General features: G+C 68.0%; 42 protein-coding genes and 2 pseudogenes. 12 read left to right on the top strand and 32 right to left on the bottom strand.

Going from position 1 to position 45,960, the window contains the following annotated elements; all coding sequences use genetic code 11:
- Positions 1-231: pseudogene (locus FV220_RS06840) on the bottom strand (hypothetical protein); the annotation flags it as partial.
- Complete coding sequence (locus tag FV220_RS06835; protein ID WP_018043540.1) at positions 228-779, bottom strand: sigma-70 family RNA polymerase sigma factor; 552 nt, start codon at positions 777-779, stop codon at positions 228-230. The pseudogene FV220_RS06840 and the gene FV220_RS06835, both read right to left, overlap by 4 nt.
- Before the next feature lie 270 nt (positions 780-1,049).
- Between FV220_RS06835 and FV220_RS06830 the strand changes: the two genes are divergently transcribed.
- Positions 1,050-2,024 (top strand): S1C family serine protease, encoded by a 975-nt coding sequence (locus FV220_RS06830; protein WP_147830334.1) that lies wholly within the window; start codon positions 1,050-1,052, stop codon positions 2,022-2,024.
- Between the two features lie 31 nt (positions 2,025-2,055).
- Positions 2,056-3,486 carry a methylenetetrahydrofolate--tRNA-(uracil(54)-C(5))-methyltransferase (FADH(2)-oxidizing) TrmFO gene (gene trmFO / locus FV220_RS06825; RefSeq protein ID WP_147830332.1) on the top strand — a complete coding sequence of 477 codons (1,431 nt, stop codon included), beginning with the start codon at positions 2,056-2,058 and terminating at the stop codon, positions 3,484-3,486.
- 130 nt (positions 3,487-3,616) lie between these two features.
- Here the strand turns inward: trmFO and FV220_RS26360 are convergent, their stop codons facing one another.
- The 4 genes from FV220_RS26360 to FV220_RS06810 form a co-directional block, all read right to left on the bottom strand.
- On the bottom strand, positions 3,617-3,748 hold the full coding sequence (locus FV220_RS26360; RefSeq protein ID WP_274534509.1) for a hypothetical protein: 132 nt from the start codon (positions 3,746-3,748) through the stop codon (positions 3,617-3,619).
- 6 nt (positions 3,749-3,754) lie between these two features.
- Positions 3,755-3,991: a hypothetical protein gene (locus tag FV220_RS06820; RefSeq protein WP_238253895.1), complete on the bottom strand. Its 237-nt coding sequence runs from the start codon at positions 3,989-3,991 to the stop codon at positions 3,755-3,757.
- 36 nt (positions 3,992-4,027) lie between these two features.
- The gene (locus FV220_RS06815) at positions 4,028-4,552 is read right to left on the bottom strand and encodes a GNAT family N-acetyltransferase (RefSeq protein WP_147830341.1); all 525 of its coding nucleotides are present in this window, start codon (positions 4,550-4,552) and stop codon (positions 4,028-4,030) included.
- A 140-nt stretch (positions 4,553-4,692) separates the two neighbouring features.
- On the bottom strand, positions 4,693-6,378 hold the full coding sequence (locus FV220_RS06810; protein ID WP_018043534.1) for an L-lactate permease: 1,686 nt from the start codon (positions 6,376-6,378) through the stop codon (positions 4,693-4,695).
- A gap of 303 nt (positions 6,379-6,681) precedes the next feature.
- Between FV220_RS06810 and FV220_RS06805 the strand changes: the two genes are divergently transcribed.
- Positions 6,682-7,605 (top strand): manganese catalase family protein, encoded by a 924-nt coding sequence (locus FV220_RS06805; RefSeq protein ID WP_026175884.1) that lies wholly within the window; start codon positions 6,682-6,684, stop codon positions 7,603-7,605.
- A 228-nt stretch (positions 7,606-7,833) separates the two neighbouring features.
- Here FV220_RS06805 and FV220_RS06800 read toward each other — a convergent pair whose 3' ends face one another.
- The 5 genes from FV220_RS06800 to yajC form a co-directional block, all read right to left on the bottom strand.
- Positions 7,834-8,712 (bottom strand): phytoene/squalene synthase family protein, encoded by an 879-nt coding sequence (locus FV220_RS06800; protein WP_147830330.1) that lies wholly within the window; start codon positions 8,710-8,712, stop codon positions 7,834-7,836.
- The gene (locus FV220_RS06795; protein WP_018043531.1) at positions 8,709-9,095 is read right to left on the bottom strand and encodes an MTH938/NDUFAF3 family protein; all 387 of its coding nucleotides are present in this window, start codon (positions 9,093-9,095) and stop codon (positions 8,709-8,711) included. The genes FV220_RS06800 and FV220_RS06795 overlap by 4 nt, the downstream gene beginning before the upstream one ends.
- A 2-nt stretch (positions 9,096-9,097) precedes the next feature.
- On the bottom strand, positions 9,098-10,045 hold the full coding sequence (secF, locus tag FV220_RS06790) for a protein translocase subunit SecF (RefSeq protein ID WP_018043530.1): 948 nt from the start codon (positions 10,043-10,045) through the stop codon (positions 9,098-9,100).
- A 287-nt stretch (positions 10,046-10,332) separates the two neighbouring features.
- Entirely contained in the window at positions 10,333-11,940 is a 1,608-nt protein-coding gene (gene secD, locus FV220_RS06785) for a protein translocase subunit SecD (RefSeq protein ID WP_056149426.1), read from the bottom strand.
- A gap of 94 nt (positions 11,941-12,034) precedes the next feature.
- The gene (gene yajC, locus FV220_RS06780) at positions 12,035-12,370 is read right to left on the bottom strand and encodes a preprotein translocase subunit YajC (RefSeq protein ID WP_056164250.1); all 336 of its coding nucleotides are present in this window, start codon (positions 12,368-12,370) and stop codon (positions 12,035-12,037) included.
- A 233-nt stretch (positions 12,371-12,603) separates the two neighbouring features.
- Here yajC and FV220_RS06775 point away from each other — a divergent pair, with 233 nt between their 5' ends.
- Positions 12,604-13,494: an ATP-binding protein gene (locus FV220_RS06775; protein ID WP_187273345.1), complete on the top strand. Its 891-nt coding sequence runs from the start codon at positions 12,604-12,606 to the stop codon at positions 13,492-13,494.
- 174 nt (positions 13,495-13,668) lie between these two features.
- Here FV220_RS06775 and FV220_RS06770 read toward each other — a convergent pair whose 3' ends face one another.
- Complete coding sequence (locus FV220_RS06770; protein WP_244474606.1) at positions 13,669-14,406, bottom strand: cysteine hydrolase family protein; 738 nt, start codon at positions 14,404-14,406, stop codon at positions 13,669-13,671.
- Between FV220_RS06770 and FV220_RS06765 the strand changes: the two genes are divergently transcribed.
- The gene (locus FV220_RS06765; RefSeq protein WP_187273344.1) at positions 14,405-15,292 is read left to right on the top strand and encodes a LysR family transcriptional regulator; all 888 of its coding nucleotides are present in this window, start codon (positions 14,405-14,407) and stop codon (positions 15,290-15,292) included. The genes FV220_RS06770 and FV220_RS06765 overlap by 2 nt on opposite strands.
- A 106-nt stretch (positions 15,293-15,398) precedes the next feature.
- Here the strand turns inward: FV220_RS06765 and FV220_RS06760 are convergent, their stop codons facing one another.
- The 12 genes from FV220_RS06760 to FV220_RS06705 form a co-directional block, all read right to left on the bottom strand.
- The gene (locus FV220_RS06760; protein WP_056149419.1) at positions 15,399-16,826 is read right to left on the bottom strand and encodes a M23 family metallopeptidase; all 1,428 of its coding nucleotides are present in this window, start codon (positions 16,824-16,826) and stop codon (positions 15,399-15,401) included.
- Between the two features lie 212 nt (positions 16,827-17,038).
- On the bottom strand, positions 17,039-17,692 hold the full coding sequence (locus FV220_RS06755; RefSeq protein WP_147830327.1) for a protein-L-isoaspartate O-methyltransferase: 654 nt from the start codon (positions 17,690-17,692) through the stop codon (positions 17,039-17,041).
- A 111-nt stretch (positions 17,693-17,803) separates the two neighbouring features.
- Entirely contained in the window at positions 17,804-18,568 is a 765-nt protein-coding gene (gene surE, locus FV220_RS06750; RefSeq protein WP_147830325.1) for a 5'/3'-nucleotidase SurE, read from the bottom strand.
- A complete protein-coding gene (gene serS / locus FV220_RS06745) occupies positions 18,568-19,854 on the bottom strand; it encodes a serine--tRNA ligase (protein ID WP_056149417.1) in 1,287 nt (428 codons plus the stop codon). The genes surE and serS overlap by 1 nt, the downstream gene beginning before the upstream one ends.
- 234 nt (positions 19,855-20,088) lie before the next feature.
- Entirely contained in the window at positions 20,089-20,889 is an 801-nt protein-coding gene (tatC, locus tag FV220_RS06740) for a twin-arginine translocase subunit TatC (RefSeq protein WP_147830322.1), read from the bottom strand.
- The gene (gene tatB / locus FV220_RS06735; RefSeq protein WP_056149410.1) at positions 20,886-21,401 is read right to left on the bottom strand and encodes a Sec-independent protein translocase protein TatB; all 516 of its coding nucleotides are present in this window, start codon (positions 21,399-21,401) and stop codon (positions 20,886-20,888) included. The genes tatC and tatB overlap by 4 nt, the downstream gene beginning before the upstream one ends.
- Positions 21,402-21,550: 149 nt before the next feature.
- Complete coding sequence (locus FV220_RS06730; protein ID WP_018043520.1) at positions 21,551-21,814, bottom strand: twin-arginine translocase TatA/TatE family subunit; 264 nt, start codon at positions 21,812-21,814, stop codon at positions 21,551-21,553.
- A 175-nt stretch (positions 21,815-21,989) separates the two neighbouring features.
- Positions 21,990-22,994: a beta-N-acetylhexosaminidase gene (gene nagZ, locus FV220_RS06725; protein WP_147830321.1), complete on the bottom strand. Its 1,005-nt coding sequence runs from the start codon at positions 22,992-22,994 to the stop codon at positions 21,990-21,992.
- Between the two features lie 205 nt (positions 22,995-23,199).
- Positions 23,200-24,624 (bottom strand): SPOR domain-containing protein, encoded by a 1,425-nt coding sequence (locus FV220_RS06720; protein ID WP_147830319.1) that lies wholly within the window; start codon positions 24,622-24,624, stop codon positions 23,200-23,202.
- A 30-nt stretch (positions 24,625-24,654) separates the two neighbouring features.
- The gene (gene argS / locus FV220_RS06715; RefSeq protein WP_147830317.1) at positions 24,655-26,400 is read right to left on the bottom strand and encodes an arginine--tRNA ligase; all 1,746 of its coding nucleotides are present in this window, start codon (positions 26,398-26,400) and stop codon (positions 24,655-24,657) included.
- A 135-nt stretch (positions 26,401-26,535) separates the two neighbouring features.
- Positions 26,536-27,123 carry a GDSL-type esterase/lipase family protein gene (locus tag FV220_RS06710; RefSeq protein ID WP_056149402.1) on the bottom strand — a complete coding sequence of 196 codons (588 nt, stop codon included), beginning with the start codon at positions 27,121-27,123 and terminating at the stop codon, positions 26,536-26,538.
- A gap of 22 nt (positions 27,124-27,145) precedes the next feature.
- Positions 27,146-28,414 (bottom strand): deoxyguanosinetriphosphate triphosphohydrolase, encoded by a 1,269-nt coding sequence (locus tag FV220_RS06705; protein ID WP_147830315.1) that lies wholly within the window; start codon positions 28,412-28,414, stop codon positions 27,146-27,148.
- A 99-nt stretch (positions 28,415-28,513) separates the two neighbouring features.
- Between FV220_RS06705 and FV220_RS06700 the strand changes: the two genes are divergently transcribed.
- Complete coding sequence (locus FV220_RS06700; RefSeq protein WP_018043514.1) at positions 28,514-28,840, top strand: iron-sulfur cluster assembly accessory protein; 327 nt, start codon at positions 28,514-28,516, stop codon at positions 28,838-28,840.
- Positions 28,841-28,971: 131 nt separating this feature from the next.
- Positions 28,972-30,801 carry a hypothetical protein gene (locus FV220_RS06695; RefSeq protein ID WP_246689394.1) on the top strand — a complete coding sequence of 610 codons (1,830 nt, stop codon included), beginning with the start codon at positions 28,972-28,974 and terminating at the stop codon, positions 30,799-30,801.
- A gap of 66 nt (positions 30,802-30,867) precedes the next feature.
- On the opposite strand, the gene rnd is transcribed toward FV220_RS06695, so the two are convergent.
- Both rnd and FV220_RS06685 read right to left on the bottom strand, forming a co-directional pair.
- Positions 30,868-32,019, bottom strand: coding sequence for a ribonuclease D (rnd, locus tag FV220_RS06690; protein ID WP_056149395.1), 1,152 nt, complete (start codon positions 32,017-32,019; stop codon positions 30,868-30,870).
- 94 nt (positions 32,020-32,113) lie between these two features.
- Positions 32,114-32,533, bottom strand: a complete 420-nt coding sequence (locus tag FV220_RS06685) for a hypothetical protein (RefSeq protein WP_187273347.1) — start codon at positions 32,531-32,533, stop codon at positions 32,114-32,116.
- A gap of 189 nt (positions 32,534-32,722) precedes the next feature.
- Here FV220_RS06685 and aspS point away from each other — a divergent pair, with 189 nt between their 5' ends.
- From aspS to FV220_RS06670, 3 genes are all read left to right on the top strand, one after another.
- A complete protein-coding gene (aspS, locus tag FV220_RS06680; protein ID WP_147830311.1) occupies positions 32,723-34,537 on the top strand; it encodes an aspartate--tRNA ligase in 1,815 nt (604 codons plus the stop codon).
- 184 nt (positions 34,538-34,721) lie between these two features.
- A complete protein-coding gene (locus FV220_RS06675; RefSeq protein WP_056149391.1) occupies positions 34,722-35,591 on the top strand; it encodes a glycosyltransferase family 2 protein in 870 nt (289 codons plus the stop codon).
- Entirely contained in the window at positions 35,588-35,920 is a 333-nt protein-coding gene (locus FV220_RS06670; RefSeq protein ID WP_056149388.1) for a hypothetical protein, read from the top strand. The genes FV220_RS06675 and FV220_RS06670 overlap by 4 nt, the downstream gene beginning before the upstream one ends.
- Before the next feature lie 16 nt (positions 35,921-35,936).
- Here the strand turns inward: FV220_RS06670 and FV220_RS06665 are convergent, their stop codons facing one another.
- The gene (locus tag FV220_RS06665) at positions 35,937-36,200 is read right to left on the bottom strand and encodes a DUF3297 family protein (protein WP_018043507.1); all 264 of its coding nucleotides are present in this window, start codon (positions 36,198-36,200) and stop codon (positions 35,937-35,939) included.
- A 76-nt stretch (positions 36,201-36,276) separates the two neighbouring features.
- On the bottom strand, positions 36,277-36,900 hold the full coding sequence (locus tag FV220_RS06660) for a CatB-related O-acetyltransferase (protein ID WP_147830309.1): 624 nt from the start codon (positions 36,898-36,900) through the stop codon (positions 36,277-36,279).
- An 84-nt stretch (positions 36,901-36,984) separates the two neighbouring features.
- Here FV220_RS06660 and FV220_RS06655 point away from each other — a divergent pair, with 84 nt between their 5' ends.
- Entirely contained in the window at positions 36,985-39,318 is a 2,334-nt protein-coding gene (locus FV220_RS06655) for an NADP-dependent malic enzyme (RefSeq protein ID WP_147830307.1), read from the top strand.
- Between the two features lie 154 nt (positions 39,319-39,472).
- Here FV220_RS06655 and FV220_RS06650 read toward each other — a convergent pair.
- Positions 39,473-39,838: pseudogene (locus tag FV220_RS06650) on the bottom strand (PhnA-like protein); the annotation flags it as partial.
- A gap of 362 nt (positions 39,839-40,200) precedes the next feature.
- Between FV220_RS06650 and FV220_RS06645 the strand changes: the two are divergent.
- Positions 40,201-41,643, top strand: coding sequence for an acetamidase/formamidase family protein (locus FV220_RS06645; RefSeq protein WP_018043503.1), 1,443 nt, complete (start codon positions 40,201-40,203; stop codon positions 41,641-41,643).
- A 16-nt stretch (positions 41,644-41,659) separates the two neighbouring features.
- On the opposite strand, the gene FV220_RS06640 is transcribed toward FV220_RS06645, so the two are convergent.
- The 3 genes from FV220_RS06640 to FV220_RS06630 all read right to left on the bottom strand — a co-directional run bounded on the left by FV220_RS06640 (position 41,660) and on the right by FV220_RS06630 (position 45,808).
- The gene (locus FV220_RS06640) at positions 41,660-41,983 is read right to left on the bottom strand and encodes a hypothetical protein (RefSeq protein ID WP_056149386.1); all 324 of its coding nucleotides are present in this window, start codon (positions 41,981-41,983) and stop codon (positions 41,660-41,662) included.
- Between the two features lie 43 nt (positions 41,984-42,026).
- Positions 42,027-43,517 carry an exopolyphosphatase gene (gene ppx / locus FV220_RS06635; RefSeq protein WP_246689393.1) on the bottom strand — a complete coding sequence of 497 codons (1,491 nt, stop codon included), beginning with the start codon at positions 43,515-43,517 and terminating at the stop codon, positions 42,027-42,029.
- Positions 43,518-43,603: 86 nt separating this feature from the next.
- Complete coding sequence (locus tag FV220_RS06630; RefSeq protein WP_238253948.1) at positions 43,604-45,808, bottom strand: RNA degradosome polyphosphate kinase; 2,205 nt, start codon at positions 45,806-45,808, stop codon at positions 43,604-43,606.
- Positions 45,809-45,960 lie beyond the last annotated feature (152 nt).

The raw sequence follows: 45,960 nt of genomic DNA, 5'->3' as shown, positions 1-45,960 counted from the left end.
GGAGCGGTGGGGCAGCGCGCGCAGGATCGCCGGCCACACGCCCTCGCCCGGCTCGATCTCCGGGATGGCGGCGGCGAGGGGCGCCAGCCGGCGCTCCCACTCCCGCACGGCGGCGCGTGCGGCGGGATCGACGGCGAGTTCGAGATCCATGGCGGCGCGCTCGGTGGCGTCGAGCGTGCCGATGACGTATTCGGCGGCGCGCAGGTCACGCTCGGCGGGGTCCTCGGTCATGCCGGCCCCTCCAGGCAGCCGCGCAGGGCCGCGAGCCCGCGATGCAGCCAGGTCTTGATGGTGTTGACGGGACGCGCGAACCGCTCGGCCAGCTCTTCCCGCGAATGGCCCTCGCAATAGGCGAGCACGATGCAGTCGCGCTGCGTCGCCTCCAGGCGGGACAGGCAGGTGCGAAGGGCATCGCGCCCGAGAATCGCACCTTCGCTGTCATGCGGATCGGCCAACCGTTCCACCCAATCCTCTCCGTCCTCGCTCACCGGCCCCTGCACCTCGCCCTTGCGCCGAACCCCGTCGATCGCCCGGTTGCGGGCGATGGTGCAGAGCCACGGCAACGGGCGGCCCGCTTCCGGAGAGAACGAACCGGCATTCTGCCAGATGCGCAGGTAGACGTCCTGGAGCACGTCTTCCGCCATACCGCGATCCCGTTGGATACGGAGCACGATGCCGAAAAGTTTCGGAGCGGTGAGATCGTAGAGAGCCCGAAGGGCCTGCTCGTTGCCGGATGCCACGGCCGCGATCAGTCGCGCCAGTGCCGCGTCGTCACGCAAGGGTCGGGGCATCCTCTCGGCACGACATGATACGACCGTTCGATCTGGCGGGAACGTTGCAAGCGAGTCTTAATGGAGCGGACGCGCGCCGGCTACTGCATGGCGCGCGATCGATGGGGATCGGCACGTCTTCTCTCAATGCTGATCTGCGTGCGGCCGGGCGTGGGTGTTCGACGGCGAGCCGGCGACCTATCTCCCGCAGACGGTCGCCGATCCTTCGAGGATGTGGGGCCGTGGAACTCCCAGGCGCAGGACAAGGATACGGGATTCATGACGTCGCACGGAGACTGGAAAATTCCCGCCGCCGTGCAGCCCAAGGCGGGCGATTACGCGTACGACCTCGACAGGGCCCTGTCGGCGATCGTGTCGCTCTCGACACGCATCCCGCCGGAGGCGTTCACCGCCGAGACCCTGGGCACGGAGCGGGCCGGCAACGGCGTGGTGATCCGCGAAGACGGCCTCGTCCTCACCATCGGTTACCTCGTCACCGAGGCGGACAGCGTCTGGATGACGACGCATGACGGACGCTCTGTTCCCGGCCATGTGGTCGGCTTCGACGCCGTCACCGGGTTCGGCCTCGTCCAGGCCCTGGGCGACCTGGCGCTGCCGCCGCTTCCCATCGGGCGCTCGGCCAGCCTCAAGATCGGCGACAAGGCGGTGGTGGCCGGAGCCGGCGGACGCACCCGCTGCGTCGCCGCCGAGCTGATCGCGCGGCAGGAATTCGCGGGCTATTGGGAATACGTCCTCGACGAGGCCCTGTTCACCGCGCCCTCGCACCCGCATTGGGGCGGCACGGCCCTGATCGGCCCGGCCGGCGACCTCCTCGGCATCGGCTCGCTGCAGTTGCAGCAGGGCGGCGCGGAAGGCCCGAAGGCGATCAACCTCGTCGTTCCCATCGACCTCCTGCCGCCGATCCTCGAGGATTTGACCACTCGCGGGCGGGCGGACCGTCCGACCCGGCCCTGGCTCGGTCTCTATGCCAGCGACAGCGACGGGGCGGTGGTGGTGATGGGGCTCGCCGATGACGGCCCCGCCGAGAGCGCGGATCTGCGCGTGGGCGACGTGCTCGCGGCGGTGGCGGGCGAGCCGGTGGAGGATCTCGCCGGGTTCTTCCGTCAGGTCTGGGCGCTGGGCGAGGCGGGGGTGCGGGTGCCGCTTACGATCAAGCGGGACGGGCGTCCGATCAAGCTCGTCGTGACGTCGAGCGACCGCGAGCGTTTCCTGGTCTCGCCGCAGCTGCATTGATCGGGACGGGACGCGGGTCTATCCCGTGCCCATGACGGACCACGTAGACACCTCCCCCATCCACATCGTCGGCGGCGGCCTCGCCGGGTCCGAGGCCGCCTGGCAGATCGCCGAGAGCGGCCATGCTGTGGTGCTGCACGAGATGCGCCCGGTGCGTGCCACCGAGGCGCATCACGGTCAGGACCTGGCCGAGCTCGTCTGCTCGAACTCGTTCCGCTCGGACGATGCCAACGGCAACGCCGTCGGCCTGCTGCACCAGGAGATGCGGACGCTCGGCTCGCTGATCCTGCGCGCGGCCGACGCCAACCAGGTGCCGGCCGGCGGCGCGCTCGCCGTGGACCGGAACGGGTTCGCCGCCGCCGTCACCGCCGCTCTGGAGGCGCATCCCCTCGTCACCATCGCCCGCGAGGAGGTCGAGGGCCTGCCGCCGGAGGAATGGGGCCGGACCATCATCGCCACCGGCCCCCTCACATCGCCCGCCCTGGCGGAGGCGATCCGCGGCCTGACCGGGGCCGAGGCGCTGGCCTTCTTCGATGCCATCGCGCCCATCGTCCACCGCGACTCCATCGACATGGACAAGGCCTGGTTCCAGTCGCGCTACGACAAGGTCGGGCCGGGCGGGACGGGGGCCGATTACATCAACTGCCCGATGAACCGCGAACAGTACGACGCCTTCATCCAGGCGCTGATCGAGGGCGACAAGATCGGGTTCAAGGAATGGGAGGCGACCACCCCCTATTTCGACGGCTGCCTGCCGATCGAGGTCATGGCCGAGCGCGGGCCCGAGACCCTGCGTCACGGCCCGATGAAGCCCGTCGGCCTCACCAACCCGCACGATCCCACGGTGAAGGCCTGCGCCATCGTCCAGCTGCGCCAGGACAATGCGCTGGGCACCCTCTACAACATGGTCGGCTTCCAGACGAAGCTGACCTATTCCGAACAGGTCCGGGTGTTCCGCACGATTCCCGGCCTGGAAAACGCCGAATTCGCGCGTCTCGGCGGCCTCCACCGCAACACCTATCTCGATTCCCCCCGTCTCCTCGACGGGACCCTGCGCCTCAAGGCCCGGCCGAGCCTGCGCTTCGCCGGACAGATCACGGGCTGCGAGGGCTATGTCGAGAGCGCCGCCATCGGCCTCATGGCCGGTCGCTTCGCCGTTGCCGAGGCACGTGGTGAGACCCTGGCGCCACTCCCCGCCACCACGGCGCTCGGCGCCCTCATCGGCCACATCACCGGCGGCCACATCGCAGCCGAGGAGGCCGGGAGCCCCCGCTCGTTCCAGCCGATGAACGTGAATTTCGGCCTGTTTCCGCCCCTCGCCCATGCCCCGAAGGGCGAGGGCGGCAAGCGCCTGAAGGGGCCGGAAAAGGCGGTGGCGAAGAAGCGCGCCTATACCGACCGGGCGCGGGCGGATCTGGCTTCGTGGATGGGAGGCGAGGCGGTACCGATCGCGGCGGAATAGACGGCGCGTGCGCATGCCCTCTCCCCGCGTAGGGGGCGGGGGACATGCGAACCAAGACTTCGGTTTTTCCAGCGAACGCTTTCGGGGCAGTGCCACCAGAAGCCGCAACCGACCTCAGGTCCGTCCACGATCAATCGCGTGGTGCGGGCTCGGTGCGGCGTGGGTGGCGCCGGTCGAAATCCATCGCCGCGAGCTTGAGCGCGGACAATCCACCAACAATGAGAATGGCGGCGAGGCCGGCGATCTGCAGGGAGAGCGTCATCGAGCTTCAATCCTCACTGCGCATGAATCGAAGAGCAGCGTGCCCCGCTAAATGTAGTGCGAGGGCAGCGAAAATCAAAATCCAATGTCCTCCGCTGAGCACGCCATATTGGCCTTGCGCGAGCGGCACGACGAAGGCGGCGCCGAATGTTGCAATCGACAAGGCGTTGAAGAGCGTCGCGAGAAGCTTGACGTGCTCATTGAACCGCTTGGCAAGAAATTTTCTATTGCCGCCTTCGGTCACGCCTCCCTCCGCGGCTGCGATTCCGACATCGTCCAATCACACCGGATCCAGCGAAAAGATGCGTCGGCCCGGCCGGTGGCCCTCGTCACCGGTATCGCGAAACCCGGTCTTGAGAAGGAGACCGCGCGAGGCTTCGTTCTCGGGCCGGCACTCGGCGACGATGAAGCGGTGGGGGAAGCGCTTGCGCAGGATCGCGATGGCCCCCGTCACCGCCTCGCTGCCGTAGCCCTGGCCCCGGGCGCCGCCGCCGACCCAGTAGCCGAGTTCCACCGCGTGCTCGCCACGCAGGTGGAAACCGACCACCGCCACGAGAACGCCGTCGGCCTTGGCCCCGAGGAAGCAATCCTTGGTCGGCTTCCCCCTGCCGATCAGGCGGCGGGCATGATCGAGGGTGAAGGGATCGGGCAGGAAATCCACCGCCCCCGTGATCGCCTGATCGTCGGTGAGGGCCTGGACCGCCTCCGCATCCGCCTGGACCAGCGGCGCGAGACGCAGGCGTGCGGTCGCCTGCGTGGGCAGGTTCGACAGGGAGTAGCGCGAGGCGAGCGTGCGGAAGAACATGGCTTCCGTGGTGGAGCCGCGCGGCCACGAGGGCAAGATCCCTCTTCGCCGAAGGGCTCCTTCCTCGCGCGGCGCGACAAAAATGAAACCCGCCCCGGCATCGCCGGGACGGGTCATCGATCCGGCCTATCGGTTCGCCCTCACGGATGGATGACCATCGCGTTGAACGGATAGACGTAGGCCTGCAGCATCACGAGCACGCCGACGAGGCAGGCCAGCACGATGGAGTGCCAGAACACGAAGCGCAGGATCTTGCTCTCCTGGCCGAAATAGCCGGTGGCGGTGGAGGCGACGACGATCGACTGGGCGTCGATCATCTTGCCCATGACGCCGCCCGACGAGTTCGCCGAGGCCATGAGGATGCCCGACAGGCCGAGCTGCTCCGAGGTGATTTTCTGCAAGCCGCCGAACAGGACGTTCGACGCGGTGTCGGAGCCCGTGAGCGCGACGCCGAGCCAGCCCAGGAGGGTGCCGAAGAACGGGTAGAGGATGCCCGTGCCCGCAAAGGCGAGACCCAACGTGGCATCGACGCCCGCGTAACGGGTGAGCACGCCGAGCGCCAGCATCGCCGAGATGGTGATGAGCGAGTAGCGCAGCACCCAGATGGTCTCGATGTAGGCGGTCACGAGGCGCCAGGGCGAGAACCGCATCAGGAGGCCGGAGATGATGGCCGCGAACAGGACGCCGGTGCCGGTGTAGGACATGTAGGCGAACTTGAAGACGGCAGGCTCCGGATGGGCGGTGGCCACCACGGGGGGCACCTTCATGATGACGTTGTGCAGGCCCGGCACCGGATAGTTCCAGATGAAGATCGGGTCGACGATGTCCTTGAAGAACTTGGTGCCCCAGATCGCCACGATCACCGAAAGGATGATCCACGGCACCCAGGCCAGCAGGATCTCGGAAGAGGTGGCGGTGCGGGTGGCGGCGGCGGCCTTGGGGCCGTCGACGGTGGTGACGTAGCCGATGGACGGATCGTTGCCGCGCAGGGCCGGCGAGGTCCAGATCACTGCCGGGCGCCAGAAGCGCAGGAACAGCACCAGGGCGCCCATGGAGACGAGCGCGGCGCCGATGTCGACGATCCACGGGTTGACGTAGTTCGAGATGCCGAACTGGGCGAGCGCGAACGAGCCGCCGCAGACGAGGATGGCGGGCCAGATCTGCAGCATCCCGCGGAAACCCGCGAACACGCAGATCAGCCAGAACGGCACCAGCACCGAGAAGAACGGCAGCTGCCGGCCGATCATGGCGCCGAGAACGTAGGGGTCATAGCCGGTCACCGAGGCGAGGCCGGCGATGGGCGCTCCGAGCGCGCCATAGGCCACCGGGGCGGTGTTGGCGATGAGCGACAAGCCCGAGGCGGCCAGCGGCGAGAAGCCGAGGCCGATCAGGATGGCGCCGGTGACCGCCACGGGGGTGCCGAAGCCGCCCGCGCCTTCGAAGAACGCGCCGAAGGCGAAGGCGACCAGCAGCAGCTGGAGCCGCCTGTCGGTGGTGATGCCGGCTACCGACTGCTGCAGAGTGGCGAACCAACCCTTCTCCACCGTGAGCCGGTAGAGGAAGATGACGTTGAGGATGATCCAGCCGATGGGGAAAAGCCCGAGGGCGATGCCGTAGCCGGAGGCGCGGGTGGCCAGATCCGCCGGCATGCCGAACAGGAAGACGGCGACGCAGAACGCCAGGACCAGAGAGAGGACGGCGGCGATGTGAGCCTTGACCTTGCCGCTGGCGATCATGCCGAGCAGGGCGATGACCGGCAGGGATGCCGCAAGCGTCGAGAGCCATGGGCTCCCAAAGGGATCGTAGACCTGGTTCCACGTATTCACGGGCGTCGCGCTCCTCGGTGAGCCCGATCTCTCGCCGGGCCCTTGACATCGTAGCTAGCAGAGCAGTGGAGCGGGCTCAACGCGAAGAATCTTGTATTCAGATCATGTTGCGCGCGTGCTTCGCTTTCTGTCCGCCGAGACTGCAGACGCCCGGAAACGGCAAGGCATCTCCTTCGAAACACAAGCGGAGCCGTTCCGAAACGGAAGCGAGGCGGCTGTGCGACCTGTCGCAGCCTCGGAACATGAGAGTCGGGAGACCGTTCCCCTTGGTATCCTCCATGCCAGCGATACGGAGATCAACCTATGTTCATGCGCGTCGATAAGCTGCAAGCCGAACTGCCCGCACCCAAAAGGAAAGATCCGAACGCTGCCGCTGCCCTGCAGGAACTGCTGGGTGGTAAATATGGGGAGATGTCGACTCTTGGGAATTACATGTTCCAGAGCTTCAATTTCCGCAGCAAGTCTAAGCTACGCCCGTTCTATAGCCTCGTTGCCGCGATCACAGCCGAGGAGCTGGGCCATGTGGAGCTGGTGAGCAATGGCGTCGCCATGCTCAACAACGGCCCCGACAATGATGGCGACGAGAAAGATGGCGGCGACATTTCGGGTGCGCCCTTCGAGGACATGAAGGACATTCGCCTTGCGGCCGCGTTCCTGTCGAATGGCGGTGGCGTCACCCCGGTGAACAGCAACGGCGCGTCCTGGAACAACGATTTCATCACCACCACCGGCAACGTGGTCGTCGACCTGCTCCACAACTTCCATCTCGAATGCGGCGCCCGCCTGCACAAGCTGCGCGTCTACGAGACCCTGACCGACCCGACCGGGCGCGAGGTCTGTGGCTACCTTCTCGTGCGCGGTTCGGTCCACGCCCATGCCTACGCCCTGGCACTGAAGAAGATCACAGGCGTCGAGATCGAGAAGTTCCTGCCGACGCCGAACATCAACCTCGACAAGATCCCCGAATGCCAGAAGTACCTGCAGGAGGGCTCGCACCGCCGGCTCTACACCTTCAGCCCCGGTGACTACACGGAGATGGCCGGCATCTGGGGCAATGGCGAGATGGCTCTGCCGGGTGATCCGCCGGGCGAATTGTCGGTGGTCGAGGGCATGCCCGACGGCGGCAAGATCCACCAGCTCACCGGCGTCCCTTCGGCCTTCACCCCGGACTACGCCCCGCAGGAGATGTTCGAGATCGCGGAGAAGCTGACGAAGAAGGCACGCTGAAGCCTTGGCCTCCCGACGGATTACTGTCGGGGGGCTTTTCTTTCGTTTCGTGCGACGGGCAGGAATGCAGTCCGGGGCGCACGCCCTCCCACCTACCACCTCATCCTGAGGCGCCGGAGTGAAGCGCAGGCCTCGAAGGAGGCCTCCAGTTCGCGCCGCGGGTACTGGAGGTCTCCTTCGAGGCCGTTGCGCGGCGTCTCAGGATGAGGTGACAGGTTGGGTGAAATCTCATCCCCTTCTTGACCCCCTCCAGAGCCGCCACAGCCGCCGCCAGCGCGGCAGGGCGATGATTGTGTTGAGCGGGTCGTAGCCCGGCCGCTCCATCATCGCGAGGCTCGGTTCCACCAGGGCCGTCGGCAGGAAGGCGGGCAGAGCGGCAGGCGCGATATTGGCTCGCGCGTCCTCGAAGGCCTTCAGGTGGCGCCGGGCCAGGGCCCGCAGATCGGCCGTCGCCCCGAGGAGACCGGGGCCGCCGCGTCCCGTGACGATGTCTTCGCGGGTGACGCCATGATCCTTGAGGATATCGGCCGGCAGGTAGACCTGCCCGTTGCGGGCGTGCCACGGCAGCGCCCGTAGCAATCCGACGACACCGAAGGCGACACCGGCATGGCCGGCGGCTGCGGCGCCCCCCGGCTCCGCGCCGTCGCAGAGGACGAGGCCGCCGAGGCGGATGAGCGAGGAGGCGGTCTCCCCGCAATAACCTTCGAGATCGTTCACCCGCGGCATCGGATCGTCGTAGAGGTCGAAGACGCGGGCATCGATCAGATCGACGAAGGGCTGGCGCCCGAGCTTGCGCTTGACGATGGCGTCGTCCAGCGCGGCGGCCACCGGGTTGGCCTTCACGTCGCCCCTCGCCTCCCCCTGCAGCGCGTCGCGCCACCATTGCAGACGGATCTCGCCCGCTATCGGGTTGGTGACGGCGTCGCGCACGCGGGCGATGGTGAGGCTGAAGGCGGCAAGCGCGAAGAGATGCGGCCGGAAGGCCGCCGGCGCGAAGAGGGTGGCGAAGTATCGGTCCGGGTCGCCCTCGCGGACCAGGGACTCGCAATGCGAGAAGGCGAAGGCAAGGGGTTCGGCCGTTCCGGGGCTGGTCTCGGTCTTCGTCACGCGACCGCGATCATCGCGGCGGCGACCTTGCGGTTCTCCGCCATCAGGATGTTGTAGGTCCGCGCGGCGGCCCCCGTCTGCATCACGTCCAGGCCGATTCCGTTGTCCTTGAGCCAGCGCCGCAGATTGTCCGGAAACGGCGCGATGTCGAGGCCGGTGCCGATGAGGAGGAGCTCGACCGCCCCCGCCTCGGCCACGACCGGGCGCAGGGCGTTGCGGTCGATGGCCTTGGCCTCCACGACATCCCAGGCCCTGATGCCCCCCGGCGTCACCAGGATCGAGCCGCGATGCGACATGTCGGCGAAGCGAAAGCCGCCATTGCCATAGGCGTCGATGAGGTGGCGCCCGGGAACGAACCCGTCATGCAGGCTGCCCTCCGCCATCTCTATTCCGCCGCCTGGGGCACGCGGCCGCCGGTGGGACGGCTCTGCGACTTCACGCCCGACAGCATCAGGCCGAGATAGATCAGGACCGGGGTCGACACGAAGATCGCCGAATAGGTGCAGATCACCACGCCTGCGAGCATCACCACGGCGAAGCCCTGGATCGCCTCTCCGCCGAACAGCACCAGGGCGAGCAGCGACAGGAAGGCGGAGGTCGCCGTCATCACCGTGCGCGACATGGTGGAGTTGATCGACAGGTTGAGCAGCTCCACCGTGGGAATGGTCTTGTAACGCCGCATCAGCTCGCGGGTCCGGTCGAACACCACCACTGTCTCGTTCAGCGAGTAGCCGACGATGGTGAGGATCGCCGCGATCGAGGTCATGTTGAACTCGATCCGGCTGATGACGAAGATGCCGATGGTGAGCACGATGTCGTGCAGGGTGCCGACGATGGCGCCGAGCGCCAGTTCCCGCTCGAAGCGGAACCAGAGGTAGAGGAGCACCGCGAGCACCGACAGCACCACGCCGAGCGTGCCCGACTGAACGAGCTCGCCCGACACGCGCGGCCCCACCGTCTCGGTGCGGCGGAACTCGTATTCCGCGTCGAAAGCGCCGTGCGCCTTCTGCATCACCGCCGTCTGGCCCTGCTCGCCCGGCTGGAGCGGGAAGCGGACGAGGATCTGCCCGTCGCCGCCGAGTTCCTGCACCTCGGTCTCGCCGAAGCCGAAGCTGTTGGCGGTGTGTCGCACGGCGGCCACGTCGGCCGTCTTCGATTTCGCCTGCAACTCCACCAGGGTGCCGCCCTTGAAGTCGATGCCGAAATTCAGGCCGACCGTCAGGAACAGGATCACCGTCCCCACCGACAGCAAGGCCGAGAGCGGGAAGGTGAAGCGCCGGAAGCGCATGAAGTCGACGTGCGACTCATCGGGCCAGAGGCGGAGCAGACGCATGTTCGGTCTCGGTCTTTCGGCAATGAGGTCGATCGGGTCGTCGAAAAGAGCGCGTCCGGTTCCACCGCACGTCCGTCATTCCGGGGCGCCCGCAGGGCGAGCCCGGAATCCAGGCACTCAGGTGGAGGTTCTCCTGGCAATCCCGGGTGTCTGAATCCCGGGCTCCGCTTAGCGGCCCCGGGGTGACGGGATTGTTTTGCAGATGAACGGATCACTCGAAAACCGGATCGGGCTCCTCTCGCAAACTGTGAATGCTCGGACTGATTTCAGAACGGCAGAGCTTTGTTTCAGAACGGCAAGGCCTTGGGTCGGGCGTAGTTGTACCACAGGGCGATCATCATGCGGGTGAGCGTCACCGCCGTGATGACGGTGGTGAGGATGCCGAGGATGAACACCACGGCGAAGCCCTTCACCGGGCCGGAGCCGAGGAAGAACAGGATCAGGGCGGCGATGGCCATGGTCGAGTTCGAATCGATGATGGTGGCGAAGGCCTTGTCGAAGCCGGCCTGCAGGGCCGAGACGATGGAGCGTCCCGCCCGCACCTCTTCCCGCACGCGCTCGTAGATCAGCACGTTGGAATCCACCGCCGTGCCGATGGTGAGCACGATGCCGGCGATGCCCGGCAGGGTCATGGTCGCCTCCAGCACCGACATCAGGCCGAGGATGAGGCCCACATGGACGAGGAGGGCGATGTTGGCGAAGAAGCCGAACACCCCGTAGGTGGCGAACATGAAGACGATGACGAGGATGCCGGCGACCATGGTCGCCTTCTTGCCGGCCTCGATGGAATCGTTGCCGAGGCCGGGGCCGACGACGCGGCGCTCGACCACGGTGAGCTTGGCGGGCAGCGCACCGGCGCGCAGCAGGATCGAGAGGTCGTTGGCCTGCTTGACGGTGAAGTTGCCGGTGATCTGGCCCGAACCGCCGGTGATCGGGGTGTTGATGCGCGGCGCCGAGACGACCTCGTTGTCGAGCACGATGGCCATGCGGCGGCCCACGTTCTCCGAGGTAGCCTGGCCGAAGCGCTGGGCGCCCTTCAGGTTGAACTTGAAGCTCACCATGGGCTCGTGGCTCTGCTGGTCGAAGGCCGGCTGCGCGTCGGTGAGATCGCCGCCATCGGCCATGACCCGGCGCTCCACCGGCACCTTGCCGCCGCCTTCGTCCTTGTTGGTGAGCATGTCGACATCGCCGGAGGGCGAATCGGCCAGCATGCGGAATTCGAGCTTGGCGGTCTTGCCGAGCTGATCCTCGAGCTGCTGCGGGTCCTGCAGGCCGGGGACCTGGACGAGGACGCGGTCGGCACCCTGCTGCTGGATCGAGGGCTCCTTGGTGCCGCCGAAATCGATGCGGCGGCGGATGACTTCGATGGCCTGCGTCACGGCCCGGCGGGTGCGGTCGGTGAGGCCGGCATCGGTGAGCAGCAACTGGATCGTGCCGTCGGGCCGGTCTGTGACGTCGAGGGTCTGGCCGCCGGCCTGTGCCACCATGGCGTTGGAGATCGGCTGGGACAGTTCGCGCAGCTTCGGCAGGGCCTTGGCGCGGTTGGCCGGATCGGAGATGCGGATCTGGACGCCACGCGGAATCAGCTGGATGCCGCCCTCGGGGGTGATGCCGGCTTCGCGCAGGGTGCGGCGCACGTCGTCGCGCAGACCCGTGGTCTGCGAGCGGATCAGGTCGTTCCGGTCGATTTCGAGGAGGATCTGCGAGCCGCCCTGGAGATCGAGCCCCAGCACGATGGCCCGCTGGGGCACGATCCAGCTCGGGAACCAGCCCGGCAGGGACGCCATGAAGCCCTTGCGCTGCTCGGCCGAGAAGAAGCTCGGCACGGCGAGGCTCAGGCCGATGAGGATGACGGCCAGCGTCGCGACGATCTTGGTTCTCGAAAAGCGCAGCATCCGCCCGTTCCGTTTCTTCTTACGATGCCGGTGTTTGCACCGGCATCTTCAAGCGGTGCACAAGGCCGCCGTCGTGCGTGACGGCCCCGGGATCTCAGGCCGCCTTGACCGGACCGCCCTTGACGCGGACTTCCGAAATCATGGTGCGGACGATCTTCACCCTGACGTTCGGGGCGATCTCGACCTCGATCTCGGAGGCCTCGTCGGCGACCTTGGTGACGCGGCCGACCAGCCCGCCAGTGGTGACGATGGTGTCGTCCCGGCGCACGTTCTTCACGAGGGCCTGATGCTCCTTCACGCGGCGCTGCTGCGGGCGGAGGATCAGGAAGTACATGATGACGAAGATGAGGACGAACGGCACCACCTGCAAGGCGATGTCCGCTCCGCCAGCGGCCGCGGTGGCCCCTTGCGCGAAGGCGGGGGTAATCAAGCGGGTGACTCCTTGGGCTGAGCCGGTCCTGGGGAGTCGCGCGCAGGCGGGTATGGGCGCGTCAGGACAGGTCGAAAAGCGCGCGGACTATAGCCATGCACTTGGTGAAAGCAACGGCGCGTCCACAGGATGCGCGGATCGGATGGCCCGCACCCGATGCCGCACCCGTGATTTTCCGCCTCATTGTCCGTATGGACGCGCTCGACAGCACATCCAAGGAGTTTCGAGACGCCATGACCTCGACCCCACCTGCCGACCGGGCGATGCTCGACGCGATCCTGCCCGTCCTCGAGCGGATCGCCGCCGCCCTGGAGCGTTCCGCCCCGGCCGCGAAGCCGGCCCTGGACCTGAATTCGGCGGATGCCTTCCTCTGGGGATCGGACCGCCGTCTGATCCCGGTGCCGAAGGTCAACCGGGTGGAGATCGATCTGCTGACCGGCATCGACCGGGCCCGCGACATCCTCGTGGACAACACGACGCGCTTCGCCAAAGGCCTGCCCGCCAACAACGCCCTGCTCTGGGGCGCGCGCGGCATGGGCAAGTCGTCCCTGGTGAAGGCGGCCCATGCCCGGATCAACGCGGAGCGGGCGGAGGGTGAGCTACCGATGAAGCTGGTGGAGATCCACCGCGAGGACATCGAGGCCCTGCCCGACCTGATGGCGACCCTGCGCGGCGATGCGCACCGCTGGATCGTGTTCTGCGACGACCTGTCCTTCGATGGCGACGACACATCGTACAAGTCGCTCAAGACGGCTCTCGACGGCGGCATCGAGGGCCGACCCGACAACGTGCTGTTCTACGCCACCTCCAACCGGCGGCATCTCCTCGCCCGCGACATGGTGGAGAACGAGCGCTCCACCGCGATCAATCCCGGCGAGGCTGTGGAGGAGAAAGTTTCGCTCTCCGACCGCTTCGGCCTCTGGCTCGGCTTCCACAAATGCAGCCAGGACGAGTACCTCGCCATGATCCGCGCCTATGTGGAGCGCCACGGGCTGAAGGCCGACCCGGATACGGTACGGGCCGAGGCCCTGGAATGGGCCACCACCCGCGGTTCGCGCTCCGGCCGCACCGCCTTTCAGTTCATCCAGGACCTCGCGGGGCGGCTGGGACAGCGGCTCGATTGAACGTGGCCGACCGCCGTCGCGTCGGTATGCCGGGAGGTCGATTTTCCGGATACATCGAGCGCGAGCGGAGAGAGATCTGGGGCTTGCGCGCGGATGAGCCTCGGATGGCAGGGGCATGCCCAATACGGTCTCGAGGCGGTCCGTGATCGGGAGGCGGATAGTGTGCGAGCGCGGCTACCGGCCGGTCACCCAGGAGGTGGGGACGATCCAGGCAAAGCGGTCAGCGATAGCCGCAAGGGCGTTGCGCTTAACCTCTTCCGCGGCGATGGAACCGCTCCCTGCCGGCAGAGAGCGGGTTGCTGTCGCATCGGCCACGACGAAGCTCTCATAATTCCGATCCAGTGCCGAGCGCGCGGTTGCCTCCACACACATGTGAGTCATGAAGCCGGCGAGGATTAACAGGCCGCGCCGCTCGCGATGAAGAATGTCGTCGAGATCGGTTCCTGCAAAGCTGTTGGGAAGGCGCTTCGTCACGACCATCTCGTCCTGTATCGGGGTCAATTCGGGTATGAACTCGGCTCCAGCCGACCCCTCGGCGAAGGCGGCCGAATTGGCTTTGGCCACATGCCGGACATGGATCACCGGAACGCCGTTCGCATGCGCCCAATCCCGTAGTTCCACGATCCGAGTAACGGCTGGATCGAACCCCGGCAGAGGTAGCACGCCGGATCGATACTCCTTCTGCGCATCGATGATGACGAGCGCGGCACGAGTCTTGTCCAAGGCCGGGGGGCGGGCTCCCGCTATTTCCAAGAGGGTGCGTGGGGCGACGGCAGGCGTAGACAGAGCCAGCAATACGGCGCCAAGCAACATGTTCGACATGGAATCATCCTCCGCCGAACGGGGTACCACCTGGGCTGCTGCACAAAAATGAGCAGTTTCACCCAAGTCTTGTACGGAAATGAGCAGCATGTCCGAACGGGATATCGATTGGGATGACTTGCGTATTCTCCACGCCGTGGCGATGGAGGGCTCGCTCTCGGCATCGGCCCGCAGGCTCGGTGTCAGTCATGCCACGGTCAGTCGCCGTCTGGCCCGGTTGGAGGAAGTGCTCGGCCTGCGCTTGGTGGACCGCATGGCGACGGGAGCCATCCTCACTACGGCGGGCCGGGAGCTCGGCGTCTTGTCGGCACGCATGGCCGACGATGCCGTTTCATTGATCAGGCATGCGAAAGGAGCACGGCAACTCCTGTCGGGCGAAGTTGTGGTGGCGGTGACACCGGGCCTCGCCAATGAGGTCGTCGTGCCGGCGCTGGCGTCCCTTGGCACGGAACATCCCGGGATCGTCCTGACCATCGCGAGCGGCGTCCCGCTGGTCTCCCTCGACCGGCTCGAAGCCGATCTCGCGATCCGGCTGACGCGACCTGAGGAGGGTTCGCATACTCGGCGGCGCCTTGGAATCATGCGCTTCGCTCTGGTCGCCGCGAAGACTTACGACCCCGGCAATGCCCGTCGCCGGTTCATCGGCTACTCGCACCGCTTCGATACGCTGCCACAACAGCGTTGGCTGATCGAGCAGGCCGGCAGCGACGGGTTCGCGGCTCGGATCGACGACATCACCGGACAGCGGGCAGCCGCACTGTCTGGAATGGGGATTGCGCTGCTTCCCGAGTTCATGATCGGACCCTTCGAGGGTCAGCTCCAGCGCCTCCCCTTCGATGGCCCTCTTCCGACACGCGAAATCTGGCTCGCGCAGCATCAGGACATCCGCAAGGCGCCGGCCGTCAGGATGGTGGCGGATCGGCTTGCCGAGGCATTCGAACGCGATGACCGGTTCTGCGAGGCACGCCATCGCTGATCTGCGCTAACGGCCCCGCCGTCTTCGAGCGTTCGCAAAGCAGCAGAGCACAAATGAAAACGGCGGCTCCTGGGAGCCGCCGTTCGTTGTGTGAATGGTAATCCGCTCAGTTGCTGGCGAGGTGCGGCATCGGGTCGACCGGGGTCGCACCCTTGCGGATCTCGAAGTGCAGCTGGGGCGAAGTCACGTTGCCCGAGGCGCCGGACTTGGCGATGGTCTGGCCGCGCTTGACCTTCTCGCCGGGGCGGACGTCGAGTTCGCCGTTATGGGCGTAGGCCGAGACGTAGCCGTTGGTGTGGCGAACCAGCACCAGCTTGCCGTAGCCCTTCACGTCCGAGCCGGCATAGGCGACCGTGCCGTCCTCGGCGGCCTTCACCGCCGTACCCTCGGGCACCGAGATGTTGATGCCCTCGTTGCCGCTGGTGCCGTAGCCGGAGATCACCCGGCCCTTGGCGGGCCAACGGAACGACTGGTCGGGCTCGGCGGCGGGAGCCGCGACGGAGCCTGTGCTGGCGGGCTCGGCCTTCTCGGGCACGGGCGTCAGTGAGGCGACCTTGACCGGCGCGGTCTTGGCCTTGGCGGCTGCCAAGTCGGCGGCCTTGGCCTCGGCGACCTTCTTGGCCGCATCCTTGGCGGCTTCGGCCTTGGCGAGCTTGGCCTCGGCGTCCGCGGCCTTGCGGGCGGCCTCGGCCTTCGCCTTGGCGGGATCGACCTTCGGAGCCTCGGCCTTGGCGACCTCGACGGGCTTCTTCGCCTCGGCGGCCTTCTTCACCTCAGCGACCTTCTTGGCCTCCGCGAGTTTCCTGGCTTCGGCCGCATGCTTGGCATCGGCCGCGAGCTTGGCCTCCGCCAGCTTCTTGGTTTCCACGGCGCGCTTGGACTCCGACGCCTTGTTCGCCTCGGCGATCTTTTTGGCCTCGGCGGCAGTCTTGGCCGCAGCCAGCGTCCGGGCTTCGGATTCCCTGCGGGCGGCTTCCTGGCGGACGCTGTCCTGGCGCGCGGCCTCGGCGCGGGCAGCCTCGGCACGAGCCTTCGCTTCCGCGGCCTTCGCCTCGGCGGCCCTGGCCTCCGCGGCCTTGGCCCCGGCATTGAACGGGATGCGCGGCGGGGGCGCCGCAGGAACGGTGCGCGGCGTCGCGACCATGCCGCGGCCGGCATCCGGATTCATGCCCGCAGGATTCATTCCCGAGGGGTTCATGCCGGAGACCATCCCGGAGGACGGCGCGGTGGAGGCGACGCGGCCCGTGGCCATGGGAGGCGTCGCGGCCAGCGGACGCGGCGACATCGGCGCACCGAGGGCCTGCGACTGGATCCTGGGGGTCCGTACCGCCGGAGCCGGAGCCATCTCGCCGTCATCGGGCAGGCTGCCCGTGGCGCTCGGCTCACTCGAAACATTCGAGGCGAAGGGGTTCCCGAAGGGGTCGCCCAACCGCGACGCATCGGTTGAGCATCCGGCGGCACTGCCGCCGATCACACCGATGAGCGCGAAACGCGACAGCGTCCTCAACCCTAGACCAGTCCCGCGAACCCGCATCGACGCACCTGTTTGCCTGACGCAACTTGATGACGTCATTCAAACGGGATTCAGGTTAAACAACCGTTCCCGTTCACCACGTTTTCGGCGTCGAAGGAACTTTCCTGGCAGGCACGTCCCGGCTCGATCCAAATCGACCGCGGCTGTGCCCGGCGATAAGATCGTGATGGATCAAGGGTTTGGGTCCCTGGATCCGGGCCTGCTCCTGTTACCTAGAGAACGAAGGCTCTGCCGGGTGTGAGGGGCGCCAGCCTTAATTGGACGCCGAGATTTTTAACGACGGCGCCCTCCCCGCCCCGATCGGCGAGGACGAGGCGCGCGCCGCCCGACTGCGCGAGAGCGCCCACCAGCCTGCCGCCGGGCGCCAGGAGGGAGTCGAGATGGGCGGGCATGGCCGGCAGGGTGCCGTTGACCAGGATGCGGTCGAACGCCCCCTCCCCTGCGACGTCGGGATCGAGGCCGTCGCCGACCTCCACACGGGCGATCACCCGGTCCTCCGGGTCGAGGGCCGAGACGGCATCCTCCGCCAGGGTGGCGTAACGCTCGACGCTCAGGATGGAGGCGGCGCCGAGGCGGATGAGCAGGGCGGTGACGTAGCCCGAGCCGGTGCCGATCTCGAGGATGCGGGCGCCGGGCTTCACCTTCAGGGCGGTGAGCATCGCGGCGACCACGGTGGGCGCCGACATGGTCTGTCCGCAGGCGAGCGGCAGGGCCACGTCCCGCCGGGCGAGATCCCGGTGCTCGCGGGGCGCGAAACGGGCGCGGGGCACCCGCTCCATCGCCCGCAGGGTATCGGTGTCGCGCACGCCGAGGCCGCGCAGGGCCATGACGAAGGCGGCATCCTCGACCGAGCCTTCCATCGTCATGGACGTCGTCTCACGGCTGTGTGCGGATGGTCCGATTCCCGGAACGTCCGCGATCCGGCATCGGGGCGCCGACACGCGGTCGCGCTTGCGCCGCGCGAAGGCCGGGGCGTCTCACTCGGCGAAGGCCTGGGCGAAGCGCGTCAGCGTCGGCTCGTCGGTGAGATCGAGGCGCAGCGGCGTCACCGAGATGCGATTCTCCGCGATGGCCCTCAGGTCGGTGCCGTGGCCGGGCTCGAACCGCGCCTTGGCGAAGGCGAGCCAGAAATACGGGTTGCCGCGTCCGTCATGGCGCGCATCGATGGCGAGCAGCGCCTGATTGCGCATCCCCTGCGCGGCGACGGAGGTGCCGACGACCTCCTCGGGCTCGCAATCGGGGAAGTTGACGTTGACGACGATGCCGGGCTCGATCCCGATCTCCAGGATCTTCTTCACCACGCCCGGCCCGTGATGGGCGGCGCAGGCCCACTTGATCGCCCCGCGCCCGCCGGCGCCGTAGGCCTGGCTCAGGGCGATGGAGCGCACGTTGAGGATGGTGCCTTCCATGGCCGCCGCGATGGTGCCGGAATAGGTCACGTCCTCGGCGACGTTCTGGCCGCGATTGACCCCGGACAGGACGAGGTCCGGCCCATGGTCTTTGAGGATGTGGCGCACCCCCATGATCACGCAGTCGGAGGGCGTGCCCTTCACGGCGAAGCGCTTCTCGGAGACCTGGCGCAGGCGCAGGGGATCGTTGAGCGACAGGGAGTGCGAGACGCCGGACTGATCGCTCTCGGGCGCCACGACCCAGACGTCGTCGGACAGGGTCCGGGCGATGCCCTCCAGGGTTTCGAGGCCCGGCGCGTGGATGCCGTCGTCGTTGGTGACCAGGATGCGCATCAGCTCTTGAGCCCTTCGATCTTCTCGATGCCGCCCATGTAGGGCTTGAGAACCGACGGGATGGTGACGCTGCCGTCCGGGTTCTGGTAATTTTCCATCACGGCGATGAGGGCGCGGCCGACCGCGACGCCCGATCCGTTGAGGGTATGCACGAATTGTGCGCCCTTGCCCTCCTTCGGGCGGTAGCGCGCGTTCATCCGCCGCGCCTGGAAGTCGCCGCAGACCGAGCAGGACGAGATCTCGCGAAACGTCTCCTGCCCTGGCATCCAGACCTCGATGTCGTAGGTCTTCTGGCTGGCAAAGCCCATGTCGCCGGTGCAGAGCGTCATCACCCGGTAGGTCAGGTCGAGCTTCTTCAGGATCGCCTCGGCCGAGCCGAGCATCCGCTCGTGCTCGTTGGCGGATTGATCGGGCGTGGTGATCGAGACGAGCTCGACCTTGTTGAACTGGTGCTGGCGCAGCATGCCGCGCGTGTCGCGCCCGGCCGACCCGGCCTCGGCGCGGAAGCACGGGGTCAGCGCGGTGAAGCGTAAGGGTAGCTCGTCCTCGGAGAGGATCGATTCACGCACGAGGTTGGTGAGGGGGACTTCGGCCGTGGGGATGAGCCAGTGCTCCTCTCCGGCCCGGAACTGGTCGTCCCGGAACTTCGGCAACTGCGCAGTGCCGAACATCGCCTCGTCGCGCACCAGGATCGGCGGCGCCACTTCGGTGTAGCCGTGCTCGCCGGTGTGAAGATCGAGCATGAACTGCCCGAGCGCCCGCTCCAGCCGCGCGAGCTGGCCCTTGAGCACCACGAACCGCGCGCCGGACATGCGCGAGGCCGCCTCGAAATCCATCAGGCCGAAGGCCTCGCCGAGCTCGAAATGCTGGCGGCCGGTGGCGAGCTTGGTCCGGCTGCCGGAGAAGGCGCGGTGCTCGACATTGCCGTGCTCGTCGGCGCCTTCCGGCACCTCCGGGTTCGGGCGGTTGGGGATCGCCGCGAGGCGGTCGTCGAGGACTTTGCCGGCCTCCGTCTGGGCCGCCTCCAGGGCGGGCCCCTCCTCCTTCAGCCGCGCCACCTCTTCCATCAACTCGGCGGCACGCGCCTCGTCCTTCGCCTTCTTCGCGCCGCCGATCTCCTTGGCCAGCGCGTTGCGCCGCTCCTGGTTGGCCTGCGCCGCCGAGGTGGCGGTTTTGCGCGCGTCGTCGAGGGCGATCAGCTCGGCCGAGAGCGCGTCGAGGCCGCGACGGCGCAGGGCTTCGTCGAACGCTTGCGGATTCTCGCGGATGGCGCGGATGTCGTGCATGGGCGGCTCGGTTCGCTGTGAGTCGCCGACGCTTTGCAGCATCGGGGCGACCCCGACAAGGCCGGGCATGAGTCGACGGAGCATCCCCGATATCCCCTCATCCTGAGGCGGCACAGCGCAGCGCAGCCCTCGAAGGAGGCCTCCAGACACCAAGTTGCGGACTGGAGGCCTCCTTCGAGGCCGCTTACGCAGCACCTCAGGATGAGGGGGGGGGGGATGGCGTTTATGTGGCGCCTACGGCTCCAGCCCTTCCGCGACCCGCTTGGCTTTGCGGCGGCGCTCGACGCGGGCCACCGAGAAAATCGAGGCCTCGTAGAGAAGGAGCATCGGCAGGGCCAGCGACAGCTGCGAGATCACGTCGGGCGGCGTCAGGATCGCGGCCGCCACGAAGACGAGGACGATGGCGTAGCGGCGCTTCTCGCGCAGGAAGACGGTGTCGATCACGCCGATCTGGCCGAGCAGGGTGAGGATCACCGGCAGCTGGAACGCCAACCCGAAGGCGAAGATCAGGGTCATGATGAGCGAGAGATACTCGTCCACCTTCGGCAGAAGCTTGATCGTCGCTTCGCCCGGCTGGCCGACTTGCTGCAGGCTCACCGAGAACTGGATGAGCAGCGGCATCGCCAGGTAGAACACCACCAGTGCGCCGAGAACGAAGAAGATCGGCGTCGCCACGAGATAGGGCAGGAAGGCCTGACGCTCGTTGCGGTAGAGGCCGGGCGCCACGAAGGCGTAGATCTGCGTCGCGATGACCGGAAAGGCGAGGAAACCCGCGCCGAACACGCTGAGTTTGATGTTGGTGAACACCTGTTCGAGGAAATGCGTCGCGATGAGCTGTGCCTGCTCCGGGCCGACGATGGAGACGTAGGGGTGGAGCAGGATGTTGTAGATGTGCCGCGAGACGAAGAAGCACGCGAAGAACATCACGACGAAGGCCGCCAGGGACTTGATCAGCCGCGAGCGCAATTCGATCAGGTGGTCGAGGAGCGGCGCGCGCGATGCCTCCACCTCGGATTCGTCGACCGGATCGATCATGAGGCAGCGCCGGGCTCGGTAGGCTTGGTGGAGGGTTCGGTCGGGGCCATGGCAGTCCGGGGCGGGAGATCGGGCAGCGCGTAGTCCGGCGGGGGCGGTGGCTCGACGTGCGCCGGCTCAGCCGATGCGGGAGCCTGGATCGACGGCTCGGACGGCGCGGGCGGGTCGTTCTCGGCGAGCTTGGCGGCCACGTTGGCCAGGGGCTGCGTGCTCGATTGCGAGCGTCCGTCCACGGCGCCGCGGATCTCGTCGCGGATGGTCTGGACCGGATTGAAGCTCGGCCCCATCGTACTCGCGGAACGCTTGATACCGTCGACTTCGCGGCGGACCTCGTCGAACTCGGCCTCGCGGATCGCCTCGTTGAACTGGGCATGGAACTCGCCGGCCATGCGACGCATCTTGCCCGTCACCTGGCCCACGGTGCGCAGGGCTTTGGGAAGATCCTTGGGCCCGATGACGATGAGGGCGACGCCGCCGATCAGCATCACCTCGCCCCAACTCATGTCGAACATGGTGTCGCTCGTCCCGCGGCCGATGGCCTATGCCTCGTCACGACCGACGGCCTAGCATGGTTCACGCAAGACCAATCTCCGTCGGGCGATTTCGCTCACACGAACTTCGGGCGATCCCGTCCAGGACCGCCGATGTCGCCTTGACGGTCTCAGACGACCTTGCGGTCGGCCGAAACGTGGCTGGCGGTGGCCGGCTCGCCCTGGTGAGGCAGGGTGCGAACGGGCTCGCCGTTGCTCGGCGGCGGCACGGCCGGCGCCTGCCCGGCAGGCGTCTCATCCTCGGCCATGCCCTTCTTGAAGGCCTTGATGCCCTTGGCGACGTCGCCCATCAGGTCGGAGATCTTGCCGCGCCCGAACAGCAGCATCACGATGCCCGCGACGATGATCCAGTGCCAGATACTCATGCTGCCCATGGCAAACTCCTGCGCCCATGCGGTCGCCTGCCCAGCGACGCCCTCTCACGACGGATTGTCGGGAAACTAGGGATGGGAGGAAGCGAACACAAGAACCACGGGGTCTCTGGCCACGGCATTCGCGGCATCTGAGGCAATTGTGCAGTGCGTCATAAACGCGTCGGGAGCATCGCGCTCATGCCTGGGCGGAAAGGCCTGCCTCGAAGCGCGAGCGCGCCTCGGCGACGTCGAACTCCTCCTGCGGTGCGAGCCGGGCCAGGGCGGCCTCGGCGCGGCGCAGGGCTTCGCCGGACAGGATCGGCGTGCCTTCGAGAACGGCCTGCATCTCTTGCCGATCGCCGTTGCAATGGAGAGCGACGTCGATTCCGGCGGCGAACGCCTTCTCGGCCTTCTCGCGAAAGGTGCCGTCCAGTGCCTTCATCGAGAGGTCGTCGGTCATGAGCAGGCCGTCGAAACCGATCAGGCCGCGGATCACCTGTCCGATCACCACGCTGGACTGCGTGGCGGGATGGTGCGGGTCGAGGGCGGCGTAGACCACGTGGGCGCTCATCGCCATCGGCAGGTCCGCCAGGGCGCGGAAGGGAACGAAATCGTGGGCGGCCAGGCTCACGCCCTCTGCCTCCACCACGGGCAGGTCCATGTGGCTGTCGCAGGCGGCGCGGCCGTGACCGGGGATGTGCTTGATGACGGGGAGGACGCCCCCCTCCATCAGCCCCTCGGCCACCGCACGCCCCAGGGCGATGACGGCGTGCGGATCGGTGCCGTAGGCGCGGTCGCCGATGATGTCGTGGGCGCCGGCCACGGGCACGTCGAGAACGGGCGCGCAATCGACGTTGATCCCCACCGAGGCGAGATCGTATGCCATCAGCCGCGCGCCGAGGCGCGCCATGGCGATGCCCGACCCGTCGAGCCGGCCGAAACGGGCGCCCGCGGGATAGGACGGCCAGTGCGGCGGCCCCATCCGCTGCACCCGTCCGCCCTCCTGGTCGATCAGGATCGGCGTGTCGGCCCGGCCCGTCGTGGCCCGCAGCGCATCGGTCAACGCCCTCACTTCGTCCGGCGAGCCGATGTTGCGCTTGAACAGGATGAAGCCCCAGGGCTGCGCATCGCGGAAGAACGCGGCCTCCTCGTCCGAGAGGGTCCGGCCGGCACAGCCGAGGATCAGGGCGCGAGTGGTCATGGGGGATGCTGCTCGGCTTGAATGGACAGACGATCCGAGGGACGTCCGCCCCTGCTCGTTCCGGTCGCGGCGGTCCTCGCCCGGGCGGGGCTCGCACGAAGCGCCACCGGGATGCGAGGTGTCGACGATCGCCTTCGAGGTCTTCGCTTCGGCTCCCTCGGCCTGGAATCCTCAGGCCCGGATCCCGAAACTCAATGCCCTTGGCTCAGTTCTTGGCCACGAAGCACTGGCCGCCAGCGCCCTGCAACTCTGTGCAGAGGGTGGTGGCTTCGGCCTTGGCCAGGGGGCCGACGCGGACGCGGTAGATCGTCTTGCCGCTGACCTCGGCCTGACGGATCAGGGCGGGCTTGCCGGAGAGCTGGCTGAACTTGCCCTGCATCTGCTTGAAGGCGGCCTGAGCCTCGGCCTCGCTGGTGCGCACCCCGAGCTGGACCGAATACCCGCTGACCGGCGCGGTCGAAGCCGCCGGAACGGGGGCGGGCGTCGGCAGGGCGGACGTCGCATCGGGAGCGACGGCGCTAACGCGCTGCGGGGCCTTCACGCGGGGAGCGGGGGCGGCCTGCTCGGGTACCGCAGCTTCGTCGGTCGCTCCGGGCGTCGCCGTCGGCAGCTTTCCGACACGCGGATGCATCGACCCGCTGGTGGAGCCGCCGTTATCGCCCGGAAGCGTCATCGTGGGGATCACGGATTGGGCGGCGGAAGCCTCGCGCTGGGGCGGCGGCGGAGGCGTATCCGGCTTGACGGAGACGGTCCGCACCCGGCGTGGCTCGCCGAGGGTTTCGGTGAGGGGGGCCGTATTGCCGCCCTGCCCGGTCGAGGGCGTGGCTCCGCCCTCCCCGGCGCGCTGGGCGGAACGGGCGGCCTGCGCGACGTCGACCGGCTGCTCTTCGCGGTTGACGATGCGGATCTGGCCGTCCTTGGCGTTGCGATCGTAGATCTGCTTGTTCTGGTCGGGAATCTCGACGCCGTCCGCCTTCTGCGGGGCGATCTTCAGCGGAGCCTTGTCAGCCAGGATCGTCGGCACGGTGCCGTCGCCCTGGCTCGAATGCAGGCCGCGCCAGGTGAGCGCGCCGGTGACGCAGACCACCAGCACGCCGAGGCCGGCACCCACGGAGACGAGGCGGCTGCGCTGGCGGGGCCGTTCGGCCGCGCGGTTGAGGCGGTCGTCCTGTTCCGGCGCATAGGCCTCCGATCCGCGGGGATCGTGGACCCCGTCGGCATAGGCGCTGTGATCGACGGAGGCGAGATACTGGTCGAAGGCATCGGCCGGATGAGCCGAGAGCGAGGCCTCCGATTCGGACTGGTACTGGGGATGCTGTGCGTAGGCCGCAGGCGCAGGTGCATAGGCCGCAGGCGCCCCGGAATGGGCCGACGGGGCGGCTGCCGGTGCCTCGTCGTGGAAGATCGGCTCCCTCCGCCCGCCCTGGCCCTGCGGCTGGGGCGCGGTACGGGAATCGCGGGCTTCGAGGAGGGCGCGGAAGGGGTCGTCCTGGCCAACGATGCGGGCGAGTTCCGCCAGCGGATCGGGCTTGGCCGCAGGCTGGGCCTGCGGCTGGGGCGGCGTCGTGGGCTGCAAGTCACGCGCGAAGGCGTCGAAATCGACAGGCGCTCGCGAAGCGTTCGTCGTCATGGCAGCATTCCTCTTCACGCCGAGATCACCTCACCGCATTTCATCCGGCGCGGTGACACCCAAGACCGCGAGGCCGGAGGCGACGACGCCTCTCAAAGCCTCCACGAGGGCCAGTCTTGCCCGTGTCGAGTTTCGGTCGTTTGGATTAATAAACCGTAATTGCGGCAGGTCTTTGCCTTTGTTCCAGAAACCATGCAGGGAACTTGCCAGCTCGTAGAGGTAGAATGCCACACGGTGTGGCTCGTGTGCCGCCGCCGCCGCTTCGATCACCCGCGGGTATTGGGCGATGAGCCGCATGATCTCGATTTCCGCGGAATCGGCCAGCAGCGTCAGATCCGCATCCGCGAGGCCGGCGACGGAAAAGTCCTCGCCGGGCATCGCTTCGCGCGCCTGCCGGAACACCGAGGCGCAGCGGGCATGGGCGTACTGGACGTAGAAGACCGGGTTGTCCTTGGATTGCTCCACCACCTTGGCGAGGTCGAAGTCCAGGGTCGCGTCGTTCTTGCGGTAGAGCATCATGAAGCGGATCGCGTCGCGGCCGACTTCGTCGACCACCTCGGCGAGGGTGATGAATTCGCCCGCGCGCTTGGACATCTTCACTGGCTCGCCGGCCCGAAGGAGCCGCACCAACTGGCATAGCTTGACGTCGAGGGTGGCGTTCCCGTCGCTCACCGCCTTCACCGCCGCCTGCATGCGCTTGACGTAGCCGCCGTGATCCGCGCCGAGGACGTCGATCAGGTCTGTGGCGCCGCGCCTGATCTTGTCGCGATGATAGGCGATGTCCGAGGCGAAGTAGGTGAACGAGCCGTCCGATTTCAGCAGCGGCCGGTCGACGTCGTCGCCGAACTCCACGGTGCGGAACAGGGTCTGCTCGCGGTCCTCCCAATCCTCGGGCAGCTGGCCCTTCGGCGGCGGCAGCCGGCCTTCGTAGACGAGGCCCTTTTCACGAAGCTCCGCCAGAAGAGCGGGCACCGCCTCCTTCAGGGTGGCTTCCGAGAAGAACACGTCATGGTGGATGCCGAGCCGGGCGAGATCGCCCCGGATCAGGTCCATCATCGCGGCGATGGCATCCGCCCGCACCTGCGGCAGCCAGTCGGATTCCGGCGTGTCGAGGAGTGCGCGTCCGTGCGTCTCGGCGAGGGCCTTGCCCACCGGCACGAGGTAGTCACCGGGATAGAGGCCTTCGGGCACAGGGCCGACCTCTTCGCCCAGCGCCTCGCGGTAACGCAGGAACGCGGAGCGGGCGAGCACGTCCACCTGCGCACCGGCATCGTTGATGTAGTACTCGCGCGTCACGTCGCGGCCGGCCGCCACGAGCAGGTTGGCTAGCGCGTCGCCGAACACCGCCCCGCGGCCATGGCCCACATGCATCGGCCCGGTGGGGTTGGCCGAGACGTATTCGATGTTGACCTTGCCGCCGGGCAGGTGGGCTCGACCGTACTCGGTGCCCTCGCCGAGCGCGGCACGCACGACCTCGTGATAGGTCTCGGGCGTCAGGCGCAGGTTGATGAAGCCCGGTCCGGCCACGCTCGCCTCGATCACGCGGGGATCTTGCCGGAGCTCCGCCGCAAGCGCTTCGCCCAGCGCCTTCGGATTGGTCCGGGCCTCCTTGGCGAGGACCAGGGCGGCATTGGTGGCGAGGTCGCCATGAGTGGCATCGCGCGGCGGCTCGACCACCACGCGGGAGAGATCGAGCCCCTCGGGCAGCGTCCCGGACCGGATCAGGCTCTCGAGCGCCTTGCGCACGCGCGTCTCGAAGGTGGCGAAGATGTTCATGGGATATCTATTCCGCTCGCGCCAAGCCGCATCGTCACGACGGCCTGCGCCTCAATGCGGCGGCATACCAATGCGGGGGGCAGGTGTCACGGGAGGCCGCCCATCGCCCTTTGCTGCCCCCATCAGCCCGGCGCTTCAGAACCAGGCGCGCCAAGCCTCCCACTCGGCCACGGCGCCGGCCAGGGCCGCGTAGCCGCCGGCATTGGGGTGGGTTCCGTCCCCCGCCGCGGCCTCGCTGGTCCATGCATCGGATCCCGTGGCCACGCCGAAGACCGGCAGGAACGGAACACCCAGTCGGGCGCAGAGGGGAGCGATGTCGCGCGACAGAGCCAGGATTCGTGCATCCGTCGAGGGATCGTCGCAGACGGGAAGCGGGCCGATCATCAGGGTTTTTCGCCAACCGGCGGCGTCTGCGAGAATTGCCCGTGTTGCATCGAGGGAGCTGTCATGGGCGACGCGGGTTCGGCCATCCATGAGGGTGCAATCGTTTGCGCCGAACGCGAAAACGAGCCGGCCGTCCAGCCCCTTGGGCAGGCGGGCTTCGGCCTCGCCGCGCCAGCGGCCCTGAATGTCGAGGCTGGTGTCGCGGCGAATGCCCAGATTGTAATGCGTGACGTCCCAGCCCGCGCGACGGGCCTCGGCACAGAGACGGCCCGTCCATCCGAGACAGGTGTCGTCACCGACCCCGTTCACGAAACTGTCGCCGATGAAGCAGATGCGCATGGATCGCCGCGACATCCCGGCCCTACCCCTCCGCCAGCGGCAGGCCCCGGCTCTCGGGGCTCCAGTGCAGGTCCGGCGTCGTGGGAAACAGGCGCTTGTGGGCGAGCACCGCGTAGGTGTCGGTCATGCCGGCGATGTAGTCGGCCACCCGGCGGGCGATGCGCCCCTCCCCCGCCGCCTCGAGCCCGGCCCGCCATTCCTCGGGCATGCAGGCAGGGTTCGTGCTGAAGGCATCGAACAGGTCCGCGACGATGATGTCCGCCTGCGCCCGCACCGCCAGCACGCTCGGGTGGCGGTACATCCGCGCGTAGAGGAAGCGCTTGATCGCGGCATCCGCCTCCTCCAGGGCCGGCGAGAAGGAGACGACCGCCTCGTCGGCCGCGCGGATATCGGCGACGGAAGCCGGTGCCAGGGCCTCGATCCGCCGGGTGCTCTCGGCGATCACGTCCTCGACGAAGCGGGTGATCACGCGCCGCGCCAGTTCGTGGATCTTTCGCGATTCCTCGAGATTCGGGTGCAGCGCGTCGATTTCGTCGAGGATGTCCCGGAGGAAGGGGACGCCGTCGAGATCCGACAGTTCGAACAGGCCCGCCCGCAGACCGTCGTCGAGGTCGTGGCTGTCATAGGCGATGTCGTCGGCCAGAGCCGCCGCCTGCGCCTCCGGCCCGGCGAAACGGGCGAGGGCGAGGTCGTTCTGCGCGTTGTATTCGAGGATGGCGGCGGGAATGCCCCGTGCCGCCCAGCGCGGGGTCGGGTCGCCCTCCTTCGTGAGGAGCGGGCCATTGTGCTTGACGAGGCCCTCCAGGGTCTCCCAGGCGAGGTTGAGCCCGTCGAACCCGGCATAGCGCCGCTCGAGCCGGGTCACGATCCGCAGGGCCTGGGCATTGTGGTCGAACCCGCCGTGAGCGGCCATGAGGGCATCGAGCGCGTCCTCGCCGGTATGGCCGAAACAGGTGTGGCCGAGGTCGTGGGAGAGCGCCAGCGCCTCCGCGAGGTCCTCGTCGAGGCCGAGCGCGCGGGCCAGCGCACGGGCGATCTGGCTGACTTCGAGGGTGTGGGTCAGACGGGTTCGGTAATGGTCGCCCTCGTGGTGGACGAAGACCTGGGTCTTGTGCTTGAGGCGGCGGAAGGCGGCCGAATGGATGATCCGGTCGCGGTCGCGCTGGAAGTCGCTGCGCGTGGGCGAGATCGCCTCCGGGATCAGCCGCCCGCGCGTGGCCGCCGGATCGGTGGCGTAGCGCGCCCGCCAGCGTTCGCCCCTGTGCCGCACGTCACCTCCTGAATGCGCCATCGCGCGCAACCATCATCCCGCGTTGCAGCGCGTCTCTACGGCGCATATCTTGTGTGGGCTAGCGCTTCTGGCAATCGACGAGAACTCAAGAGCATCACGATGGCCGACATCACCCTGACCCCCCGCGCGGCCAAGCGCATCAACGAGATCATGGGAGCCGAGCCTCCCGGCGCGTCCCTGCGGATCAGCGTGAACGGCGGCGGATGCTCGGGCTTCTCCTACGCCTTCGACATCGAGCGGGCGCGGGCCGAGGACGACGTGGTGATCGAGCGGGACGGCGCCACCGTCCTCGTCGATCCGGTTTCCCTCGAATACATGAGCGGATCGACCATCGATTTCGCCAACGACCTGATCGGCCAGGCCTTCAAGATCGAGAATCCGCAGGTCACCTCCTCCTGCGGCTGCGGCACCTCGTTCTCGCTCTGAGGCTTCGTCATTCCGTCACAGCACGGCGTGAGGCAGCGCGATTGCCTCGCCGTGGAAAAAGCGGCACGGATGCGGTTCGGCGCGGCACCGTTGCACGAAGCGCCTTTTTTCGCAGCGCCCCGGATCCGCTCATGATCGTCCCACAAGGTCGTCCCTTTCTCATGCGGACGGCTGGCCTTTCGGTCTGCGCCCTCCTCGTCTTCGGCGGCGGCGGCCCGATCGGCCCCTTGCCGGCCTCGGCGCAGGAAGCCGCCTCCGCCGTGCAGGACGTCACGCTCCAGAACGTGACGATGACCTTCGGCGGCACGGTCCTCACCGCGCCGCAGGTCATCGTCAGCGGCACGCGCCTGACGAAGGACGACCTTCTCGCCCTGCTCAGATCCGGCCCCGAGCCTCTGCCAGCGCGTCTCGCGAAGTTCGATGCCGCGAGCATCGTGATTCCCGAGCTTCGCTCCGAGATACGGGTCGGCCCCAGGACCCAGACCGTGATCTACCGCGACGTGACTGCCAAGGATGTGCGCGGCGGCCGCATCGCCCAGGCGGCAGCGGCGGGGGCGACGGCTGCCGAGGCGGGAGGCGGCGAGAAGCGCAGCGCCAGCTACGGCCGCATGGAGATGCGGGACGTCGATCTCACGGCGATGGCGCGTCTCTACGGTGAGGCCGGCGATGCCAAGAGCCCGATGATGCGCCTCTATGGCGCGTTCTCGGTCTCCGATACGCTGATGGAGGCCGACGGCACGGTGGTGAAGGTGGCGCGCATCGAGGGCACCGACCTCAGCGGGCGCCAGATTCCGGCGACCTGGACGGGCGCGCTGGACGCGATGGCGCGCGCGGACCAAGCTCAGGGCAATCCCGCCGACAGGGCGAGAATCTTCGGGGTGATGGCGGACGTTCTCGACGGCTTCTCCGTCGGCTCGGTCCAGGCCACCGGGCTCACCATCAGTCAGACGAAGGACGGCGAGCCCGTATCGATCGGCATGGGGCGCATGGTCCTGTCCTCCGGTGGCCTCAGCATGGAAGATCTCGGCTTCACCGCGGGCGATGCCGCCGGAAAGCTCGCGCGCTTGAGCGTCGCGGGCTTCTCCTTTGCCCCGACCGTGGTGGCCATGCGCAAGCTTTCGACCCAGGCCGGGGAGCCCACCGAAGCGGATTTGCGGCAGATGACGCCGGCGCTCGGCACCCTGGCATTCAAGGATCTGAGTCTCGACCTGCCGCCGGATGAGGTGCCCGCTTCGCCCAAGCCCCCCGGCGCCGCCTCGCCCGTGCTCCCTCCGGCCGCGACGGCGCCCACGCATATCGGCCTGCGCGACGGCGCCCTCGCCTTCGGCCCGCTGCGCGACGGGGTGCCAACCACCGGCCGGGCCAATCTCTCGGGTCTCACCCTTCCCGCCTCGGCGGTGGCCGGAATCCCGGGGCTCGGCTCCCTCGGCGCTTACGGCTACCGAGACCTCGACCTGAACGTCGTCGCCGACACGGCCTGGAACGAAGCCGCCAAGGAGCTCTCCTTCAGCGAGGTATCGGTGTCGGGCAAGGACATGGGCAGCGTGACGATCAACGGCACCCTCGGTGGTATCGGACCTGCGGTGTTCGACCCCGATCCGAGCGTCTCGACCTTCGCCATGCTGGGCGCCACCGCCAAGGCCCTCGACCTGCGGATCGAGAATACCGGCCTGTTCGAGCGCTTCATCGCCTCGCAGTCGAAGAGCCTGAGCCTCAAGCCTGAGGAACTGACCCAGGAATACGTCACCGCCACCACGTTCGGCGTGCCGGCCATCCTCGGCAATTCGGCCGGCGCCAAGGCCATCGGCGCGGCCCTGGGCCAGTTCGTGACAAAGCCTGGCACGTTCTTGCTCAGCGCCAAGGCGAAGAACGCCGGCGGCATCGGCATGCTCGAATTCAGCGCGGCCCCGACACCGGGCGCCGTCCTCGACAGGCTGGATGTGAGCGCGAAGGCGAATTAAGCGACCCGGGACGACGCCCGCGTCGCTCGCTCCCTACAGGAGGGGGCAGAGCGTTTGGGGCCGGGTTCAATTCAGTTCGCGCACCACGATCCGGCCATTTTCGGCCGACAGGGCGAGGCGGCCGGCCTTGAGGGCGAGCGCCTTCTCGCCGAACAGCGTCCGGCGCCAGCCGTGCAGGACGGCGATGTCGGCCTCGTCGTCTTCGGCGATGGCTTCGAGGTCATCCATCGTGGCGACGATCTTGGGCGCCACGTCCTCGGCCTCGCAGACCGCCTTGAGCAGCACTTTCAGCAATTCCACCACGGCGCCGTTGCCGCCCCGACCCCGGCTGCGCTCGGGCAGGACGATGTCGGACAGGTCGCGCTGGAAGCCGCGCTCCACGGCGGCGAGGATGTCCGTTCCGGTCCGCGAACGCTCGAAGCCCGCCGGGATCGAGCGCAGGCGCCCAAGGGCCTCGACGCTGCGCGGAGCGGAGGTGGCGATGTCGATCACCGCCTCGTCCTTGAGGATGCGCCCGCGCGGGACGTTGCGGGTCTGCGCCTCGCGCTCGCGCCATGCGGCGACCTCGGCCAGCACCGCGATCTCGCGCGGCTTGCGCATGCGGCCGGACAACCGGCGCCAGGCCTGGGCCGGATCGGCCTTGTAGGTCTCCGGCGAGGTGAGCACGCTCATCTCCTCGTCGAGCCACTCGCCGCGATCGGTGGAGAGGAGCTGCCCCGCCAGCACCTCGTAGACCTTCACCAGGTGGGTCACGTCGGAGAGGGCGTAGCTCGACTGGGCGTCGGAGAGCGGACGGCGCGACCAGTCGGTAAAGCGGGACGATTTGTCGATCTTGGCCTTGGCGACGTCGTTGACGAGTTGCTCGTAGGAGACCGAATCGCCGTAGCCGCAGACCATGGCGGCGACCTGCGTATCGAAGAACGGCTGCGGCAGAAGCCCGCCGAGCAGCCAGATGATCTCGAGATCCTGGCGCGCCGAGTGGAACACCTTGACCACGCCCTCGTCGGCCATCAGCGCGAAGAACGGCGCGAGGTCGATGTCGGGGGACAACGGGTCGACGAGCACACCCGACCCGTCCGGCCCCGCCATCTGGATGAGGCAGAGCTTGGGGTAGTAGGTCGTCTCCCGCATGAACTCCGTGTCGACGGTGACGAACGGCTGTCCGGCGAAACGGCTGCAGGCCTCGGCGAGAGCCGGCGTGGTGGCGATGAGATCCATGAGAGCCGGCTATATCGGAGGTTGACGCGCGAGGCGAGATCGTATCTCGCACCGCGCGCGCCTATCCCCCACATCCCGTGCTGCACGTCCCTCGTCAGGCGGCGCGCTTGCGGGGCCGGTTCCGGCGCGCGAGGCTGCGCACCAGTTCGGTACGCTGGCGCCGCTGGGCCTCGGCGCGGGCGAGAAGCCAGTCGAGGATGCCGGCATTCCTCCGAGGCCCGCCCTCCTCGGTCAGGCGCCGCATCCGGTCCACCCGGAAGCCGCGATAACCGCCGCGTGCGTGATCGATGCCGCCGAGCAGCGTCCGGCCGGGGCCGAGCCTCAACTCGCGCGCGTCGAGGGCACGCGTGCTCCAGAGACCGCGGGAATCCTCGTAGACGATCTCGAACCGGCCTTCGAGCGGCAGGACCTGCCATACGCCGGGCTTATGCTCGCCCCGTTCCGCGGGCTTCCCGCGTGCCGAGGGAGCCACTGCGGCCTCGTGCAAAATGTCGAAAAACGCGTTCGCATTCATGGGCTTGATATGGGAATGCACCCTCGTTCTCGTAAGGTCCCTCCCCCTCCGGCCCCTCGGCGGCGCCCGCTCCGGGTTCATCCCGGCTCCCGCTTACGCGCCCTGCCGTCGCGATCTCCTGGGATCGCCTTCACCTTGACTTGCCCGCCCTCGCGTGAATGGTGCGCCGCTCAATCTGAAGAGCCCGTCATGCACCGTTATCGTACCCATACCTGCGGGGCCCTCCGCCCGTCCGACGTCGGCGAGACCGTTCGCCTTTCCGGCTGGTGCCACCGCATCCGCGACCATGGCGGCGTGCTCTTCATCGATCTGCGCGATCATTACGGCCGCACCCAATGCGTGGTCGATTCCGATTCGAAGGCGTTCAAGACCGCCAACCTCGCCCGCTCGGAATGGGTGATCCGCATCGACGGACGCGTGCGCACGCGCCCTGCCGGCACCGAGAATGCCGACCTGCCCACCGGAACGGTGGAGGTCTATATCGACGACATCGAGGTTCTCGGCCCCGCCGGCGAGTTGCCGGTGCCGGTCTTCGGCGACCAGGACTACCCGGAGGAGACGCGCCTCAAGTACCGCTTCCTCGATCTGCGTCGCGACAAGCTGCACGCCAACATCATGAAGCGCGGCGCGATCATCGATTCGCTCCGCCGCCGCATGCGCGAAGGCGGCTTCTTCGAGTTCCAGACGCCCATCCTCACCGCCTCCAGCCCGGAAGGCGCCCGTGACTACCTGGTGCCGTCCCGCGTGCACCCCGGCAAGTTCTACGCGCTGCCGCAGGCGCCGCAGCAGTTCAAGCAGCTGACGATGATCGCCGGCTTCGACCGCTACTTCCAGATCGCGCCGTGTTTTCGCGACGAGGATGCCCGCGCCGACCGCTCGCCGGGCGAGTTCTACCAGCTCGACATCGAGATGAGCTTCGTCACCCAGGAGGACGTGTTCCAGTCGGTGGAGCCGGTCCTGCGCGACGTCTTCAAGGAATTCGCCGAGGGAAAGCGCGTCACCGAGACCTTCCCGCGCATCCCCTATGCCGAGGCGATGCTGAAATACGGTGTCGACAAGCCGGATCTGCGCAACCCGCTGATCATCGCCGACGTGACGGACGAGTTCGCCCGCGACGAGGTCGAGTTCAAGGCGTTCAAGGGGGTGATCAAGTCCGGCGGCGTGGTCCGCGCCATCCCGGCCACGGGGGCGGCCACCCAGCCGCGCTCGTTCTTCGACAAGCTCAACGACTTCGCCCGCGCCGAGGGCGCGCCGGGCCTCGGCTACATCATCTTCGAGGACGACAACGGCACGGTCACCGGCAAGGGGCCGATCGCCAAGTTCATCCCTTCGGAGATCCAGGCCCTCATCCGCGAGAAGACCGGCACGAAGGCCGGCGACGCGGTGTTCTTCTCCGCCGGCACCGAGGCCAAGGCCGCGGCTCTGGCCGGCAAGGCCCGCATCCGCATCGGCGACGAACTGAACCTCTCCGACAAGGACCAGTACGCGTTCTGCTGGATCACCGACTTCCCGATGTACGAGTGGAACGAGGACGAGAAGCGGATCGACTTCTCCCACAACCCGTTCTCGATGCCGAATTTCGACCGCGAGGAATTCCTCGCCCTCGATCCGAGCGAGGCCGAGAAGATCCTCGGCATCAAGGCGTTCCAGTACGACATCGTCTGCAACGGCACGGAGCTGTCCTCCGGCGCGATCCGTAACCACCGCCCCGAGGTGATGGAAAAAGCCTTCGGTCTCGCCGGCTACGGCCAAGAGGTGCTCGAAGAAAAATTCGGCGGCATGCTCAACGCGCTGAAGCTCGGCGCCCCGCCGCACGGCGGCATCGCGCCGGGAATCGACCGCATCGTCATGCTGCTCTGCGGCGAGCAGAACCTGCGCGAGGTGGTGCTGTTCCCCATGAACCAGCGCGCCGAGGACCTGATGATGGGCGCCCCCGCCGAGGCGACGCCGAAGCAGCTGCGTGAACTCCACATCCGGTTGAATCTGCCCGAGAAGCAGGGCTGAGCCGCGACACACCACCCTCCCCCCTCTGTGGGGGAGGGTACCTACGGAGCAGGCGGGAGAGGGGGGCGACCTCTCCGGATTGCGCGCTCCCCTCTCCCGACCCTCGCTGACGCGAGGGCCACCCTCCCCCGCAGAGGGGGGAGGGTTTGCAGCGCCCGATCCCTCCAACATTGACAGGGCCGACATGCCCTCCCTCGTCGCCATCGTCGTCAGCCATGACAGTGCGCATGCGCTGCCGACCTGTCTCACGGCGCTCGCAGCCGAGCACGTGCCGGCCATCGTCGTGGACAATGCGAGCCGCGACGGGTCGGCGGGCGTCGCCGAGGCGGCCGGGGCCAGGGTGGTCCGCAATCTTCGCAACGAGGGCTACGGCCGGGCCAACACCATCGGTATCCGCGCCGCCGACCGTGCGGAGCGCGTGCTCATCCTCAACCCGGACATCGTGCTGCGGGCCGGCGCGGTCGATGCGCTCCTGCGCGCGGCTGCCGCCTATCCGGATGCGGGCCTGCTCGCGCCGCGCCTGATGGAGCCGGACGGGCGGTTCTTCTACCAGCCACGCTCGCTGCTCGCGCCCTACCTCACCAACCCACCCGGCAACCGTGCCCTGCCCGACGGCGATGCCTGCGCGCCGTTCCTCTCCGGCGCTTGCCTGATGATCCGGCGGGACCTGTTCCTCGCCCTCGGCGGGTTCGATCCGAACATCTTCCTGTTCTACGAGGATGACGATTTGTGCCGCCGGGTCGCCGATTCCGGCCGCTCCCTGGTCCATGTCCACGGCGCGGTCGCCCTGCATGGGCGCGGGCGCTCGTCGGCGCCGGAGCCCGGCCGGGTCTTCCGCACCCGCTGGCATCAGGCCTGGTCGCGGGCCTATGTCTCGCGCAAGTACGGCCTGCCGGACCCGAGCCCGGCCATGCTCGCGGTCAACGCTCCGAAGGCGGCCTTGGCATCCCTGAGCTTCCGCCGGCCACTGATCGAGCGCTATGCCGGTTCGGCGGCCGGCGCCCTCGCTGCCATCCGTGGGCGCACCGCCCTCGCTCGGGAAGGGCTCGCATGAGCCTGCTCAATCCGACGGCTGCCCTGGCCCGCGCCGTCGCCGGCGTCGCGGCGCAGGGCTTCGTCGTCGTCGCCCGCAACACGCGCGGCGACAGCGTCTACCTGAAGCCGGAGGGCTGCACCTACGCGCTTCGGATCTCGAACCACGCCCGGACGCCCAAGCAGCGCAAGAACCATCCCGACGCGATCACCAGCCTGGTGATCCGGGCCTCCACCGGCCCGGCTCAGGTCGACGCCCTGGTCGAGACCGCCCTGCGCAATTTCGCCGGGGAGCGGCGCAAGCGCGAGGGAGACCGTGGCGGGGAGAGCGACGGGCCGGCCGTTCCGTGACCGGGCGGGCCGAGGATCAGGCGGAGGCAGAATCGCCCTCGGCCGCATCGCGAAAGTACGGCTCCACCGGGCCCTTCAGCTTCACCGTCATCGGGTTGCCGGCGCGGTCGAGGGTCTTGCCGGCCGACAGGCGGACCCAGCCTTCGCTGACGCAGTATTCCTCGACATTGGTCTTTTCGACGCCCTTGAAGCGGATGCCGATGCCGCGTTCCAGGATGGCCTCGTTGTAGAACGGGCTGGTCGGGTTCACCGCGAGGCGGTCGGGAGGCGTGTCGGACATCGGCGTTGCCTTGGGAATCGATGATCGGAGTCGAGCGATCGTTGACGCGTCGGGACGAAGGGTCCGGGTAAGCGATTCACGCCCCGCCCGCAACGCCGCCGGCCCTGGTCGCCCGTGCCGCCGCGATGAGATCGTCGATACGGTCGCTCTGAAGCAGGGGCACCAGAGCGTGCACCGCCTCGGGGGGCAGGTCCCACCACGCCGTCTCCAGCAGGGCCGCCACATGCTCCGGATCGAAGCGGTGGCGGATCACCCGCGCGGGGTTGCCGGCGACGATCGCGTAGGGCGGCACGTCCCGGCTGACGACGGCATGGGCCCCCACCACGGCGCCGTGCCCGATGGTGACGCCGGACAGGATCATGCAGCCTGAGCCGAGCCAGACGTCGCTGCCGATGGTCACGTCGCCGCGCGAGGCATGATAATCGGCCGGCGCCTCCACCCCCGGCCAGAGTCCCCCCATGGCCGCGAAGGGATAGGTGGTCACCCAGTCGAGGCGGTGGCCGCCGCCGAGGAGGATCTCGACCCTGTCGGCGATGGAACAATACCGGCCGATCGTAAGGTGCCGCCCAGCTTCCGGGAACCGCACTTTCGGACGGCCATAGGAGTACGAGCCGATGGAGAAACCATGGGTTTTCACCATTTTGGCGAGGTGCAGGCGGGTTTCGTTGTGCGGGTTGCGCCCACTCCGCAAGCGGTGCAACAGAGTTTTCAATCAATGCATCCCGAAGACCGGCGGGAAAGCTCCGCGGCGCCGTCAGAGCCCGCGATGAAGGGAGTGAGGCTCATGGGCGACAACATGTCCGACGATCTCAAATCCGGAGCCCTCGTCTACCACCGCCTACCCCGGCCCGGAAAGCTCGAGATCCAGGCGACGAAGCCGTTGGGGAACCAGCGCGACCTGGCGCTGGCCTATTCCCCCGGCGTCGCCGCGGCCTGCATGGCGATCTACGACGACCCGCAGGAGGCCGCCACACTCACCATCCGCCAGAACCTCGTGGCGGTGCTTACCAACGGCACCGCCGTGCTCGGTCTCGGCAATATCGGCCCCCTCGCCTCGAAGCCGGTGATGGAGGGCAAGGCGGTCCTGTTCAAGAAGTTCGCCGGGATCGACGTGTTCGACATCGAGGTGGACCAGAACGACGTCGGCAAGCTGGTGGACGTGGTCTGCTCCCTGGAGCCGACCTTCGGCGGCATCAATCTCGAGGACATCAAGGCACCCGAGTGCTTCGAGGTCGAGGAGCAGTGCCGGGCTCGGATGAACATCCCGGTCTTCCACGACGACCAGCACGGCACCGCGATCATCGTGGCGGCGGCCGTCCTCAACGCCCTGGAATTCGCCGGCAAGCAGCTCTCCGACGTCCGCATCGTCACCTCGGGCGCGGGCGCCGCGGCGCTCGCCTGCCTCAACCTGCTGGTGTCGCTCGGCGCCAGGGTCGAGAACATCACCGTCACCGACATCAAGGGCGTGGTCTACAAGGGCCGCGCCGAACTGATGGACCGCTGGAAGGACGTCTACGCCAAGGAGACCGAGGCCCGGACGCTGGCCGAGGTCATTCCGGGCGCCGACGTGTTCATCGGCCTCTCGGCCGGCGGCGTCCTGAAGCCGGAATACCTGGAGAAGATGGCCGAGAAGCCGCTGATCATGGCGCTCGCCAACCCCTATCCGGAGATCATGCCGGATCTGGCGCAGGCGAAGCGCCCCGACGCGATGATCTGTACCGGGCGCTCGGATTTCCCGAACCAGGTCAACAACGTCCTGTGCTTCCCCTACATCTTCCGCGGTGCCCTCGATGTCGGCGCCACGTCTATCAACGAGGAGATGAAGAAGGCCGCCGTGAAGGCGATCGCCGCGCTGGCCCGCGAGACTCCGTCCGACGTGGTCGCCCGCGCTTATGGCGGCGAGGCCCGGCCCTTCGGCCCGCATTCGCTGATTCCGAGCCCTTTCGATCCGCGCCTGATCCTGCGGATCGCCCCCGCCGTGGCGCAGGCCGCGATGGATTCGGGCGTCGCCGGCCGGCCGCTGGAGAACATCCAGGCCTACGCCGACAGTCTCGACCGCTTCGTCCATCGCTCCGGTTTCATCATGAAGCCGATCTTCACCAAGGCGAAGGAGAATCCCAAGCGCGTCCTCTACGCGGAGGGTGAGGACGAGCGCGTGCTGCGTGCCGCCCAGGCCATCGTCGAGGATCATGTGGCCCGACCCATCCTGGTGGGGCGCCCGCGGGTGATCGAGACCCGGATCAAGCGCTTCGGCCTGTCGATCCGGCAGGGCACCGATTTCGACCTGATCGATCCCGAGGACGATCCGCGCTACCGCGACTATGTCGCGACCTATCTCGAAGTCGCCGGCCGTCGCGGGATCACGCCGGATGCCGCGCGCACTCTGGTGCGCACCAACAACACCGTGATCGGCGCCATCGCCGTGCGCCGGGGCGAGGCGGACGCACTGATCTGCGGACTCGAGGGCCGGTTCGAGACGCGCCTGCGGGTAATCCGCGACGTGATCGGCCTCGCGCCGGGCGTGCTCGATTTCGCCGCCATGAGCCTCATCGTCACCAAGGAGGGCGCCTACTTCCTCGCCGACACCCATGTCCGGCCCGATCCCAGCGCCGAGGAGATCGCCGACGTGGCGGTGGCCTGCGCCGGCCACGTGGCGCGCTTCGGCCTCACTCCCAAGATCGCCCTCCTCAGCCACTCGGATTTCGGCCAGTCCGATTCCCGCTCGGCCCAGAAGATGCGCGCGGCGCTGGGGCTGATCCAGGGTCGCCGGCCGGACCTCCAGGTGGATGGCGAGATGCAGGCCGACACCGCCCTGTCCGGCCTGATCCGCGACCGGGTGCTGCCGGGCTCGCCCCTCAAGGGCTCTGCCAACGTCCTGATCTTCCCCAATCTCGACGCGGCCAACATCGCCTTCCAGTTCTCCAAGGTCCTGGCCGACGCCCTGCCCGTGGGGCCGCTGCTGATCGGCCCGGCCCGGCCCGCCCACATCCTGTCGCCGTCGGTGACGGCACGCGGCATCGTCAACGTCACCGCCGCGGCGGTGGTGGAGGCGCAGGCGAGCGCCGTCGAGCCGACGATCGCGTCGGTCGAGCCGGGTCTGACGCCCCTCTCCGAATAGGAAGAACAGGCGGGACGTCGCTCGTCCTCCGCGGCCGATACCATGAAAAAAGGCCCCCGATTCCTCGGGGGCCTTTTTCGTTCGTGTGCCCGGAAGCGGTGGGATCGGACAAGGCGGTCGCCGTAGGCGGCCTGAGTCACGGCGCCGAATCGGCCGCCGAGGTGAGCAGGTAGACGATGACCAGGGTGGTGACGGCCCAGGAGACGAGGCCATGACAACCGCTGGTGCTGGCCAGCGGCTTGCCCGAGAGGCGCCCGGCGAGGAACCCGCTGGCGAGCGAGGCGACGATGCCGGAGACGACCCACCACAGGCCGGCGCCGGTGGACAGACTGGCGGCGGACGGGGTGTCGTTGCCGGCGGGATCCAGGGTCGACAAGCCGATGCCGAGGCCGATCATGTTGAGGATCATCTGCGCCACGAGGGCCGCCACGGCGCCGGCGAAGATCGCGCCCCAGGAGACCTGATTGTACAGGGCCGGGCGGGCGTCGAGGTCCGGTGGCGTTGCGACGACAGGCTTCAGAGCGGGGGATTGAGCCAAGGAGGAGATCCTGAAAACAGATGTGAAGGATGAGGATCACGCGCAAGGACACCGTCGCCCCGGCAGAATTTTGCGGGGAGCGTGAAGTCGTTCGTGTCTTCGATATCCAGGGACGCGTTCCAGCTTCCCCGACACGCTCGGGGAGGCTGGAAATCAGCGCCGGTCCACGTGCATCGTCGGGGAATGTTCGCTCCGCCCGACGGAAATCCATCCGCCCATCATCCCGTCGGTCCTCGCCTACCGGCGAGCGGATCGTGTCGGGATTTCCCTTGAGATCCGGCGCGTGAAAACTGGCCACTGGATTGCATACAGGATTCGGATCAAGGGCCGGTCGGGAGATTCCAATGTGCCGTGGTGACGATCCGAACTGCACCCATTTCGCCGAGCATCGCCGCCGTTTCCTCGGCGACCTCGCGCCCGAGCGGCGGGCCTTCCTCAAGAGCGGCTTCGTCGCCACCGGGGGCGCGGCGGCGATGGCGGCCGGCGGCCTGTCCCTCGTCGGCCCCGCGCTGGCGCAGACGAGCGCCAAGGGCATCCGGCAGACGGCGCATTATCATCTGCCGGCCACCGCCGAGACCGTCCATTGGGGCTATTTCTCGAAACTGCTGAAGCCCCAGGTCGAGATCGCGTCCGGCGACTACGTCACCATCGAGACCCTGACCCACCACGCCAACGACGATGCCGAGCGCATGGTGACGGGCGATCCCGGCGCCGAGAGCGTGTTCCTCTGGACCAAGGACAAGAAGGGTGTGGCCCGCCGCGGCGCCGGGCCGGAGACCGGCCCCCTCGGACCGGGCGGGGGGCTCGGCGTCCACATCTGTACCGGCCCGGTGGCGATCCGCGGCGCGGAGCCCGGCGACGTGCTGGAGGTGCGCATCCTCGATGTGGCGCCCCGCCCCTGCGCCAACCCCGCCTTCAAGGGCCGCAGCTTCGGCAGCAACGCCGCCGCCTGGTGGGGCTACCACTACAAGGACATGATCACCGGCGACCGGGCGCGCGAGGTCATCACCATCTATGAAGTCGATGCGAGCGGCGCCCGCGACTGGGCGAAGGCGGTGTACAATTTCCGCTGGCCGGGGGTCACCGATCCGTTCGGCGTGGCGCATCCCACCATCGATTATCCGGGCATTCCCGTCGACCACACCAAGACGCAGCGCAATTTCGACGTGCTCAAGGGGGTGCGCGTGCCGATCCGCCCGCATTTCGGCACCATGGGCCTCGCGCCCAAGGAGGCCGACATGGTGAACTCGATTCCCCCGAGTTACACCGGCGGCAACATCGACAACTGGCGCATCGGCAAGGGCGCGACGATGTACTATCCCGTCGCGGTGCCGGGCGCCCTGTTCTCGGTGGGCGATCCGCATGCCAGCCAGGGCGATTCCGAACTCTGCGGCACCGCCATCGAGTGCTCGCTCACCGGCACCTTCCAGTTCGTCCTGCACAAGAAGGCGGATCTCGCCGGCACGGCCCTTGAGACCCTCGATTTCCCGATGATCGAGACGTCCGAGGATTGGGTGCTCTCGGGCTTCAGCTACCCGAACTACCTCGCCGATCTCGGCCCCGACGCGCAGAACGAGATCTTCTCCAAATCCTCCATCGACCTCGCCATGCGCGATGCTTTCCGCAAGATGCGGTCCTTCCTGATGCAGGCGAAGGGGCTGACGGAGGACGAGGCGATCTCGCTGATGTCCATCGCCGTCGATTTCGGCATTACCCAGGTGGTGGACGGCAATTGGGGCGTCCACGCCATCGTCAAGAAAGCGATCTTCGCGGACAGGCCGGCGTGACGCGCCGCGTCGTCGATCAGCCGATGAGGTGCCGTCGCAGCATGAAGAGATAGAAGACCTCGGCGGCGATCAGGATGGCTCCGACCGTCGCCATGTTTCGGGCGACAGCGGACCCGTCGTCGCCGGGGCCATGGCTGACGGCCACCGTCGCCATGACGATCAGGCCGATCGCCGGGATGAATCCGAGCGCGATCCATGTGGGCGCGTACCATGTCGGCTGCCCGTTCAGGCCCCATTGCATCGGAAGCCGGTCGAGATCACCCACCCAAGAGCCCGCAAGGGCCGACAGGCATGAAAGAATGACGAGAGTCAGGACGGCGAAGACGTAGACGGTCGGCATCGACAATCCTCCGAACGGCCGAGGCTATGACCCCGCGACGCTATCAGGCGGTATCGATCCGCCCTTCCAGACCCAGCACCCGGCCGAGGCCGCGGACGCGGTTGAGGAGGCGATCGCCCGGCAGCGCGGCCAAATTCGAAGGCAGGGTCAGGGTCACCCGTCGATCCGCGACGAGGAGGGGCATGCGGGCCAGCGCCCCCTCCATTCCCGCCGAGATCGGGAAGGCGACACGCAGGAGGGCGCCGAGGAGGCGGGCCCGTTCGAACAGGCGCGGCCCGGCGAGACTGCGCAGCATCGGACTGGCCTTGTCCGCCGCGACGCCCTCGTGGCGGAAATAGACCGCCAGGGCGAGATAGGCCCGTCCGGGGTGGTCGATCCCGACGAAGGCGGCATGCGTGATGACGTTGATGCTCTGTTCACCCCGGTAATCGGGATGCGCGCGCCAGCCGATATCCGAGAGGAGACAGGCGGCGTGCCGCAGGCGGCGCTCGTCGGCCGTCTCCGGCCCGTCGAGGGTGGCGACGAACCGGTCGGTCCAGGCGATGAGGTCGCTGCCGTGGCCCGGTGAGCGGGCGCGGAGTCGGTTCAGTTCCGCCGCCGCCGCGAGGAGCGGGTCGGTGAGGCGGGTGTCGCGGTCGAGCTGCTCGTAGAGCAGCCCCTCGCGCACCCCGGAGGCCGAGATGGCGAGCTCGCGGGGGCGGCCGACGCGGATGATCTCCTCCAGCACCACGGCGCCATAGGCGAGGAGGGGCCGGCGCGCCTCCGAGACGGCCTCCACGTCCTGCAGCAGGGCGGCGTCGGTGCGCTCCACCACTTCGAGGAAGCTGAGTTCGTCGGAAGGCTCGATGCTGTAGCCGTGCATGACGTGGAGCGGGTAGCCCCGCGCGGCCTGATGCAGGCGGGCGAGCGCCCGCCAGGTGCCGCCCACCGCGTAGAAGCTGCGCCCGCGCAGGGTCTCCAACTGGGGGGCTGCCTTCGCGAGGTTCTCGCGGGCGATCTTGAGGGCCTTCTTCACCGACCCGCCGGAGAGATCCTGAAGGGCGAGACCGCCGAGCGGCATCGTCACCCCCTGCCCCACCGTGGCGCCGCGCACGTCCACCAGTTCGAGGGAGCCGCCGCCGAGATCGCCGACGACCCCATCCGGCGTATGGAAACCGGAGATCACACCGAGGGCGGAGAGCTCCGCTTCCCGCCGCCCCGACAGGAGCTCGATCCGGTGGCCGCAGGCGGCCTCCGCCGCGGCGAGGAATTCCGGGCCGTTCTGCGCGTCGCGCGCGGCGGCCGTGGCCAGCACGAAGACGCGGCCGACGCGCATGGTCTCGCAGAGGATGCGGAAGCGCGCCAACGCGCTGAGGGCGCGCCGAACCGCCTCCTCGTTGAGCCGGCCCGTGCTGAACACGTTACGGCCGAGGCCACACAGGACCTTCTCGTTGTAGAGCGGCGTCGGCGCGCGGTTCAGGCCGTCATAGGCCACGAGCCGCACGGAATTCGACCCGATGTCGATGATCGCTACCGGTTCCACGCGATCTTGCACGCCGGGATCCCCCTGAGTCGTGAAGCCCGTACCTGTCATGCCGTCACGAGGAAGTCCCACGACCAGCTCCTGCCGGTATCGCCCGCTCAAGGACGCTGGGCTCTACGGCTCAGCGCGCGCGGACTCGACTTCTTCGAGGACTTGCCCCGGCCGGACAGGCTCGGGTTCGTCATGAAGTACTTATGCGCGTTGAACGGCTCCTCGCCCTCGGAGGGCTGGACACGTTCACTCGCTCCAGACGCCAGTACACGCCAGCTCTGCTGGTTGTCGAGGAGATTGGCGAGCATGATCTGGTCCAGCACCTGCTGATGCACCGTTTGGTTAGTGATCGGCAACAGCGCCTCCACGCGCCGTTCGAGGTTGCGGGTCATCAGGTCGGCCGACGAGATCGACACCGTCGCCTTCGGGTGCGGAAGGCCGAACCCGTTGCCGAAGGCGTAGATCCGCTCGTGTTCGAGGAAGCGCCCGACGATGGATTTCACCCGGATCGTATCCGATAGGCCGGGAATGCCGGGCCGGAGGCAGCAGATGCCGCGCACGATGCAATCGATCTGCACCCCAGCCTGGGACGCGTCGTAGAGCGCGTCGATGATCTGCCCGTCCACCAGGGAGTTGCACTTGATCCAGATCGCCGCCGGCCGCCCGGCTTTGGCATGGGCCACTTCCGCCGCGATGTTTTCCAGGAGCCGGGGCTTGAGGGTCAGCGGCGAGACCGCCATGCGCTCGAGTTCGGCCGGTTCGGCATAGCCGGTGATGTAGTTGAACATGCGGCTGACGTCGCGGGCCACCGCCGGGTCGGCGGTGAAGAACGACAGGTCGGTGTAAACCCGCGCCGTGATCGGGTGATAGTTGCCGGTGCCCACATGGCAGTAGCTCACGAGCTTGTCGCCCTCGCGCCGCACCACCATCGACAGCTTGGCGTGGGTCTTCAGCTCGATGAAGCCGAACACCACCTGCGCGCCGGCCTTCTCCAGGTCGCGGGCCCAGCGGATATTGGCCTCCTCGTCGAAGCGCGCCTTCAGCTCCACCAGCGCCGTCACGGACTTGCCGAGTTCGGCAGCCTCCGCCAGCGCCGCCACGATCGGCGAGTTCGAGGAGGTGCGGTAGAGCGTCTGCTTGATCGCCACCACGTTGGGGTCGCGGGCGGCCTGGGCCAGGAACTGCACCACCGCGTCGAAGGATTCGTAGGGGTGGTGGACGATGAAGTCCTTCTGCCGGATGGCGGCGAAGACGTCGCCGCCGCTCTCGCGGATGCGCTCGGGGAAGCGCGGGTTGTACGACTTGAACTTCAGGTCCGGCCGGTCGATCCCCACGATCTGCGACAATTCGTTGAGGGCGAGCATGCCCTCGACCACGAAGATCGCGTCGTAGCCGATCTCGAGTTCGTCGGCGACGAAGGCGCGCAGATCCTCCGGCATTCCCGCCTCGACTTCGAGCCTGATGACGACGCCGCGGCGGCGCTGCTTCAGGGCGCTCTCGAAATGCAGGACGAGGTCTTCGGCCTCCTCCTCGATCTCGAGGTCGGAATCGCGGATCACCCGGAACGCCCCCTGCCCTTTCACGAAGTAGCCCGGGAACAGGCGGCCGGTGAACAGGACGATGACCTGCTCGATGGCGATGAAGCGGGCGGTGGATTCCCCCGCGACCTCCGGCAGGCGCACGAAGCGGTCCAGGACGGCGGGCAGCCGGATCAGGGCGCGCAGGGTCCGCCCGTCGCGGGGGCGCACCATCATCAGGGCGATGCTGGAGCCGAGGTTCGACAGGAACGGAAACGGATGGGCCGGGTCGATGGCGAGCGGCGTCAGCACCGGGAAGACGTGGCTGAGGAAGTACTCCTCGAGCCAGGCCTTGTGATCGGGGGTGAGGTTGCCGGGCTCCACGAGGTCGACGCCGACACCGTGGAGGTCGTCACGCAACTCGCGCCAGCGCCGCTGCTGGTCGAGGGCGAGGCGGGAGACTTCGGAACCGATCCGGGTGAGCTGCTCGGACGGGCTGAGCCCGTCCTGCGACGGCTGGATCAGGCCGGCGCGGACCTGGTCGTGCAGGCCCGCCACGCGGACCATGAAGAACTCGTCGAGGTTGTTGGCCGAGATCGATAGGAAGCGCAGCTGCTCCAGCAGCGGATGGCTGGCGTTGGAGGCCTCTTCCAGCACCCGGCGGTTGAACTGCAGCCAGGACAGTTCCCGGTTCACGAAGCGCTCGGGCGAATGGCGCAGGGCGCGGCCGGCGGCGAGCACGGTCTCCCGCGCCACGGGTTCGACTGTCGCTCGTTCTGTCGCCGTGTCGGCCATGATCGTCTCCGCCAGAATCGAGCCCGATTCCGTCTGTGCCTCGGGGGCCTCGTCGAACGAGGCCGATTCTGCCGGGAGAGGCGCTCCGGGGCCGGGCTTCGTCGTCCGTGTCCGAACGGTCGCGGGGCGAACCGGACCGGCCTCCGCCGGCC

Origin of the sequence: Methylobacterium sp. WL19, from assembly GCF_008040005.1 — a bacterium.
GTDB lineage: Bacteria > Pseudomonadota > Alphaproteobacteria > Rhizobiales > Beijerinckiaceae > Methylobacterium > Methylobacterium bullatum.
This window is presented reverse-complemented; position numbering and strand designations above follow the sequence as displayed.

Coding starts and splice junctions, on each gene's coding strand:
- FV220_RS06830 (WP_147830334.1), top strand. CDS start 1,050: ATGACGTCGCACGGAGACTGGAAAATTCCCGCCGCCGTGCAGCCCAAG.
- trmFO (WP_147830332.1), top strand. CDS start 2,056: ATGACGGACCACGTAGACACCTCCCCCATCCACATCGTCGGCGGCGGC.
- FV220_RS26360 (WP_274534509.1), bottom strand. CDS start 3,748: ATGACGCTCTCCCTGCAGATCGCCGGCCTCGCCGCCATTCTCATTGTT.
- FV220_RS06815 (WP_147830341.1), bottom strand. CDS start 4,552: ATGTTCTTCCGCACGCTCGCCTCGCGCTACTCCCTGTCGAACCTGCCC.
- FV220_RS06805 (WP_026175884.1), top strand. CDS start 6,682: ATGTTCATGCGCGTCGATAAGCTGCAAGCCGAACTGCCCGCACCCAAA.
- FV220_RS06795 (WP_018043531.1), bottom strand. CDS start 9,095: ATGGCGGAGGGCAGCCTGCATGACGGGTTCGTTCCCGGGCGCCACCTC.
- secF (WP_018043530.1), bottom strand. CDS start 10,045: ATGCGTCTGCTCCGCCTCTGGCCCGATGAGTCGCACGTCGACTTCATG.
- secD (WP_056149426.1), bottom strand. CDS start 11,940: ATGCTGCGCTTTTCGAGAACCAAGATCGTCGCGACGCTGGCCGTCATC.
- FV220_RS06775 (WP_187273345.1), top strand. CDS start 12,604: ATGACCTCGACCCCACCTGCCGACCGGGCGATGCTCGACGCGATCCTG.
- FV220_RS06765 (WP_187273344.1), top strand. CDS start 14,405: ATGTCCGAACGGGATATCGATTGGGATGACTTGCGTATTCTCCACGCC.
- FV220_RS06770 (WP_244474606.1), bottom strand. CDS start 14,406: ATGCTGCTCATTTCCGTACAAGACTTGGGTGAAACTGCTCATTTTTGT.
- FV220_RS06760 (WP_056149419.1), bottom strand. CDS start 16,826: ATGCGGGTTCGCGGGACTGGTCTAGGGTTGAGGACGCTGTCGCGTTTC.
- FV220_RS06755 (WP_147830327.1), bottom strand. CDS start 17,692: ATGACGATGGAAGGCTCGGTCGAGGATGCCGCCTTCGTCATGGCCCTG.
- surE (WP_147830325.1), bottom strand. CDS start 18,568: ATGCGCATCCTGGTCACCAACGACGACGGCATCCACGCGCCGGGCCTC.
- serS (WP_056149417.1), bottom strand. CDS start 19,854: ATGCACGACATCCGCGCCATCCGCGAGAATCCGCAAGCGTTCGACGAA.
- tatC (WP_147830322.1), bottom strand. CDS start 20,889: ATGATCGATCCGGTCGACGAATCCGAGGTGGAGGCATCGCGCGCGCCG.
- tatB (WP_056149410.1), bottom strand. CDS start 21,401: ATGTTCGACATGAGTTGGGGCGAGGTGATGCTGATCGGCGGCGTCGCC.
- FV220_RS06730 (WP_018043520.1), bottom strand. CDS start 21,814: ATGGGCAGCATGAGTATCTGGCACTGGATCATCGTCGCGGGCATCGTG.
- nagZ (WP_147830321.1), bottom strand. CDS start 22,994: ATGACCACTCGCGCCCTGATCCTCGGCTGTGCCGGCCGGACCCTCTCG.
- FV220_RS06720 (WP_147830319.1), bottom strand. CDS start 24,624: ATGACGACGAACGCTTCGCGAGCGCCTGTCGATTTCGACGCCTTCGCG.
- argS (WP_147830317.1), bottom strand. CDS start 26,400: ATGAACATCTTCGCCACCTTCGAGACGCGCGTGCGCAAGGCGCTCGAG.
- FV220_RS06710 (WP_056149402.1), bottom strand. CDS start 27,123: ATGCGCATCTGCTTCATCGGCGACAGTTTCGTGAACGGGGTCGGTGAC.
- FV220_RS06705 (WP_147830315.1), bottom strand. CDS start 28,414: ATGGCGCATTCAGGAGGTGACGTGCGGCACAGGGGCGAACGCTGGCGG.
- FV220_RS06700 (WP_018043514.1), top strand. CDS start 28,514: ATGGCCGACATCACCCTGACCCCCCGCGCGGCCAAGCGCATCAACGAG.
- FV220_RS06695 (WP_246689394.1), top strand. CDS start 28,972: ATGATCGTCCCACAAGGTCGTCCCTTTCTCATGCGGACGGCTGGCCTT.
- rnd (WP_056149395.1), bottom strand. CDS start 32,019: ATGGATCTCATCGCCACCACGCCGGCTCTCGCCGAGGCCTGCAGCCGT.
- FV220_RS06685 (WP_187273347.1), bottom strand. CDS start 32,533: ATGAATGCGAACGCGTTTTTCGACATTTTGCACGAGGCCGCAGTGGCT.
- aspS (WP_147830311.1), top strand. CDS start 32,723: ATGCACCGTTATCGTACCCATACCTGCGGGGCCCTCCGCCCGTCCGAC.
- FV220_RS06675 (WP_056149391.1), top strand. CDS start 34,722: ATGCCCTCCCTCGTCGCCATCGTCGTCAGCCATGACAGTGCGCATGCG.
- FV220_RS06670 (WP_056149388.1), top strand. CDS start 35,588: ATGAGCCTGCTCAATCCGACGGCTGCCCTGGCCCGCGCCGTCGCCGGC.
- FV220_RS06665 (WP_018043507.1), bottom strand. CDS start 36,200: ATGTCCGACACGCCTCCCGACCGCCTCGCGGTGAACCCGACCAGCCCG.
- FV220_RS06655 (WP_147830307.1), top strand. CDS start 36,985: ATGGGCGACAACATGTCCGACGATCTCAAATCCGGAGCCCTCGTCTAC.
- FV220_RS06645 (WP_018043503.1), top strand. CDS start 40,201: ATGTGCCGTGGTGACGATCCGAACTGCACCCATTTCGCCGAGCATCGC.
- FV220_RS06640 (WP_056149386.1), bottom strand. CDS start 41,983: ATGCCGACCGTCTACGTCTTCGCCGTCCTGACTCTCGTCATTCTTTCA.
- FV220_RS06630 (WP_238253948.1), bottom strand. CDS start 45,808: ATGGCCGACACGGCGACAGAACGAGCGACAGTCGAACCCGTGGCGCGG.